The 40,592-nt window shown below is 69.4% G+C and carries 36 protein-coding genes (1 of these 36 only partly in view); 22 read left to right on the top strand and 14 right to left on the bottom strand.

The genetic code is table 11. From position 1 onward, the window contains the following. Positions 1-89 precede the first annotated feature (89 nt). Together ABZV40_RS29100 and ABZV40_RS29095 are read right to left on the bottom strand one after the other, a co-directional pair. Positions 90-1,907, bottom strand: a complete 1,818-nt coding sequence (locus ABZV40_RS29100; RefSeq protein ID WP_355448288.1) for a M1 family metallopeptidase — start codon at positions 1,905-1,907, stop codon at positions 90-92. A 176-nt stretch (positions 1,908-2,083) separates the two neighbouring features. Then, positions 2,084-2,479, bottom strand: coding sequence for a helix-turn-helix domain-containing protein (locus ABZV40_RS29095; protein ID WP_355448285.1), 396 nt, complete (start codon positions 2,477-2,479; stop codon positions 2,084-2,086). A 116-nt stretch (positions 2,480-2,595) separates the two neighbouring features. On the opposite strand from ABZV40_RS29095, the gene ABZV40_RS29090 reads away from it, so the two are divergent. The 3 genes from ABZV40_RS29090 to ABZV40_RS29080 all read left to right on the top strand — a co-directional run bounded on the left by ABZV40_RS29090 (position 2,596) and on the right by ABZV40_RS29080 (position 5,573). After that, positions 2,596-3,456 carry an SDR family oxidoreductase gene (locus ABZV40_RS29090; RefSeq protein WP_355448282.1) on the top strand — a complete coding sequence of 287 codons (861 nt, stop codon included), beginning with the start codon at positions 2,596-2,598 and terminating at the stop codon, positions 3,454-3,456. Positions 3,457-3,481: 25 nt separating this feature from the next. Further along, on the top strand, positions 3,482-3,910 hold the full coding sequence (locus tag ABZV40_RS29085; protein WP_355448279.1) for a DUF6069 family protein: 429 nt from the start codon (positions 3,482-3,484) through the stop codon (positions 3,908-3,910). A 169-nt stretch (positions 3,911-4,079) separates the two neighbouring features. Then, on the top strand, positions 4,080-5,573 hold the full coding sequence (locus ABZV40_RS29080; RefSeq protein WP_355448276.1) for a sialidase family protein: 1,494 nt from the start codon (positions 4,080-4,082) through the stop codon (positions 5,571-5,573). A gap of 26 nt (positions 5,574-5,599) precedes the next feature. On the opposite strand, the gene ABZV40_RS29075 is transcribed toward ABZV40_RS29080, so the two are convergent. The 5 genes from ABZV40_RS29075 to ABZV40_RS29055 form a co-directional block, all read right to left on the bottom strand. After that, positions 5,600-6,922: a HAMP domain-containing sensor histidine kinase gene (locus ABZV40_RS29075; protein WP_355448273.1), complete on the bottom strand. Its 1,323-nt coding sequence runs from the start codon at positions 6,920-6,922 to the stop codon at positions 5,600-5,602. Then, positions 6,919-7,677 carry a response regulator transcription factor gene (locus ABZV40_RS29070; protein WP_355448270.1) on the bottom strand — a complete coding sequence of 253 codons (759 nt, stop codon included), beginning with the start codon at positions 7,675-7,677 and terminating at the stop codon, positions 6,919-6,921. The genes ABZV40_RS29075 and ABZV40_RS29070 overlap by 4 nt, the downstream gene beginning before the upstream one ends. Beyond that, a complete protein-coding gene (locus ABZV40_RS29065; RefSeq protein ID WP_355448268.1) occupies positions 7,670-8,062 on the bottom strand; it encodes a hypothetical protein in 393 nt (130 codons plus the stop codon). Before ABZV40_RS29065 ends, ABZV40_RS29070 begins: the two co-directional genes overlap by 8 nt. 148 nt (positions 8,063-8,210) lie before the next feature. Next, positions 8,211-9,875 (bottom strand): FAD-binding dehydrogenase, encoded by a 1,665-nt coding sequence (locus ABZV40_RS29060; protein WP_355448265.1) that lies wholly within the window; start codon positions 9,873-9,875, stop codon positions 8,211-8,213. Further along, positions 9,872-10,525 (bottom strand): TetR/AcrR family transcriptional regulator, encoded by a 654-nt coding sequence (locus ABZV40_RS29055; protein WP_355448262.1) that lies wholly within the window; start codon positions 10,523-10,525, stop codon positions 9,872-9,874. The genes ABZV40_RS29060 and ABZV40_RS29055 overlap by 4 nt, the downstream gene beginning before the upstream one ends. A 101-nt stretch (positions 10,526-10,626) precedes the next feature. Between ABZV40_RS29055 and ABZV40_RS29050 the strand changes: the two genes are divergently transcribed. Together ABZV40_RS29050 and ABZV40_RS29045 are read left to right on the top strand one after the other, a co-directional pair. Then, positions 10,627-12,204: an NAD(P)/FAD-dependent oxidoreductase gene (locus ABZV40_RS29050; RefSeq protein WP_355448259.1), complete on the top strand. Its 1,578-nt coding sequence runs from the start codon at positions 10,627-10,629 to the stop codon at positions 12,202-12,204. After that, entirely contained in the window at positions 12,201-13,580 is a 1,380-nt protein-coding gene (locus ABZV40_RS29045) for an MFS transporter (RefSeq protein ID WP_355448256.1), read from the top strand. Before ABZV40_RS29050 ends, ABZV40_RS29045 begins: the two co-directional genes overlap by 4 nt. On the opposite strand, the gene ABZV40_RS29040 is transcribed toward ABZV40_RS29045, so the two are convergent. The 3 genes from ABZV40_RS29040 to ABZV40_RS29030 form a co-directional block, all read right to left on the bottom strand. Further along, the gene (locus ABZV40_RS29040; RefSeq protein WP_355448253.1) at positions 13,547-14,041 is read right to left on the bottom strand and encodes a hypothetical protein; all 495 of its coding nucleotides are present in this window, start codon (positions 14,039-14,041) and stop codon (positions 13,547-13,549) included. The two genes, ABZV40_RS29045 and ABZV40_RS29040, sit on opposite strands and share 34 nt — an antisense overlap. A gap of 25 nt (positions 14,042-14,066) precedes the next feature. Beyond that, positions 14,067-15,284 (bottom strand): hypothetical protein, encoded by a 1,218-nt coding sequence (locus tag ABZV40_RS29035; RefSeq protein ID WP_355448250.1) that lies wholly within the window; start codon positions 15,282-15,284, stop codon positions 14,067-14,069. Positions 15,285-15,362: 78 nt separating this feature from the next. Beyond that, positions 15,363-15,491 carry a hypothetical protein gene (locus ABZV40_RS29030; protein ID WP_355448247.1) on the bottom strand — a complete coding sequence of 43 codons (129 nt, stop codon included), beginning with the start codon at positions 15,489-15,491 and terminating at the stop codon, positions 15,363-15,365. Between the two features lie 362 nt (positions 15,492-15,853). Between ABZV40_RS29030 and ABZV40_RS29025 the strand changes: the two genes are divergently transcribed. From ABZV40_RS29025 to ABZV40_RS28985, 9 genes are all read left to right on the top strand, one after another. Beyond that, entirely contained in the window at positions 15,854-16,003 is a 150-nt protein-coding gene (locus ABZV40_RS29025; protein ID WP_355448244.1) for an RICIN domain-containing protein, read from the top strand. Positions 16,004-16,032: 29 nt separating this feature from the next. Continuing rightward, positions 16,033-16,983, top strand: coding sequence for an arabinan endo-1,5-alpha-L-arabinosidase (locus tag ABZV40_RS29020; protein ID WP_355448297.1), 951 nt, complete (start codon positions 16,033-16,035; stop codon positions 16,981-16,983). Between the two features lie 16 nt (positions 16,984-16,999). Beyond that, positions 17,000-18,481 carry a family 43 glycosylhydrolase gene (locus ABZV40_RS29015; RefSeq protein ID WP_355448241.1) on the top strand — a complete coding sequence of 494 codons (1,482 nt, stop codon included), beginning with the start codon at positions 17,000-17,002 and terminating at the stop codon, positions 18,479-18,481. A gap of 5 nt (positions 18,482-18,486) precedes the next feature. Continuing rightward, positions 18,487-19,896: an endo-1,4-beta-xylanase gene (locus tag ABZV40_RS29010; RefSeq protein WP_355448238.1), complete on the top strand. Its 1,410-nt coding sequence runs from the start codon at positions 18,487-18,489 to the stop codon at positions 19,894-19,896. Positions 19,897-20,066: 170 nt separating this feature from the next. Further along, on the top strand, positions 20,067-22,478 hold the full coding sequence (locus tag ABZV40_RS29005; RefSeq protein WP_355448235.1) for a glycoside hydrolase family 95 protein: 2,412 nt from the start codon (positions 20,067-20,069) through the stop codon (positions 22,476-22,478). 74 nt (positions 22,479-22,552) lie between these two features. Beyond that, on the top strand, positions 22,553-23,605 hold the full coding sequence (locus tag ABZV40_RS29000) for a LacI family DNA-binding transcriptional regulator (RefSeq protein ID WP_355448233.1): 1,053 nt from the start codon (positions 22,553-22,555) through the stop codon (positions 23,603-23,605). Positions 23,606-23,738: 133 nt separating this feature from the next. Then, the gene (locus tag ABZV40_RS28995) at positions 23,739-25,484 is read left to right on the top strand and encodes a cellulase family glycosylhydrolase (RefSeq protein WP_355448230.1); all 1,746 of its coding nucleotides are present in this window, start codon (positions 23,739-23,741) and stop codon (positions 25,482-25,484) included. A gap of 107 nt (positions 25,485-25,591) precedes the next feature. After that, positions 25,592-27,646, top strand: coding sequence for an RICIN domain-containing protein (locus ABZV40_RS28990; RefSeq protein ID WP_355448227.1), 2,055 nt, complete (start codon positions 25,592-25,594; stop codon positions 27,644-27,646). Between the two features lie 3 nt (positions 27,647-27,649). After that, positions 27,650-30,913, top strand: coding sequence for a family 78 glycoside hydrolase catalytic domain (locus tag ABZV40_RS28985; RefSeq protein WP_355448224.1), 3,264 nt, complete (start codon positions 27,650-27,652; stop codon positions 30,911-30,913). A 32-nt stretch (positions 30,914-30,945) separates the two neighbouring features. On the opposite strand, the gene ABZV40_RS28980 is transcribed toward ABZV40_RS28985, so the two are convergent. After that, positions 30,946-31,797: a helix-turn-helix transcriptional regulator gene (locus tag ABZV40_RS28980; protein WP_355448221.1), complete on the bottom strand. Its 852-nt coding sequence runs from the start codon at positions 31,795-31,797 to the stop codon at positions 30,946-30,948. 281 nt (positions 31,798-32,078) lie between these two features. Between ABZV40_RS28980 and ABZV40_RS28975 the strand changes: the two genes are divergently transcribed. From ABZV40_RS28975 to ABZV40_RS28965, 3 genes are all read left to right on the top strand, one after another. Further along, entirely contained in the window at positions 32,079-32,249 is a 171-nt protein-coding gene (locus tag ABZV40_RS28975) for a hypothetical protein (protein WP_355448218.1), read from the top strand. Positions 32,250-32,663: 414 nt separating this feature from the next. Further along, positions 32,664-33,524, top strand: coding sequence for a helix-turn-helix transcriptional regulator (locus tag ABZV40_RS28970; RefSeq protein WP_355448215.1), 861 nt, complete (start codon positions 32,664-32,666; stop codon positions 33,522-33,524). A 39-nt stretch (positions 33,525-33,563) separates the two neighbouring features. Beyond that, complete coding sequence (locus ABZV40_RS28965) at positions 33,564-33,767, top strand: DUF397 domain-containing protein (RefSeq protein ID WP_355448212.1); 204 nt, start codon at positions 33,564-33,566, stop codon at positions 33,765-33,767. Here the strand turns inward: ABZV40_RS28965 and ABZV40_RS28960 are convergent, their stop codons facing one another. Both ABZV40_RS28960 and ABZV40_RS28955 read right to left on the bottom strand, forming a co-directional pair. Then, a complete protein-coding gene (locus tag ABZV40_RS28960) occupies positions 33,768-34,259 on the bottom strand; it encodes an NUDIX domain-containing protein (protein WP_355448209.1) in 492 nt (163 codons plus the stop codon). A 310-nt stretch (positions 34,260-34,569) separates the two neighbouring features. After that, the gene (locus ABZV40_RS28955) at positions 34,570-35,355 is read right to left on the bottom strand and encodes a helix-turn-helix domain-containing protein (RefSeq protein ID WP_355448206.1); all 786 of its coding nucleotides are present in this window, start codon (positions 35,353-35,355) and stop codon (positions 34,570-34,572) included. Positions 35,356-35,421: 66 nt separating this feature from the next. Between ABZV40_RS28955 and ABZV40_RS28950 the strand changes: the two genes are divergently transcribed. Continuing rightward, the gene (locus ABZV40_RS28950; protein ID WP_355448203.1) at positions 35,422-36,228 is read left to right on the top strand and encodes an SDR family oxidoreductase; all 807 of its coding nucleotides are present in this window, start codon (positions 35,422-35,424) and stop codon (positions 36,226-36,228) included. Positions 36,229-36,295: 67 nt separating this feature from the next. Further along, the gene (locus ABZV40_RS28945; protein ID WP_355448201.1) at positions 36,296-37,816 is read left to right on the top strand and encodes a right-handed parallel beta-helix repeat-containing protein; all 1,521 of its coding nucleotides are present in this window, start codon (positions 36,296-36,298) and stop codon (positions 37,814-37,816) included. Positions 37,817-37,943: 127 nt separating this feature from the next. Here the strand turns inward: ABZV40_RS28945 and ABZV40_RS28940 are convergent, their stop codons facing one another. Further along, positions 37,944-38,339, bottom strand: coding sequence for a DUF5313 family protein (locus ABZV40_RS28940; protein ID WP_355448198.1), 396 nt, complete (start codon positions 38,337-38,339; stop codon positions 37,944-37,946). Positions 38,340-38,445: 106 nt separating this feature from the next. On the opposite strand from ABZV40_RS28940, the gene ABZV40_RS28935 reads away from it, so the two are divergent. From ABZV40_RS28935 to ABZV40_RS28925, 3 genes are all read left to right on the top strand, one after another. Next, on the top strand, positions 38,446-38,796 hold the full coding sequence (locus tag ABZV40_RS28935) for a metalloregulator ArsR/SmtB family transcription factor (RefSeq protein WP_355448195.1): 351 nt from the start codon (positions 38,446-38,448) through the stop codon (positions 38,794-38,796). Positions 38,797-38,881: 85 nt separating this feature from the next. Continuing rightward, positions 38,882-39,367, top strand: a complete 486-nt coding sequence (gene nuoB, locus ABZV40_RS28930; RefSeq protein WP_355448192.1) for an NADH-quinone oxidoreductase subunit NuoB — start codon at positions 38,882-38,884, stop codon at positions 39,365-39,367. Next, on the top strand, positions 39,364-40,592 hold the 5' portion of the coding sequence (locus ABZV40_RS28925) for a proton-conducting transporter membrane subunit (protein ID WP_355448189.1). 766 nt of this gene lie beyond the right edge of the window; only the first 1,229 of its 1,995 coding nucleotides appear in the window; the start codon lies at positions 39,364-39,366; its stop codon lies off the right edge, out of view. Before nuoB ends, ABZV40_RS28925 begins: the two co-directional genes overlap by 4 nt.

Here is a 40,592-nt window from a genome sequence, read left to right as displayed (position 1 = left end):
GGCGTCTTTCACGCCGCCCTTCATCCACGTAACGGCCCGGTCCCAGAACGGGCCGGCCTCCCCGGGCGGACCGGGGAGGCCGCTACCGATCAGCCCTCGACGCGGTGCGACGCCCAGAACGACGTCAGGTCCGTCGAGCCGGCCGCGGCCTGTGCCGCGGCCTTGAAGTCGGCCGTCGTCGACACGCCGTACCAGTGCGACTGGGCGTACGACTTCAGCAGGTTCGCCATCGCCGTGTCACCGATCAGCCGCCGCAGGTCGTGCAGCGTGCACTTGCCGTAGTTGTAGACGACGGTGGAGTAGCGCGAGGAGTGCGCGTCCCAGTACGCCATCGAGTTGCTCAGCTTCTCCGCGCTCGACTGCCACGTGATGCCGCAGCCGCTGCCGGTCACGCCCCGGTAGAGGTCCGTGGCGTAGTCGGTGAAGCTCTCGTCGAGCCACGGCGAGTTGTACTCGTCGTTGCCGACGATCCCGTAGAACCACTGGTGCGCCAGCTCGTGCGGCAGCGCCACGTTCGACACCAGGTCGAGCACGAAACCGGGGTACTCCATGCCGCCGAACCAGAAGTTGTTGTCCAGCACGACGTCCATCTCCTGGTACGGGTAGTCGCCGAACCTGCCGGAGTGGACGTCGAGCGCGTCCTTCGCCAGCGTCAGCATCGAGCTCGCGCTGCTGCTGGAGATCCCGCTCGTGCCGTACACGTTGACCTTGAAGCCCTTGGCCGACGTGCCGGAGATCTTCGAGAACGGGCCCGCCGCCCACGCGAACTCGCGGACGTTGGCCGCCGTGGCGTGCGTGACGGTGTTGCTGCCGCTGACCGTCTCGGTCGACGTGCCGGTGGCGGGCGTGAGCAACGACGTCGGGTGCGTCAGGGTGACGTCGAAGTCGCTGATCACCGCGTAGAACGACTCGCCGTTGTTGGTGTACGGGTCGAGGTGCCAGCCGGCCCCGTCGCGGACCGCGAGCACCGGCAGCGCGTTGCCGATCATGTTGTACGCGCCGTCGTGGCCGAACCGGTCGGCGCCGCTCGGGACGACGATGCCCAGGTCGAACCCGACGGTCGCGGACTGCCCCTGGGCCAGCGGCGCCGGCAGGGTGATCTTGAGCGCGGTGCAGTTCACGCTCAGCGCCGACGGCGTGCCGCCGCTGACGTTGGTGACCGTGATCGGCGTCGCCGGGCAGCTGCCGTGGGCGTTGTCCCACAGCCGCAGGTACACCTCGGGCAGCGCGGTCGGCGCGCCGTTGGTGAAGGTGACCGACTCGTGGCCGGTCCACGTGTCACCGGCGGCGTTGGACGTGAGGTTGACCGCGTACTTGGGACTGGTCGGCGTCCGCGTGCCGTCCGCCGGCGGCTGCGGGGTGTCCGACGTGGTGAGCGCGACGTCGTCGAGCAGGAAGTTGGTCACCAGGCTGGAGTCCTCGGTGCCGGTCACCTTCAGCGTCACCGTCTGCCCGAGGAACGCGGACACGTCGACGCTCTTCTGGACGTAGCCGGTGTTCTTGTCCAAATTGGAGTAACTGGCGACGGTCGTCGAACCGACCTGGACCGTCAGCTTGTCGTACTGGGTGCTGCTGGTCGTCTCCTTGGTGTCGATGTGCAGCCAGTAGGTCAACGTCGCCGAGGCGCAGCCGACCGGCAGGGTGACCGACTGCGACAGGGTGTCCGTGTGGGTGGTGCCGTCACCGCCGAGCCACGCGACGGTGCCGCCACCGTGCGCGGGTTCGGCGGTCGTCCCGGCGGAGATGACGCCGGCCGTCTGGGTCCACGGCGTCGTCCCGTTCTCGAAGCCGCCGTTGCCGACCACCTGGTCCCCGCACGCGGCGGCGAACGCCGGCGTGGCAGGGGTGGTGAGGCCGAACAGGGCGGTGACGAGCGCGAGCGCGGCAGGGAGCGCTCTTCTGGTCATCGGAGATGTCCTTTCTGCAGGGGCAGGCACAGGGTCATCCGATGGCAGGGTGTCGAGCAAGGTTCGGCTGTTCACTGGGAACGAAGAAGACCGTTTTATCCTCTGGTGTCCCGCAGATGTCGCATTTGCCCGTCTGGCGGGACGAGATTAGTCCTTTGTGGACGATGCTTCGCGCGTCACCTGGTCGCGTCGTAGCGCTCCCGCGCCGCCATGACCTCCGGCATCTGCGCCTCGACGTCCTGGATGAGGCCGATCAGCAGCTCGGCGGTGTGCCTGCCGCGGTCGGTCAGGCTGTACTCCACCTTGGGCGGGATCGTCGCCTGCGCCTCGCGGTGGACGAACCCGTCCCGCTCCAGCGCCTGCAGGGTCTGCGCGAGCATCTTCTCGCTCACCCCGTCGACCCGGCGGCGCAACTGGTTGAACCGGAACGTGCCCTCGTGCAGGGCGACCATCGCCAGCGTGCCCCACTTGCCGGTCAGGTGCTCCAGCGTCGAACGCGACGGGCAGCGCTGTGCGAACACGTCGAACAGGAACTGGTCCTGCTCGTCTGCGGACGTCGTCACATCGCTCACACCTCCCATACTACCCAATACGCCGCACGGTCCAAGAGATCGTACTCACTGAGGGGTTGCACTTTCGAAAAGTTTGTACAAACCTGGAGGGAGTACAGACGCGAAGGAGAACCCCGATGATCGTCGTCACCGGTGCCACCGGACACCTCGGCCGCCTGGTCGTGGAAGCACTCGCCCAGAAGGTCCCCGCGGGCGAGATCGTGGCCGCCGTCCGGAACCCGGAGAAGGCCGCCGACCTGGCCGCGCTCGGTGTGCAGGTGCGCGTCGCGGACTACGAGCAGCCGTCGACGCTGACCGAGGCGTTCGCGGGCGCGGACAAGGTGCTGCTGGTCTCCAGCAGCGAGGTCGGCCGCCGCGTCGCCCAGCACACCGCGGCCGTGGAGGCCGCCAAGGCCGCCGGCGTGACCCACCTCGTCTACACCAGCATCCTGGGCGCCGACACCGCCACCATCAGCCTGGCCCCTGAGCACAAGGCCACCGAGGAGGTCATCCGGGAGTCGGGCCTGACCTTCACCTTCCTGCGCAACAGCTGGTACACCGAGAACTACGAGCAGGCCGTCGCCCAGGCGCCGGCGACCGGCACCGTCCTCGGCAGCGCGGGCGAGGGCAAGCTCGGTGGCGTGCCGCGCGCCGACTACGCCGACGCCGCGGTCGCGGTGCTCACCGGCACCGGCCACGAGGACAAGGTCTACGAGCTCGCCGCCGACGAGGCCTGGAGCTACGCCGACCTCGCCGCGTCCGTCGCCCGGATCTCCGGCAAGCCGGTCTCCTACCAGGACGTCCCCGCGGAGCAGCACCGGAGCATCCTGGTGGGCGCGGGACTGCCCGAGTTCGTCGCGGACATGCTCGTGGACGCCGACCGCGCGATCGCCGACGGCGAGCTGGCCTCCGGCAGCGGTGACCTGCGCGCGCTGCTCGGCCGCCCCACCACCGGCCTGGACGACGCGGTCACCGCGCTGCTCAAGAACCTCGGCTGATCCCGCCGCACCTGAGGAGGCAGTCGTGGAAACGAGCAAGACCAAGGTGGTCCTCGGCGTGCTGGCCACGATCGTGCTGGCGTCCGCCGCCAACACCGTCGTCGCCCTCGTCGCCAGGGCGCTGGGAGCGGACGCCGCGGTGATCCAGGGCCTCACGCCCCAGGCCTACGTGTTCCTCACGGTGGTCGGTGTGGTCGTGGCCGCCGGGGCGTGGGCGGTGATCCGCCGCAAGGCCGCCAGGCCGAACGCCCTGCTGCGCAAGCTGGTGCCTGCCGTGGTCGCCGTGTCGCTGGTGCCCGACGTGCTGCTGTTCGGCATCCCCGGCGCGAGCCCGATCGGCGTCGTCGCCCTCATGCTGATGCACGTGGTCGTGGCCGCGATCGCGGTGCCGGTCTTCCGCACCGTGCTGCCACTGCCGGCGGACAGCCCGCAGGCTGATCCCGCCCGCGCCTGATCGTCGAACCGGACGGGCGCCATCGGAGCTTCGGCCCCGATGGCGCCCGTCGCGGTTGACAGCTCCCGCGGCGCATCATCAGGCCGTCCGCCCCGCCGCACGCGCAACGATGAGGACTCCGGTGGCGATTCATCCATGAGGGGGAAAGCGGACATCCGGAGGTACCCCCATGCATGCGACCAGAAGGCTCACCGCGGCTGCGGCGGTCGTCCCCCTGGTTCTCCTGAGCGCCACCGGCCCGGCGTCTGCGGCTCCCTTCGCCGCAGGCCCCGATGTGCTGGTCAGCGGCCCGTCGACGCTGACGGGCTGTCCGTTCGGCGCGTCGGCCGACTTCGCCGCCGCCTACGACAACACCGAGGTCGAACCGCAGGTCGCGGTCAACCCGGTCAACCCGGCCGAGATGATCGGGGCCTCCCAGCAGGACCGCTGGCCGGACGGCGGTGCGCGCGGCCTGTCCTCGTGGATCACGCACAACGGTGGCGCGTCGTGGAGCAAGCTGCCGGACGTGCCGTGGAGCGCCTGCCAGGGCGGCCCGGCCCGGTTCGGCCGCGTCACCGATCCGTGGGTGAGCTACGACAAGGCGGGCAACGCCTACTTCATCGGCCAGCCGATCGACTCGGCCGAGCTCGGCCTGTCCGCGGTCGCGGTGACGAGCCTCGACCGGGCCACCGGCACCTGGCGGCCGCCGCGGATCATCCAGGAGGACAACGGCGACCGGGGCGTCTTCAACGACAAGGTCTCCGTCACCGGTGACCCGACCCGTCCCGGCTACGCCTACGCGACGTGGATCCGCGGGTCTTACCCCAACGACGGGCGGCAGCACCCGATCGCGGACCTGCACTCGTTCGCCTACCGCGGCAAGCCGATGTTCTCGCGCACGACCGACGCCGGGCTGACGTGGTCCACCCCGGTGCCGATGCGCGACTCGAACTCCTACTTCCAGGGCAACCAGATCGCCGTCGGCCCGGACGGCACGCTCTACAACGTCGCCGCCAACCTGTACACCGGCGCGGGCAACAACGACAACGGCGTCTACATGGGAGTCATGACCTCTCGCGACGCCGGGCTGCACTGGTCGGCCCCGGTGCAGATCGCGCCGATCCGGTTCGCCCAGCTGTTCGTGCCCGACGACAACTTCCCGATCCGCGCCGAGGACTACCTGCCCGACATCGCGGTCGACATGACCAGCGGCGCGGTCTACGTCGTCTGGTCCGACGGTCTCGGCACCGCCCTGAACAAGGTGGTTCTGGCGAAGTCCACCGACGGTGGCCGGCACTGGAGCGGGCCTGCCGTCGTCTCCACCGGTGGACCGGGCGTGCAGTCGTACAACCACGCGATCGACGTGTCGGACACGGGCATGGTCACGCTGACCTACTGGGACGACCGCGGCAACGTCGTCGGTGACGGTGTCGCCACCACCGACATCTGGGTCCGCCACTCCCACACCGGCACCCAGACGTGGGAGCCCGAACAACACCTGCACGGACCGTTCGACCTCTACACCGCACCGATCTCCTACTTCGCGCCGGGAGATCCGCGAGGCCTGTTCCTCGGGGACTACATGGGACTGGAAACGATCTCAGGCAACAACACCGTGGCGTTCTTCACCTCGACGGTCGCCGGTGGAGCCGATGTCCACGCTGTGCGGTTGAACCACGGGTGACAACGGGGCTCGCCTGAGCCGGACGATCACGTCGAGACCTCCGCCGGTGCGTCCAGGAAGGTGAGGTCTCCGCCGCTGCCGCGGATGAGCTGGGCGACGATGGCCAGGCCGAGGCCGGTGCCGTCGCCGGTGGTGTCGCCGCGCCAGAACCGTTGGCAGGCCTGAGCTTTCTGCTCAGGCGTCATGCCGGGGCCCTGGTCGATGACGTGGAGTTCGACGTCGTGGCCGGGCACGGTGGCGAGGGTGATGGTGCTGTGCGGTGGTGCGACGCGCAGGGCGCTGGCGAGCAGGTTGTCGATGACCTGCTCGACCGCCTCCGGCAGGGCTGACGCCGGACCGGCCGCGGTGCCGCGGACGGCGATCGTGACGTCGTTCTCGGCGGCGAACGCGGCCCAGGTCTCCGCTCGTTCGGCGACCACGGCGTCGATGTCGACCGGCTGCGCCCTGGTCGCGCTGTTCTCCAGGCGCGCCAGGGCGAGCAGGCCGTGGACCAGGCGGTCGAGCCGGTCGATCTCGGCGAGGGTGTCGTCGAGATCGGTGTGAGCGCCGGGATCCAGCCGGGGTTCGAGGTTCTCCAGCCGCAGCCGCAGCGCGGTCAGCGGCGTCTTGAGCTGGTGGGAGGCCTCCGCGGCGAAGGAGTGCTGGGCCTGCAGCAGATGTTGCAGGCGGGTCGCGGTGGCGGTGAACGCGGCGGCGACGCGGCGCAGCTCCGGCGGGCCCGCGTGGAGGTCGGGCGGGTCGGACAGCACGCCGCCGGCGAACGAGGCGGTGGCGTGTTCGAGGGTGCGCAGCGGCCGGGTGATCCAGCGGGAGATCGCGAAGCCGACGACCGCGGCGATCGCGAGCACACCGAGGCCGGCCAGGGCGAGGATCACCCACATCTGCCGGACCTGCGCCGCGACACCGGCGGTGGACGCGGTCACCCGGACCGCACCGCGCACGAGCGTCCCGGACGAGGCGGGTCTGGTGACGGTGAGGACGTCGCCGGGACGGGTGCTCACCGTGGGCCGGTTGCGCAGCGCGTCGGCGATGTCGGGGGAGCCGGAGAGATCTGCTTTGCGCGGCACCGCGGTGCGGGAGTCGATGAGCAGCGTGCCGGTGCGGTCGACCACGGTGACGCGGGTGTCGGTGCGGGTCGCGTAGTCGCTGACGAGCTCGGGCAACGCCGTGGTGTCGCCCTGCTCGATCTCCTCCTCGGCCAGTTCGGTGACCATCACGGCGTCGCGTTCGACGGCCTGGGCGAAACGGGCCGTCTCGACGCGGCCGTAGATCACGCCGAACGGGATCTCCAGGCCGAGCAGCACCAGCAGCGTGATGCCCAGGAAGCTCAGCAGCAGGCGCCTGGTCATGCCGATTCGGCCGCGGGGCCGGGAACGGTGAGCCGGAACCCGACGCCGCGCAGCGTCTCGATCCAGGCCGGGTCGCCGAGCTTGCGGCGCACGGCCGCGACGTGCACGTCCAGGGTCTTCGTCGGGCCGAAGAAGTGCGGGTCCCAGACGGTGTCGAGGATCTGCTGCCGCGAGCACACCGCGCCGGGGTCGTCGGCGAGCAGGGCGAGCAGGTCGAACTGCTTGGGCGCCAGCTCGACCGGTTCGCCGTGCAGGTGGACCTGGCGGGTGCGCCGGTCGATGACGAGCGGCCCGAGCCGTTGCGCGGTGTCCGGCGTCGTGACGAGCTGCGTTGCCGGGACGGCCCTGCGGGTCACGGCGCGGATGCGGGCGACCAGCTCCCGCAGGCTGAACGGCTTGGCGAGGTAGTCGTCGGCGCCGAGCTCCAGGCCGACGACGCGGTCGGCCTCCTCGCCGCGCGCGGTGATCATGATGATCGGCACGTCGGAGCTCGCGCGCAGGTGCCGGCACAGGTCGATGCCGTCGACGTCGGGCAGACCGAGGTCGAGCAGGACCATGTCCACCGGTGCGGCGGCCAGCGCCGCCGCACCGGTGGACACCCGGTCGACGTCGAACCCGTAGCGCCGCAACCCTTCCGCGAGGGGCAGCGCGATCCGGTCGTCGTCCTCGATGATCAGGATGCGCATGGTGTCGGTGCCTCCGTCAGCTACTACGGCCGACGACACCACCGCGTTCACCGCGCCCGGCTCAGCCACCGTTGCCATCGCCCTGGCCGGCCTTGCCCTGGTCCTCGTTCTTGGTGCCGGTGACCTGGTAGGACTTGTCGAGGTACACCTCGACGCTCTGGCCGCTCGCCTGCTTGATCTCCACCGCGTACATGCCGGGCTTCTCGGCGTCGTGCTCGGACTTGGTGACCGTGCCGGGGTACTTCGCCAGCGCCGCCTGCTCGGCCTTCTGCTTCACGTCGCCGGTGAGCGGCTCCTCTTTCTTCTTCTTGTGGCCGTGCGCCGGCTTCTTCGTGGCGGCCGCCTGCTGGTTGGCCGCGGGCGTGCTCGACGTCTGCGCGTTGCCGCTGCCGCACGCCGTGAGACCCACCGCCAGCAAGGCGGCAGCAGCGAGCAACCGGAACTTGACCTGCATGGGACCTACCTCCGCAACGCCGGGAAACTGACACCCGAAACGCTAGGAGCGGCAAGGGAAAGCGACGGCCAAGCGACGGCCGTCTCCAGGCCAATTCTCGGCCGTGCTCAGAACCCGATCACGCGCCGGCAACAGGCCGCCCGCGACCTCACGCGAGGCTCCTGGCGAGGGCACGGCCCGCGGCCCGGCCGGAGAAGATGCAACCGCCCAGGAACGTGCCCTCCAGCGCGTTGTAGCCGTGCACACCACCGCCACCGAAGCCGGCGACCTCGCCCGCGGCGTACAGGCCGGGGAACGGCGTGCCGTCCGCGCGCACCGCCTGCGAGTCGAGGTTGGTCTGGATGCCGCCCAGCGTCTTGCGCGTGAGGACGTTGAGCCGCACGGCGATCAGCGGACCGTGCTCGGGGTCGAGGAGCCGGTGCGGCTTCGCGGTGCGCACCAGCCGGTCGCCCCAGCTGCGGCGGGCGTTGGCGATGGCCATGAGCTGGGCGTCCTTGGAGAACCCGTTGGTGACCTCACGATCGCGGGCGACGATCTGACGTTCGATCAGCGCGGCGTCGAGCTGCGGGCCGCGGGCGATCTTGTTCATGCCGGCGACCAGCTCGCCGACGGTGCGGGCGACGACGAAGTCGGCACCGTGGTTCTTGAACGCCTCGATCGGGGCGGGGGCGCCCTTGCCGCCGCGGCTGGCCAGCACCTGGCGGAGGTCCTTGCCGGTGAGGTCGGGGTTCTGCTCGGAACCGGACAGCACGAACTCGCGGTTGATGATCGTCTGGTTGAGGACGAACCACGAGTAGTCGTAGCCGGTCGAGAGAATGGCCTTCATCGAGGTGTTGGTGTCGAAGCCGGGGAAGTTCGGCGCGGGCAGGCGCTTGCCGGTGGCGTCGAACCACATCGACGACGGGCCGGGGATGATCCTGATCGCGTGGTCGGGCCAGATCGGGTTCCAGTTGTGCAGGCCCTCGGTGTAGTGCCACATGCGGTCGCGGTTGACCAGGTTGGCGCCCGCCTTCTCGCTGATCGCGAGCATCCGCCCGTCGACGTGCGCGGGCACCCCGGCGATCATCGTCTCCGGGCAGGGGCCGAGCCGGTCGACCGGCCAGTTGGCGCGGACCAGGTCGTGGTTGTGCCCGATCCCGCCCGAGGTCACGACGACCGCCTTGGCGCGCAGCTCGAAGCTGTCCACGACGACCCGTGACGACGCCTTGCCGCGGTCCAGGTCGGACGGTTCCAGCACGCTGCCCCGCACACCCACCGCGGCGCCGTTCTCGACGACGAGCTCGTCGACCTGGTGGCGGAACGCGAACCGCACCAGCCCGCGGCGTTCGGCGGCGAGCACCGGCTCGGCGAACACCCGCACCACCTCCGGGCCCGTGCCCCAGGTCAGGTGGAAGCGGGGCACCGAGTTGCCGTGGCCGTCCGCGAGGCCGCCGCCGCGCTCGGCCCAGCCGACCACCGGGGTGAACCGCAGCCCCAGGTCGTACAGGTACTGACGCTTCTCCGTGGCGGCGAACCGGACGTAGGCCTGCGCCCACTGCCGGGCCCAGTGGTCCTCGTCGTCGCGGTCGAACCCGGCCGAGCCCAGCCAGTCCTGCAACGCCAGCTCGTAGGAGTCCTTGATGCCGTTGCGCCGCTGTTCGGGGCTGTCGACGAGGAAGAGCCCGCCGAGGGACCAGAACGCCTGGCCGCCCAGGTTGGCGCGGTTCTCCTGGTCGACGACCAGCACGCGGCGGCCGGCCCTGGTGAGCTCGTAGGTGGCGACCAGGCCGGCGAGACCGGCTCCGACCACGATGACGTCTGCTTCGTCGCTCATGACTGCTGCCTGCTTTCGGTGCTGTAAGCGGTGACGACGTGGGTGAACAGGGTGGTTCGGCGGTGCTGGACGGCGGCGTTGCCCGGTTCGCTGAAGCACTGCAGCGCCGTGCCGTCGTGCACGGCGACCAGCGCCTGGCCGAGTGCGCCGGGATCCGGCACCGTGCGCCCGATCGCGGCCAGCGCTGTCAGCAGGAACGGCATCAGGGACGCCGAGATGGCCTGCTCGCGCTCGACGATCACCTGGCGCAGCTGCGGGTTGCGCAGCGCGTGGGCGGTGAACTCGGTGCTCACGCGGTACCAGTCCTCGTCCATCGGCACCGCCCGCAGCATGTGCGCGACGACGCCCTCGACGTCCTTGACCGCCGCCTGCTCGAAGGCTTCGAACGCCTCGCGCATGCGGGTGATCAGCTCGGTCGACCAGTGCTCCCAGACGGCGAGGAACAGCTCGTCCAGGGAGTCGAAGTTCGAGTAGAACGCCCCGCGCGTGTACCCGGCTCGCGCACACACCTGGTCGACGGTGGTGCGGCCGAAACCTTCCTCGGCGAACACCACGAGCGCCGCCTGCAGCAGCCGCTGCCGCGTTTCCGCCCGGCGTTTGGTCACCCGCCGTGCTCCGGGTTCCGCTCCCGCGTTCGTCCTGTCCGCCACGATCCACCTCCTGTTCGATACACAACTGTATCAGATACGTTCGTGTATCGAACAGTGGCCGAAATGATCCGGTATGTCTGGATTTGAGTAGACTTGATCATGTGTGGGACATCGTGGTGGTCGGGGCCGGCTTCGCCGGACTGCACGTGCTGGACCAGTTGCGGCGGCGAGGTTTCTCCTGCCACGCGTACGAGTCGGCCGCGGGCGTCGGCGGAACGTGGTACTGGAACAGGTATCCGGGCGCGCGGTGTGACGTGGAAAGCCTGGACTACTCCTACCTGCACGACCGGGAGCTGTACGAGTCCTGGCAGTGGTCCGAGCGGTTCGCGGGACAACCGGAGATCCTGCGCTACGCCGAGCACTTCGCCGACCGGCGGGGGCTGTGGCCGCACATCACGTTCGGCACGACCATCACCGGGGCGGTGTTCGAGGACGGCGGCTGGTCGCTGACCGCGGACACCGGTGAGCGGGTGCGGGCGCGGTTCGTCGTGACGGCGGTGGGGTGCATGTCCGCGGTGCACACCCCGTCCATCCCGGGGCTGGACTCCTTCGGCGGCACGGTGTTGCGCACCGCGCGGTGGCCGGTGGAGCCGGTGGACCTGTCCGGGCGGCGGATCGGGGTGATCGGCACCGGCTCGTCGGGGATCCAGGTGGTGCCGGAGCTGGCGAAGGTGGCCTCGGAGCTGGTGGTTTTCCAGCGCACGGCCAACTTCAGCGTGCCCGCGCGCAACCGGGCGCTGACGCGGGCGGAGCGGGATGGGGCGGTCGCCGGGTACGAGCGGAAGCTGCTGGAGGCGCGGACGACGCGGTTCGGGCACCCGGTGACCGGGACCGGCCGGGCCGCGCTGGAGACCGACCCGCGGGAGCGGGTGGCCGAGCTGGATCGGGCGTGGGCGCGCGGCGGCACGCACATCGTGGCGGCGTTCACCGACACGGGGCGAGACCTGGCGGCGAATGCCGTGCTGGCGGAGTACTTCCGGGACCGGGTGCGTGCGGTGGTGCGGGATTCGCAGGTCGCACGGGCGTTGGCGCCGTCGGGGTATCCGATCGGCACGAAGCGGTTGTGCGTGGACGACGGCTACTACGAGACGTTCAACCTGCCGCACGTGCGGTTGGTGGATCTGCGCGAGGAGCCGATCGAGTCGGTGACGGCGAAGGGGGTCCGGACGGCGCGGGGTGAGCACGTCCTGGACGTGCTGGTGCTGGCGACGGGGTTCGACGCCTTCACGGGTGCGCTGACGCGGATGGGCCTGCGGGGGCGTGACGGGCGGTCGCTGGCCGATGTCTGGCGGGACGGGCCGCGCAGCTATCTCGGACTCGCGGTCGCGGGGTTCCCGAACCTGTTCACGATCACGGGTCCGGGCAGCACGACGGTGCTGTCCAACGTGCTGCGGGCGATCGAGCACCACGTGGAGTGGGTGTGCGACCTGCTGACGGAGGCGCGGGAGCGGGGCGTCGCCGAGATCGAGGCGCTGGAACCCGCGCAGGACGAGTGGGTGGCGCGGGTGGCGGAGCTGGCGGGCCGGACGTTGTACCCGCAGACCGATTCCTATTACGTGGGCGCGAATGTCGACGGGAAGGCGCGGGTGTTCGCGCCGTTCGCCGGTGGGCTGGACGCGTACCGGGCCATCTGCGACGGTGTCGCGGCGGAGGGGTACCGGGGGTTCAGGCTCGCATGACCACCGAGCTGGGGCGGGCGGGGCTGGCGGCGGTGCTGCTGGCCGCGTTGCTGCCGATGGCGGATGCCTTCATCGTCAACGTCGCGCTGCCGACGATCGCGGGTGACCTGCGGGCGTCCGGAGCGGAGCTGGAACTAGTGGTGGCCGGGTACGGGCTCGCGTTCACCGTGTTCCTGGTGCTGGGTGGCCGCCTGGGTGACGCCTGCGGCCGGCGGCGGGTGCTCGTGGCGGGGCTGGCGGGGTTCACGGCCGCGTCGTTGTGGTGCGCGGTGGCGGACTCGGGCACATCGCTGGTGGCGGCGCGGGTGGTGCAGGGCGCGGCGGCCGCGTTGATCCCACCGCAGGTGCTGGGGACCATCCAGGCGGCGGTCGCGCCGCAGCGGCGGCCGCGGGCGATGAGCCTGTACGCGGCGGTGGCCGGGTTCGCGGCGATCCTCGGGCTGGTGGCGGGCGGGGTGCTGGTGACCGCGGATCTGTGGGGGACGTCGTGGCGGCTGGTGTTCCTGGTGAACCTGCCACTCGGGGTCCTCGCGGTGGTGCTGACACTGCTGGTGGTGCCGGAGACGCGGTCGTCGCGGCCGATGGGGATCGACGTGCGCGGGACCGGGTTGCTGGCGCTGGTGATCGTGTTGCTGCTGGTGGGCCTGAACCGGGGGCCGGTGCTGGGATGGCCGTGGTGGACGGTCGGGGTGCTGGTGCTCGTTCCGTTCGCGGCGCTGGCTTTGTGGCGTGCGGAGGTGCGTCTGGTGGCGCGGGAGCGGGTGCCGTTGCTGCCGCCGTCGGTGCTGACGACGCCGGAGGTGCGCCGGGGACTGCTGGTGGTGGCGCCTTTCTTGGCCGCGTGGGCGGGATATCTGTTCGCGTTGCCGTTGACGGTGCAGAACGGGTTCGGGCTGGACCCGGCGGCGGCCGGGCTGGCGGTGGTGCCGATGTCGGCGGCGTTCCTGGCCGGGTCGTTCGCGGTGCCGCGGTTGCGGGAGAAGCGCGGTGACGGCGTGCTGGTCGTCGGGGCGCTGACGCAGGCGGCGGGGGTGGCGTGGTTGCTGGGGGTGCTGGTGCTCGGTGCCGCGGTGTGGTGGCTGCTGCCCGGCCTCGTGCTGATCGGGCTGGGACAGGCGCTGGTCGTGGGGTCGTCGCAGATTTCGGTGCTGTCCGCGGTGCCGGCGCAGTACGCGGGGGCCGGTGGAGGCGTGCTGGTGACGACGCAGCAGGGGGCGATGGCGGTCGGGGTGGCCGGGCTGGGGTCCGTCTACACAGGACTGACCGGGACCGGGCACGCCACCGCGTTCGCCGTGGTGCTGGCAGTGCAGCTGGTGGTGGCGATCGCGGTGGCGGCGGCCGGTCAGAGGGCGGCCATGTCCAGTTCGGCGATCTGAGCCAGGGACATGTCCAGCTGCTCGTGGAGGAACCGCGGCATCGTCCAGTGCGGGAGCGCGCCTGCGTCGAAGGGACCGAACGCGTCCTGGTAGAGAGGAATCCATTGCAGGGCTTCGGTGGCGGTGCGTTCGCGGGGTGCTTCCTCGGCGTAGTCGGTGTAGCTGATGCTGCGGTGCTCGATGAAGAACCCGCCGGGCAGGCGGGCGCAGAGTTCGCGGTACTCACGGGTTTGCAGGATCAGGTAGTGCCAGACCTCGTCGATCTCCTGTTCCACCGGCAGGAAGGTGCCGGCCAGGCGGTCCTGGTGGGCGGAGACGAGGTAGAGGTAGCGCAGGCATTCGAGGACCTGGCGTTCGACGAAGCCGGCCGGGTGGCCGGTCTTCGCGGTGAAGTGCTCGACCACCTCGGCGTGCAGGTCCTCGCCCAGCAGGGCGCGCAGGTCGGCGGGGGTCACGGGCACAGTGGCTCCTTGTCCGGCGTGGGGATCAGCGGGTGCGCGAGTCGGGGTGCAGCCAGGCGTACTTGCCGGACTTTCCGATCGGGATGTGCGTGCGGTGGACGGGATGCACGGTGAGTTCGAGGTGTTCGGCGAGAGCGGCGACGAGCGCGGTGGTGTCGGCCGGTTGCCGGTCGAACGTGGTGTACTCCAGTTCCGCAGTGGTGCCTTCGCCGACGCGCAGGCGGTAGAGGAACACCTCCGGTGCGGTCTCGCCGATCCAGCGGTCGAGGTCGCCGTGGCACAACAGCGTGGTGCCGACGCGGACGAGCTCCTTCTCGCGGCCGCAGAAGCGGACGACGCGGGCCGGGTCCGGGGTGCCGTCGGCGGTGCGGGCGAGGTCGCCGGACCGGTAGCGGATCAGCGGCATCCACTCGTTGCGGATGCTGGAGACGATCACGGCGTAGAGGGTGCTGCCGGGTTCGACGGGCAGCAGCTCGACGGCCATGCGCTCGAGGTACGGGTGATAGGTGCCGCCGCCGTCGCTGTAGTACAGGTAGCCGAGCTCGGTGCTGCCGAAGAGGTCGACGATCGGGCAGGCGAGGTGAGCGCGCAGGTAGCGGGCGACGTTGTCCGGTGTGTACTCGTAGGCGTGCACGACGCTGGCGGGCGCGGGCAGTTCGAGGCCGAACTCGCGGGCTTTGTCCAGCAGGTGCGCGAGGTGGTAGCTGGAGCAGTCGAGGTGGTAGCCGCCGCCGTCACGGACGTGCTCGATCTCGGCGAGCATCCGTTCGACGTCGGCACGGGTCCACAGTGCCGGGTCGAGGTGCTGGTTGACGTAGACGGTGCGGTCGTCGAGGCGCCGGTCGGCCAGCGGTGGACGGTCGAGCGGGGGTTCGCCGCGTTTTCTGGCGTTGACGCGGGCGACGTGTTCGGTGGCGAGCACGGTGGTCACGGACACGCGCGGGCACCCGGCGTCCCAGGTGTGCCGGATGGCGGGGTGCTCGGACCAGAGGCGGTAGTAGGACCTGAGCAGGAAGTAGGGCGGGCGGACCAGCTGCATGCGCGCGTGGTTGGTGCCGGTGGACAACACGAACTCGGCGGCGCCGGTGCCGAGGGCCTCGGCGAGGGCCGGGGTCATGAAGTTGTCCGGGAAGCCCCGGCTGATGGCGTCCTTCTCCAGGACGGGAAACGTGCCGGTGGCGAGGGATTCGCGGTAGATCGGGATGTCGCGGATGTGGTCGAGCATCTCGGCGGTCGGCTGCACGCGGGGTCCAATCGGCGTCGGGTGGCGGCGCCGGGTGGCAGGTGGAGCGACCACCTGCCACCCGGTGGGACAGGGCGGTCAGCCCGCCTTGGAGATGCAGCCTTCCTTGCGCGAGATGCAGCCTTCCTTGGCAGACGGCTGGGAGTTCGCCTCGACCCACTTGGCCCACACGTCGTCGCGGGCGATCTTCTCGGCCAGCTGCTGCATGTTGCTCCTCCGATCACTGGGGAAGGTTCCTGTCCGCGAAGCTATCACTCCGCGTCCGATATGTCCGTTATGCGGATATTTTTTGAGCAAAACGCGGAAGTTGCGATGGGGGTGTGGAACGGGGTTCGACGACGAGGTAGCGGTGTTCGACGACGCATTCGACGAAAACCGGCCCGCTCAAGATGGAAATTTCCTTGAATTGACTGCTCGTCGACGTCGAAATAGTCGATATGGCTTCCGAGCTGCGGTGAAGCAGGGTTTTTGCGTTGAGTAGGGCATTGCTTCCGCCTCCGATGTTCTTTAGCATTTCGGCTCGCCTGGACATCAGGCTCGGGCGTCGCGGTGGGATATCGGGAGAGTCAATGACGACATCAGGAATGTCTCGCCGCGGCTTCCGGCTGAGCCAGCGGGCGCTCAACGTCCCAGACGCCTCCACGGCGGACGGCACGGTGCTCGACCAGTGGGACTACCAGAACGCTCCTCAGGAGCAGTGGCAGCTCATCCCGTCCTGACCTGGAGATGGAGGAACCCCGTGGTCGCGTTGGGGAAGACCGCCCTGACCCTGCTGGCGGCGCTGATCGTCACCGTCGGCTCGGCATCGCCCGCGTCGGCCTATCCCGGGCCCGGCCGGGTGACGGGGGACGTCGGCGTGCACGATCCCAGCGCGGTCAGGCGCTCCGACGGGAGCTACCTGGTGGCGCACACCGGTGACAACATCGCGCTCAAGACCTCCGCCGACCGGATCGCGTTCCGCGACGCGGGTGCGGCGTTCCCCGGCGGTGCGCCGTGGACCACCGGCTACACCGGTGGCGGCCGCACGCTCTGGGCACCTGACCTGTCCTACCGCAACGGGCTGTACTGGATGTACTACTCGGCCTCCACGTTCGGGTCGAACAACTCGGCGATCTTCCTGGCCACCAGCCCCAGCGGCAACTCCGGCACCTGGACCCATCGCGGTCTGGTCGTCGAGTCCCGGACGTCGGACGACTTCAACGCGATCGACCCCGACCTGGTGGTGGACGACCAGGGCCGGTGGTGGCTGAGCTTCGGGTCGTTCTGGTCCGGCATCAAGATGGTCGCGCTCAACCCGTCGAACGGCCTGCGCTCCGACTCCGTGATCCGCTCGATCGCCGGCCGCAACGGCGGTCCGATCGAGGCGCCGAACATCGTCAAGCGCGGCTCCTACTACTACCTGTTCGTCTCGTTCGACTACTGCTGCCGCGGCGCGTCCAGCACGTACCGGGTGATGGCCGGCCGCTCGACCAGCGTCACCGGGCCGTACTTCGACCGCAACGGCACCCCCATGACCTCCGGTGGCGGTACGGAGATCCTGGCCAGTCACGACAACGTCCACGGCCCAGGACATCAGGACGTCCTCACCGACGTCGACGGCGATCTCCTCGTCTACCACTACTACGCCGACAACGGCGCACCGCTGCTGGGCATCAACCTGCTGGGCTACGACTCGGCCGGCTGGCCGTTCGTCTACTGAGGACATTTGTGAGGCGATGTTGAGATCAGCTGCCGGGCGTCGCCGTTGGCGCTCCACCGTCGTTCTGGTCACCACTGTCACGCTGCTGGGCGGGACCACGAGTGCTCTGCCGACGACCGCGTCCGCCGCGATCGTGGACACCAATGCGTCGTACGTGTTGGTCAACCGCAACAGCGGCAAGGCTTTGGACGTCTACGAGCTGGCCACCGCCGACGGGGCGCGGATCTCGCAGTACACCCGCAACGACGGCGCGTGGCAGCAGTGGCAGTTCGTCGACTCCGGCGGCGGCTACTACCGGCTGAAGTCCAGGCACAGCGGCAAGGTTCTCGACTTCCCGTCCACCGCGGACAGAGCCGGCCTGGTGCAGACGACCGACGCCAACCGTCCCAGCCAGCAGTTCCGGCCGGCGGACTCGCCGGAGGGTCAGGTCCGGCTGATCAACCGCGCGAGCGGCAAGGCCGTCGACGTGCTGAGCTTCTCCACCGCCGACGGTGCCGAGATCGTCCAGTGGCCCGACACCGGTGGCACGAACCAGCAGTGGCAGCTGGTGAAGCTCGGCGCCGCCCGCACGTTCACCAACCCGATCAAGCGCAGCGGCCCCGATCCGTGGCTGCAGTACTACAACGGCTACTACTACCTGGCCACCACGACGTGGAACTCCACGATCACCATGCGGCGGTCGCGGACGCTGGCCGGCCTGTCCACCGCGGCGGACACGACGGTGTTCTCCCTGTCGGGCCGCCCGAACGGCTGCTGCAACATGTGGGCGCCGGAGTTCCACCTGCTGAACGGCCGCTGGTACCTGTACTACGTGGCGGGCCAGGACGTGCCCGACTTCAACCCCACGCAGCGGTTGCACGTCCTGGAGAGCTCCGGCAGCGACCCGATGGGGCCGTACACGTTCAAGGCGGATCTGGGTGACACGTGGGAGATCGACCCGAGCATCCTGCGGCACGACGGAAAGCTCTACCTGCTGGGCAGCGCGATCGACGGCACCCAGAGCCTGACCATCACGCCGCTGGCCAACCCGTACACGATCGCCGGCCCCCGCCGCACGATCAGCCGGCCCACGCTGGCGTGGGAAACCCAGGGCGGGCAGGTCAACGAGGCCGCGGAACCGCTGTACCACAACGGCCGCACGATGATCGTCTACTCGGCCAGCGCGTGCTGGGGCCCCGACTACAAGCTGGGCCTGCTCACCCTGACCGGTACCGACCCGCTCAACAGCGCGCACTGGACCAAGTCGCCGAACCCGGTGTTCCAGCGCAACGACGGCAACGGCGTCTACGCGCCGGGCCACAACGGGTTCTTCAAGTCGCCCGACGGCACCGAGGACTGGATCGTCTACCACGCCAACGACTCGGCCTCCGGCGGCTGCGACATGAACCGCTCGACCCGTGCGCAGAAGTTCACGTGGAACTCCGACGGCTCGCCGAACTTCGGCACGCCGGTCCGGCTCGGTGCCACGCTCACCGCGCCCTCGGGCGAGACGGGCTGACAGAGATGAGGAACGAGTTGATCAGCATCCCACCACTGCGGCGACGCGTCAGGGCGGCGGCCCTGGCGACGGCGGCGCTGGCGACGGCCACCCTCGTGTCGTTCCCCGGACACGCCGCGGCGGCGAACACGCCCGGAGCGGCGGCAGCCCAGACCGGGCGGTACTTCGGGGCGGGCATCTCCGGTCATCTCGACGAGGCCGAGTACGTGAACACGTGGACCACGGAGTTCAACGGCGTCACGCCGGGCAACGAGATGAAGTGGGCCACGACCGAGCCCCAGCGCGGCCAGTTCAACTTCGGTCCCGCGGACCAGATCGTCAGCCGGGCCCAGGACAAGCGCATGACGATCCGCGGGCACACGCTGGTGTGGCACGCGCAGCTTCCCAGCTGGGTCAACGACCTCGACGCCACCAACCTGCGTTCGGCGATGCACAACCACATCAACCAGGTCGCGGGCCATTGGCGGGGGCAGCTCTACGCCTGGGACGTGGTCAACGAGGCGTTTCTGGGGGACGGCACCCGCAGGCAGTCGGCCTTTCAGCAGAAGCTCGGCGACGGCTACATCGAGGAAGCGTTCCGCGCCACTCGAGCGGCGGATCCGACCGCCAAGCTCTGCTACAACGACTTCAACACCGACGGCGTCAACACCAAGAGCACGGCGATCTACAACATGGTGCGGGACTTCCGCAGCCGTGGCGTGCCGATCGACTGCGTGGGCTTCCAGAGCCACCTCAGCTCGAACTCCTCGCTCAGCACTTACCAGGCGAACCTGCAACGGTTCGCCGACCTCGGCGTCGAGGTGCAGATCACCGAGCTCGACGTCGGCGGCAGCGGCTCGGCCCAGGCCGACGTGTACCGGAAGGTCACCCAGGCCTGCCTGGCCGTCTCACGCTGCACCGGCATCACCGTCTGGGGCATCACGGACAAGTACTCGTGGCGCCGCGAGGAGACACCGCTGCTGTTCGACAACAACTACGCCAAGAAACAGGCCTACTACGATGTGCTCTACGCGCTCAACAACCCACGCGGTCAGGTGCACGCGGTAGGGGCGGACAAGTGTCTGGACGTTCCGGACGCCTCGACCACGGCAGGCACCCAGCTGCAGATCTGGGCCTGCTCGACCGGCACCAACCAGCAGTGGACTCGCACGACCGAGGGCGAGCTCACCGTCTACACCGGTGACTTGCGACAGTGTCTCGACGCCTCGGGCGCCGGTACCGCCGACGGCACGGCGGTGATCATCTGGACCTGCCACGGCCGTGCCAGCCAGAAGTGGAACCTGAACGCCGACGGCACCATCACCGGCGCTCAGTCGGGGCTGTGCCTGAGCGTGAACGGCGCCGCGACCGCCAACGGCAGCCGTGTGGTCCTGTTGACCTGCAACGGTGGCGGACATCAGCAGTGGTCCTTCTGAGCAGTTGCGATGGAACGGGTCGATAGATCGGAGGTCAGATACTCGTATTCGAGGTATCCGTGCGGCTGTAGTGGGACTTTAGTTGGTCGGAGGACTATCGCTCGCCTATACATCGGATCTATCCTCGCCGAGGTTGCCTGCTCGTACCTCGCACCCAACGGAGGGTGTCCATGCGTGGACCACTGTCGAAATCAGCTCTCGCGGCCACGGCCGTCCTGGCGGCAGGTCTCGTTCTGTCGCCAGGGGTAGCTCCCGCCGCCGGTGCCCGGCAGGTTCCGGACGGCAACACGCTGTGGTACGACGAGCCCGCCACCGACTGGGAGAGCCGGGCACTGCCGATCGGCAACGGCGCGCTGGGTGCGATGGTGTTCGGCGGGGTGACCTCGGAGCAGCTGCAGTTCAACGAGAAGTCCCTGTGGACCGGCGGTCCCGGTGCGGCCGGTGGGTACAACTTCGGCAACTGGACCTCGCCGCGTCCCGGGGCGCTCGACGAGGTCGTGACGGCGATCAACCAGAACGGCCGGGCCGACCCGAAGTGGGTGGCGGGCAAGCTGGGCCAGCCGAAGACGAACTTCGGTGCCTACCAGACCTTCGGTGATCTCAGGCTGGACCTGGCGGGACAGTCCACTTCGCACTCCGGGTACCGGCGTGAGCTCAACATCGGCGACGCGACCGCCAGGGTCGGTTACACCAACGACGGGGTGACCTACGACCGCGAGTACTTCGTCAGCTATCCCGACCAGGTGATGGTCGGGCGCCTCGGTGCCGACCAGCCGGGCAAGGTGTCGTTCACCCTGCGCTACACCTCGCCGCGCAGCGACTTCACCGCCACGGCCTCCGGTGGCCGGTTGACGATCAGGGGCAAGCTCGCCAACAACGGCATGGTGTTCGAGGCGCAGATCCAGGTGCTCGCCGACGGCGGCACGGTGAGCAGCAGCGGTTCGGCGGTGACCGTGTCCGGCGCGAACAGCGCGACGTTCGTACTGGGCGCCGGCACCGACTACGCGGACACCTACCCGAACTACCGCGGCGCGGACCCGGGCAGCCGGGTGAAGTCCACTGTGGACGCCGCGGCGGCGAAGTCCTTCGCCGCCCTGCGGGCCGCGCACGTGGCCGACCACAGGGCGTTGTTCGACCGGGTGAAGCTCGACATCGGCCAGACCGTGCCGAACAAGCCCACCGACGATCTGCGTGCCGCCTACACGGGCGGCTCCTCGGCCGACGACAGGGCGCTGGAGGCGTTGTACTACCAGTACGGCCGGTACCTGCTGATCGCCTCGTCGCGCAGCGGGTCGCTGCCCGCCAACCTGCAGGGCGTGTGGAACAACTCCACGTCGCCGCCGTGGAGCGCGGACTACCACACCAACATCAACATCCAGATGAACTACTGGCTCGCGGGGCAGGCCAACCTGGCCGAGACGGCGGAGCCGTTCGTCCGGTTCGTCGAGGCGCTCAAGGCGCCCGGTCAGGTCACCGCGAACACCATCTTCGGCACCGGCGGCTGGCTGGTGAACAACGAGACCAACCCGTTCGGCTTCACCGGAGTGCACGACTGGGCGACCGCGTTCTGGTTCCCGGAAGCCAATGGCTGGCTGGCCTCCCAGGTCTACGACCTCGCCACGTTCAGCAAGGACCCGGCGCTGCTGAACCGCGCCTACGCCCTGCTCAAGGGTGCCAGCGAGTTCTGGCTCGCGAACCTGCGAACCGACCCGCGCGACGGCAAGCTCGTCGCGACCCCGAGCTACTCGCCGGAACACGGCCCCTTCACCGCCGGTGACTCGATGGCCCAGCAGATCGTCTGGGGCCTGTTCACCGACACCGTCGCCGCCTCCACCGCACTCGGGGCCGACCCGGCGTTCCGCGCCCAGGTGCAGGACAAGCTGAACGCGATGGATCCCGGCCTGCGGATCGGCAGCGGCGGGAAGCTGCAGGAGTGGAAGAGCGACGCGATCACCGGCGAGCCGCAGCACCGGCACGTGTCCCACCTCTACGCGCTGCACCCCGGCCACCAGATCGCGGCCGGCACGGCGTTCGGCGACGCGGCCAAGGCGACGCTGATCGACCGCGGCGACGGCGGCACCGGCTGGAGCAAGGCGTGGAAGATCAACTTCTGGGCGCGCCTGCTCGACGGCGACCACGCCCACAAGATGGTCGCCGAGCAGCTCAAGGGCTCCACGCTCGCCAACCTCTTCGACACCCACCCGCCGTTCCAGATCGACGGCAACTTCGGTGCCACCGCCGGAATCACGGAAATGCTGCTGCAGAGCCAGAACGGCGTCGTCCACGTCCTGCCGGCCAAGCCGGGCGCCTGGCCCGCCGGCTCGGTGACCGGCCTGAAGGCACGGGGCAACGTGACGGTGGACGTGTCGTGGACGTCGACCGACGGAGTCGACTTCACGCTCAAGCCGGCCGGCTCCGGCAACCTCACCGTGCGCAACGGGGTGTTCGCCGGCCGGTACACGCTGACCGACACCACGACCGGCGAGCCCGTCGGCGGCACGGTCACCGGTGACCGGATGACGTTCGCCGCCACCGCGGGACACGCCTACCGCGTCGTCGGCGAGTTCCAGGTCCTCGGGTGAGGACTTTGACGCCTTGGTCGCCGTGGATCACCATGTCGGGGTGACTCCGTGACCGAGCCGAGGAGTGCGACCCGATGGCGCGCAGGCCCACGGTGTACGACGTCGCCGAGAGGGCCGGGGTGTCCATCGCGACCGTGTCGTTCGCCTTCGCCCAGCCGGAACGGGTGCGCAAGAAGACGCGCGACACCGTGCTGGCCGCCGCTGCCGCCCTGGGCTACGTGCCGAACGTGAGCGCTCGCGGGCTGGCGAAGGGGCGCACCGGCGCCATCGGGCTCTACTCGTTGAGCTACCTGCTGGACAGCGACGACGGAGACCCCGCCGACGAACTGCGGGCGCAGGCGACCGGTGACGCCGGCCTGTTCCCGCTGTACGCCGATCTGGTCCAGCGGGGTGTGGAGCTCGAATGCCGCCGCAGGGGACTGGCGCTGATGCTGGGATCGGGCACCGGGCCGCCCGCCGTGGTCGACGTCGCCGGACGGGTCGACGGCCTGATCACGTTCGCGGGCGCCGCGCCCGCCGAGGCCCTGGCCCGCATCGCGCGCCGGATTCCGGTGGTCGAGCTCGGTGGTGAGACGACGGCGGCCGGCACGCGGACGGTCCTGGTCGAAAACCGGTCGGGCATGCGCCGGCTGGTCGAACACCTGCTGCGCGAGCACGGACACCGGCGTTTTTCCTACATCGGCGAGGAAAGCGTGACGGCGGAGTTCTCGGAACGCTTCGGCGGCTACGCCGAAGCCCTCACCGCCGCGGGGCTCGCGGTGCACCCGTCGCTGCCGAGCAAGCCGGCCCGGGAGGAGACCACCCGTGCCGCGCTGGCGCCCGTTCTGGCGGGTGGACGCCTGCCCGACGTCTTCGTGTGCGCCACCGACCAGGAAGCACTGGTGGTGCTGGACGTGCTGCGCGAGGCCGGCATCGACGTGCCAGGACAGGTGGCGGTCACCGGTTTCGACGGCATCGTCGCCACGCGCCTGTCATCGCCTCCGTTGACCACCGTCCAGCAACCGATGGAGGCCGTCGGCCGCACGGCGGTACGGCTCCTTCTCGAGACGGAAACGGGAGAGGCGCAGGTGCCTTTGCCGACCGAACCCGTCATTCGAGCCAGTTGCGGCTGCCTTTTCTCGAAATGACCTTGTCGAATGTTCGTCGATCGGACGTCCCAGTCTTGACCGCCGAAATCTAAGCGCTTAGATTCCGGGCACGTCGTCTCGCCTTTCCGCCGGTGCCGAGGCGTCGGGAATCCTCCTGCGGACAGGACTGGTGATGATCCCGAGCAGAACCGGCGTGGTCGAACCGGCGAATTCAACTGATTACCGCAGCCCGCGCAGAACAGGGCACCGGCTCCGGGCGACCGCCTGTGCTCTGGTGGCGCTGCTGGTGACCGGGATGCTCACGGTGGGCGGTGCCCAGGCGGGCCCGGACGACGCGATGAGGACCGTCGCCGCGATGCAGCCGGGCTGGAACCTGGGCAACACGATGGACGCCATCCCCGACGAGACGTCGTGGGGCAACCCGCGCACCACGCAGGCCCTGCTGCACCACGTGCGTTCCCAGGGCTACAAGAGCATCCGCATCCCGGTGACGTGGAGCAACCACCACGGTGCCGCGCCGGGTTACACCATCGACGCGGCCTGGCTGGCGCGGGTCCGCGAGATCGTCGACTGGTCCCTGGCCGAGGGTCTCTACGTGATGATCAACCTGCACCACGACTCGTGGCAGTGGATCAACACGTATCCGAGTGATCGCGCGGCCGTGATGGCCAGGTACACCGCGCTGTGGTCGCAGATCGCCACGACGTTCCGCGACCACTCCCCGAAGCTCGTGTTCGAGAGCATCAACGAACCGCAGTTCGCCGGCACCTCCGGCACCGACGAGGACGCCAGGGCGCTGCACGAGCTGAACGCGGAGTTCCACCGGATCGTCCGCGGGTCCGGTGGCCGCAACGCCACCCGCCTGCTGGTGCTGCCCACCGTGAACACCGCCGCCGACCAGCCCCGGCTGGACGCGTTCCTGGCGAGCTACGACCAGTTGCACGACCCCAACATCGCCGCGACGGTGCACTTCTACGGCTTCTGGCCGTTCAGCGTGAACATCGCCGGCTTCACCCGCTACAACGCGGATGTGGAGCAGGACCTCGTCGGCACCTTCGACCGCGTGTACAACACGTTCGTGTCCCGGGGCATCCCGGTGATCATCGGCGAATGGGCGCTGCTCAGCTACGACCACACCCGGCCGGGCGTGATCGAACGCGGCGAGTTCCTCAAGTTCGTGGAAGCGGTCGGCTACCACGCCCGCATCCGCAGGCTCACCACGATGCTCTGGGACGCGGGCCAGTTCCTGAACCGCACCGAACTGCGCTGGCGCGACCAGGGCGTGCACGACCTGATCAGGGCGAGCTGGGCGACGCGGTCCGGCACGGCCTCGTCCGACCAGGTCTACCTGCGCCGCAGCGGCACGATCACCGCGCAGGCGCTGACGCTCAACCTGAACGGCACGTCGTTCCGGGGACTGCGGCAGGGTGACATCAACCTCGTCAACGGCACCGACTACACCATGTCCGGCACCACCCTGACGCTCACCGCCGCCGCACTCACCCGGCTCGCCGGCAACCGCGCCTACGGCGTCAACGCCACCATCGAGGCCCGCTTCTCCCAAGGCGTGCCCTGGCAGATCGGCATCATCAGCTACGACCCGCCCACGCAGGCCGCCGCCACCGGCACGACCACGTCGTTCACGATCCCCACCCAGTTCCACGGCGACCAGCTCGCGACGATGGAAGCGAAGTACGCCGACGGCCGCCCCGCGGGACCGGCGAACTGGACCACGTTCAAGGAGTTCTGGCAGAACTTCCAGCCCGACTACGCCGCGGGCGGGATGATCCTCAAGCCGGAGTTCTTCGCCGAGGTCGCCGACGGCCGGGTGACCCTGACGTTCCACTTCTGGAGCGGAACGCAGATCACCTACTACCTCACCAAGTCCGGCACCTCGGTGACCGGCAGCACCGGTTGACGGCTGCACCGTTCATTTCGATTTTCCGAACAACGGCAAAACCAGGAAGTCGCTCGTTCAGGCCTGTTTTCAGTGAGCCGCGCATTCTCCGGGAAAGGACCGCGGACATGCACTCCTCCAATCGGCGACGGCCGGCAGCGCGCCGGGCACTGACCGTCCTGTCCGTGCTCGGCGCGGTCGTGCTCGGCCTGCCGGCGACGGGCTCCGCCGCGGTGCCGCCGGCACAGGTCATCCCGGTGGCACCGTCCGACTCGGCCGCCACGATCATCGACAACGCCACGAACGTCGTGCCCACCCCTCGGCAGCTGGCCTACCAGCGGCTGGAGCGGATGGCGTTCCTCCACTTCGGCGTGAACACCTTCACCGGCAGGGAGTGGGGGACCGGCACCGAGGACCCGAACGTCTTCACACCCCAGGGCCTGAACACCGACCAGTGGGCCGCCTCGCTCAAGGACGCGGGGTTCAAGGGCGGCATCCTCACCGCCAAGCACCACGACGGTTTCCTGCTGTTCCCCTCGAAGTACTCGGCCTTCGGCGTCACCTCCGACCGCGCGTGGCAGAACGGCCAGGGCGACGTGGTGAAGAACTTCACCGACTCCATGCACAAGTACGGGCTGAAGGTGGGCATCTACGTCTCGCCGGCCGACCTGCACGAGAACCAGCCCGGCGGGCGGTTCGCCAACGGCAGCGCGCAGAAGCAGGTGACCATCCCCGGTGATCCCTCAGAGGTCGTCAACGGGATCTCGTTCCGCTTCAACTCCGACGACTACAACACCTACTTCGAGAACACGCTCTACGAGCTGATGTCCAGGTACGGCTCGGTCGACGAGGTGTGGTGGGACATGGCGAACCCCACCGGCCGCCCCCAGCCCTACAACTTCCTCGACTGGATCAAGATCGTTCGCGCGCTCCAGCCCAACGCGGTGATGCTGAACGACGGTGGGCCGGACGTCCGCTGGATCGGCAACGAGGACGGCTACGCCCGGCAGTCCGAGACGTCGGTCGTGCCCTACGTCGGCAACGCCGCGATCGCCGCGGACAACATCGTGAACCCGCCCGGCGGGAACGGCGCTCCCGACCTCGGCAGCGACGCCCTGCTGTCCCGGCGCAAGGCGGACGGCACCAGCGCCTGGAACTATCTCAAGTGGACACCCGGCGAGTGCAACGGAACGCTTTCCGCGCGCCACAACTGGTTCTGGCAGCCCAACGAGGTGTGGCGTTCGGTGCCGGAGCTCGAGGAGATGTACTACGGCTCGGTCGGCCGCAACTGCAACTCCCTGCTGAACGTCGGCCCGAACCGGCAGGGCGTGCTCGACCAGTCCGCGATCACGGTGCTCAACCAGTTCAACGCGAGGCTCACCGGGACGTTCGGCACCAACCTCGCCGCCGGTGCGACCGCGGCCAACGACAGCGGGACGGGCAACCTCGCCGGCCGCACCCCGAACCTGGCGCTGGACGGCGACCTGGACAGCTCCTGGCAGCCGTCCGCCTCGACCGGCGGACTGGTGTTCACCCTGCCCTCGGCGCGCACCTTCGACGTCCTGTCCGTCCAGGAGGACCTGAACCTCGGCCAGCGCGTCCAGTCGTACGCGGTGGACGCCTGGAACGGCAGCTCCTGGAACCAGATCGCGAGTGACACCACGATCGGCCAGAAGAAGCTGGTCCGACTGTCCGCTCCGGTCACCACGAGCCAGGTGAGGCTGCGCATCACCGGATCGAGGTCCAACCCGGCCATCGCCGAGTTCGGCCTGTTCCTGCGGCCCGGCGGTGGCGGCGGGACCGGGACGATCACCTCCGTCTCCGCGAACAAGTGCGTCGAGGTCAGCGGCGCGAGCACGGCGAACGGCGCAGCGATCCAGCTGTGGGACTGCAACGGCGGCAGCAACCAGAGCTGGAGCCGCACGACGAACAAGCAGCTGGTGGTGTACGGCAACAAGTGCCTGGACGCCTATGGCGAAGGAACCACTGCCGGTACCGCAGTCGTGACGTGGGACTGCCACGGCCGTACGAACCAGCAGTGGAACGTGAACTCCGACGGCACCATCACCGGCGTCCAGTCCGGGCTGTGCCTGGACGCTTACGGCGCGGGCACCGCGAACGGCACGAAGATCGTGCTGTGGACCTGCAACGGTGGCACGAACCAGAAGTGGCAGGTTCGCTGAACGATGGCCAACCGTCCTTTGCCGCGTGTTCTCGTCGCGCTGGCGTGCCTCGCCCTGTTCACGGCAGCCGCGCCCCCGAGCCTCGCGGGACCGCGGCCGACGGTCGAAGGGCTCACCACGAACGGCAGGGCGAACCCGCTCGGCCTCCCCGGTGCCGCCCTGGCGTTCGGCTGGAAGTCCGTGTCCTCGCGCAGAGCGATGACGCAGACCGCTTATGAGGTGCAGGTCGGGTCCTCACCCGGAGCGTCGGACGTGTGGCGCACCGGAAAGGTCAAGTCACCGCAGCAGGTCGACATCGCCTACGGAGGACCGGCCCTGGTCTCCGCGACGCGGTACCACTGGCGCGTGCGGATCTGGGACGACAAGGGTGTTCCCAGCGCCTGGAGCCTGCCGGCGTGGTTCGAGACGGGTCTGCTCACCCCGGCCGACTGGGGGCCGGCGGCCTGGATCGGCAAGCCCGCGCCGGCCTACGAGCAGTGGACCGACTACACCGCCACGGTGAAGTTCCGGCTGAACAACGAGGCGTTCGGCACGTTCCTGCGCGCGAAGGACGCCGACAACGCGTACATGTGGCAGCTCAACGTCGGCACGTCCACCGACTCGGTGCCGATGCTGCGACCGCACCGGCGCCTCAACGGCGGCTACGCGTTGCTCGCCGAGGTCGACCTGCGGCCGTTCGGGTTCACCCGTGCCGGACTGCTTTCCGGCGACCACGCGGTCGCCTACACCGTCCAGGGCGAGACCATCCGGACCGTGCTGGACGGCATCACGGTCGACACGCGCACCGTCTCGGACTTCTCCGTCGGGCGGCCGGGCCTGCGCACCTGGGAGAAGGAGTCGGTGACGGTCACGTCGTTCACCGCGACCAGGCCCGACGGCACCGTGCTGGCTGCTCCCGAGCTCGCCGTGCCCAACCCCTTCAGCGGCGGCAGCATCGAGAACCACGAGCTGACCGTCACCGGGACCACCGACGCGTTGCTGCTTGGCGACTCCTACGAGCCGTTGCTGCGCACGTCGTTCCGCACCTTGCAAGGGAAGAAGGTGGCGCAGGCGAGGATCTACGCCTCGGCGCACGGCGTGTACGAGCTCACCCTCAACGGCCGCAAGGTCGGCGACCAGTTCCTCGCACCGGGCTACACCGAGTACACCAAGCGCATCCAGTCGCAGACCTACGACGTGACCGGCCTCGTCCGCGCCGGCGGGAACGGTCTCGGTGCCGCGCTGGGCGACGGCTGGTGGGCGGGCAAGGTCGGCCTGGCGGGCAAGGGCCAGTACGGCACCGACCTGTCCCTGGTCGCGCGGTTGAAGATCACCTACACCGACGGCACCGCGCAGTGGGTCGACACGACGCCGGACTGGCGGTGGCAGCGGGGACCGTTCGCCGCGACCGACAACCAGATCGGCGAGACCTACGACGCCCGGTTCGCGCGGCAGGGCTGGACCGATGCCGGGTTCGACGACTCGTCGTGGCAACCGGTCGTCGTCCGCCCGTCCGACACCGCGAAGCTGACGCCGCAACCGGACGAGCCGGTGCGCGAGACGCAGGTGCTGGACGCGGTCGCGGTCAGCAAGCCCCGCCCCGGCGTCACGATCTACGACCTCGGCCAGAACATGGTCGGCGTCGCACGGGTGAAGATCGCCGGAAAGGCGGGCGAGACCGCCAGGATCCGGCACGCCGAGGTGCTCAACCGCGACGGGACGATGTACGTGGAGAACCTCCGTGCCGCCACGGCGACCGACTACTACCGGTTCGCGGCCGACGGCACGGTGAGCTACCAGCCGACGTTCACCCAGCACGGCTTCCGGTACGTCGAGATCACCGGTCTGAGCACCCCGCCGGCCGCGGCGGACGTGAAGGGCGTCGTCTGGGGCTCGGACCTGAAGCGCACCGGCACGCTGCGCACCTCGCACGACCTGCTGAACCAGCTGCACAGCAACGTCACCTGGGGCGCGCGCGGCAACTTCCTCTCGATCCCCACCGACACCCCGGCGCGCGACGAGCGGCTGGGCTGGACGGGCGACATCAGCATCTTCGCGCCGACCGCCACTTATCTCAGCGACATGCGGGCGTTCCTGGGCAAGTGGATGACCGACGTGCGCGACGAGCAGAAGGGCAGCGGCTCCATCCCGGCGGTCGTGCCGTCCACCAACGGCGCGTTCGACGAGAGCGGGGTCGGCTGGGAAGACGCGATCATCACTGTCCCGCACGCCCTGTGGCACGCCTACGGGGACACCCAGGTGGTGCGGGACAACTACGAGGCGATGAGCCGCTTCTTCGCCTACGCCAGGGCGAGCGCCGGACCGGACAACCTGGAGACCGGGCGGCTGACGTTCTTCACCGGCGACTGGCTGAACCTCGACGACCCGTCGAACCAGGGCGTCCTCGGCACCGCCATCTGGGCCCAGGACGTGCGGATGATGGCCGACATGGCCAAGGCGATCGGCCGTGACACCGAAGCCACCGAGTACGCCCGGCTGTACGAGGACGTGCGCACGGCGTTCACCAACGCCTACGTGGCGGCGGACGGGACGGTGCTGGGCAACTCGCAGACCGGCTACGCCCTCGCACTCGGCCTGGAGCTCATCACCGACCAGGCGCTGAAGGCCAAGGCGGGCACGAAGTACGTGGCCAAGCTCGCGGAGAGCGACAACCACCTCCGGACCGGTTTCATCGGTACTCCGTGGCTGCTCGTGGCGTTGTCCAACATCGGCCGTGACGACCTCGCCTACGCTCTCTTGTCCAAAGAGGATTACCCGTCGTGGGGTTACGAGATCCGCAAGGGCGCCACGACCGTGTGGGAGCGCTGGAACTCGATCCAGCCCGACGGCTCGTTCGGCCCGGTGGACATGAACTCCTTCAACCACTACGCCTACGGCGCGGTCGCCGACTGGATGCACCAGCACATCGCCGGCCTCCGGATCAAGGAGGCCGGGTACCGGCGCAGTGTGGTCGAACCGCACATCGGCGGCGGTCTCACCCATGCCGAAGGTGCCATCGACACCGTGTACGGCAGGCTGGCGAACTCGTGGTCGTCGCAGGGGGACAAGCTCACGATGACCGTCACCGTGCCGGCCAACACCACCGCGGAGATCGTGATCCCGTCAGCTGATGCCGGTTCGGTGAGGGAGTCCGGCAAGCCGCTCCACAAGGCACCCGGTGTCCTCGGTGTCACTCAGGATCCGAGCAGGAAAGCGACTGTGGTGACGGTCGGGTCCGGGCGGTACAGCTTCACCGCGTCAAGGCCGACCACGTCGAGTGGTCGTTGAGCCGGTGCGTGGGCCTTCGCACATCCATCGACCTATCGCGGTGGGAAAGGGTCGTCCGGATCCTTCTGTTCCGCCTCTTCGGCTTCGTCGACCTCCTGAAGGCGCACGCACCGTCGAGCGATCAGATTCATCGACTCTTCTTCGGTCAAGCTGACCTCGCCGAGCGCTCGGACGACTGCCTCGTAACCTTCGACTTGATCCTTCTGCTCGACGAACAGGCTGGAGTTCTCGTTCTCGATCCACACCAGCGGCTTGAGGTTCGCGAACGTCAGCTGCGTGAACGGTCCGCCCATCCCCGCATGCGCGCGGGTACTCGTGGGCAGGATCCGAATCTTGATCTTCCTCCGGTTGGCCATGCGCAGGAGGTGCTGGAACTGGCCAACGTGGTCGTCGAGTTCGCCGACCTGAAGATCGAGCGCGAGGTCGTGGATGAAGAACGTGCAGTCGGGACCGTTGCGAAGCAGCGCCTGCATCTCGCACAGTGCGAGCAACCGCTCCTCGATCTCGTCTTCGGGCACGGTGGCGGACGCGAGCAGCATTGCGCGCATGTAGGCAGCTGTCCGCAGAGGCGTCGGTATCGCGTGCGTGTGCCAGCTGACCACCGTCTTGGCCATCGCGAGGTGGGTCAGGGCGGTGCGGGGTCGCGCGGGTGCGCACCTGCCGTGCGGCTGCCACCAGCCCTCCAGGTGTCTGGCGGGATAGAGCGCGAGCAGATGATCACGCTCGGCGGGTGGAAGCCGGCAAAGGCCCAGCAGCACCGCGACCTCGAGCCTGCTGACCCCTCCCTTGCCGTTCACCATGTCCGAGACCTTGGCCTCCTGCCAGCCCAGCACGCCGGCGATCTCTCGCGCGGTCAGCGAGGTTTGCGCGATGGCTGCTCGCACGCCGTCGCCGAATTCGCGACCACGTGCAGTGGAGTACCTCTTTGGCATGGCGGAGTTCCTTGTTCGGGTGTGAGGCGCTGTGGAGGAGGCGTTGGTATTCAGTCCGTTGTGGACTCGCGCAACCTGTGGCGCCGTGGACTCCAGCACGTCCGGTCCCGCGTGGTCGCCGTCGCGGCACCGACGGCGAGGTGAACCTTGATCAGCATCCGGCAGGGCGCCGGCAGTCTGCGCCAGAACGGCCCGCTGCGGCACTTTCGGCAGCAGCCGTTCTCGTCAGGCACGTGCTCGTCAACGAGTGCGTGGAACGCGGCCACCAACCCCGGAACCTCCTGCCGCATGACCGAAAGTGCAGACTTCGCATCGCCTTCGGCCGCGACTCGGGACACGAGCTCAAGGTGATCATCGAGGCGTTGACGCAGCTCGGCGAACAAGACCAGATTGCCCATCGCTGATCCCTTCCAACTCGCGCGGCCGTGAGTCGTCGAAGCCGGGCTTGACCGAAGAAGCAGCGCCACGGCCGGGTACGGCGTCGACCGTGCCGTGGCGCGCTCATTCGCCGGGGTCGGATAGCGGCAACGCCGTACGGCCGGAGAGCGGGCGCCAGCAACGACACGCCCGACTCCTGGCTCGCCGCCCTGCCGGCGAACGCTCTCGGAGGGTGCGATCGGGGAACCGAAGCCACGCTGTGTATCGATATTGGAGATCACCTCGCAACCCTCCCTCGCACAAGCCCAGATCTCTGGCTGGTGGGACGAGCTTACAGTCCAATATTGGAGTCCGATAATGCCCCATTCTGATGAATGTGACCCTGCTACTGTCCGTAGCAGCGCACCTCGGGTGCGGTTTCTTCTTCAGGAGGTGCGTGCATGGCGTCCGTCGAGATGCCGGCCTTCATCCACAACATCCAGTGCGGCCGACTGCTCGAAGCGCTGCGCGGCGAACGCACTCAGCGCGATGTGGCAGGCGAGTGCGGATGGAGCCAGCCGACCCAAGTCGAGCTGGAACGAGGCCAGAAGCTCTTCACGGTCGAGATCCTGGAGAAGCTCAAGGCGGCGCTCGGCGGGGATGCTGAGACGTGGACACAGATCACCCGGCATGCCGAGCTCGGGTCGGTTGCAGTGCCGAAGAGCGACCTTCGCTGGAAGTTCAAATCGGAGCCGATGCGCAAGCTGGTCGACATGGAGCGCACGGCCACGGTGATTCGCTGCAAGGCAAGCATGCTTCTGCCCGGCATGCTCCAGACCGTCGAGTTGATGCGTTACCTCATGGAGGCGGCTGGGGTCGCTGCCGAGGAGATCGATCGGCTCGTCGATCTCCGCGTTCGACGGCAGGAGGCGCTCCTGGACCCGGAGCACCGGTTCGAGTTCATCATCGACCAGGCCGCGGTTGCGCGAGTGAGCCTCATCTCGGACACCACGGGCATCTGGGCGGGCCAGCTCAGGCGATTGGCCGAGGTCACGAACCTTCCCAACGTGCACATCAAATGGCTGCCGTTCAGCCATGGTTTCTATCCGGGCCAGGAGACCGACTACCACCTCGCCACATATGAGGCTGACCCTGCGCTACACCTCGTCTACGTTGAGCGTTACGACGAGCAGGCGGTCCTGCACGAGCCGAAGATCGTCAAGCGGTACCTGGAGCTGTGGAGGGCGCAGGAGAAGGTCGCGCTTGAGTCGGATCAAGCGGCGAACTTCCTCACGTTCGTGGGTGGACCGTGGCCGTCGTGACGTTTTGTGACAGCAGCGGTGGAAGGACCGGCTTACGAGATGAACGAGCCATCAGCAACTCCCGATATCGGGTTCACGTCCTGGTTCAAGTCTTCCTACAGCCAGCCGAGCGAGAGTGCCTGCGTCGAGATCAGGTTCGGGACTGATCAGGTCGGCGTTCGCGACTCCAAGGCACCCGACGAAGGCCGCCTGGCTTTCTGCGGGGGCGCGTGGTCCCAGTTCACGGCCTGGGTGAGCGAGTAGTCAGTCCGACAGGCTGAGTGGCGCGGTGCTCAGGGTTCCTGCCAGGAGTTCCTCGACCAATTCGGGGAGCCTGGCAGGAAGGAGCTTGGCGGTGGTCTGGTGCAGCTCAGCGGCCGACCACCAGCGCCGTTCGATCAGTCCGGCCTTCTCGTTCTCGGTGGGCTTGAGCGCGACCGTGGGAGCGGTGTCCGTGATGCGACCGAGGAAGACGTGGTCGACGCGGTGGTGGTCGCGGCCCTTGTAGTGGAAGCGCGACTCTCGGATCCACAGCTTGCGTCCCAGTGAGGGAAGGACGAGTCCGGTCTCCTCGGCCACTTCGCGACGCGCGGCATCAGCCGGATCCTCGTCCTCGTCCAAGCCGCCGCCGGGCAACTCCCACCAATCGTGACTGCGGTCGTGCGGATCGCAGGCGTGGATGAGCAACACGCGGTCGTTGGCGTCGAGCAGCAGCACCCGAGCGCCGATGCGCGGGGTGGTGACGGTGGTGGACATCCGGCGGGCGTTCCTCGCGGTCGGCTGATCGGGTGGCAGTCGGCGCGGGGGTGCGGAGTTCAGAACAGAGTCGGCTCCGGCTCGTTGTGCGCGTTGACCGCCGTGGCGGGGATCAGACGTTAGCAGCGTTCCGTTTGAGGTCAGCTCAAACCGAACGGCGAGTCCCGAGTGATCGGTCAGCCGCGATCCGTCTGCCGCCATTTCTCTGGTCTCGTGGACGTACTGACCGTCCGCGTTCGTGGTCTCGGCAACCGTGTCGTGCGCAACGGCGTTCATCGATCACGCTACGTCCGGTTCGGACAGTCGAGGGCTACAGCAGCCTTGCCAGGGCGTCGGCCGAGGAACTGCCGGGCTCGGCCTGGTAGACGATGATCACGTGGTCCTCGGCTCCGCCGATGGTGAGGGTCTGGCGGCGCAGGGTGAGCAGGCCCGCGTCGGGGTGGTCGAACCGCTTGGTCTCGTCGCGGGACGGGCGTACGTCGTGCCGGTCCCACAACGAGCGGAACTCGTCGTGCGACCGCAGTTCGGCCACCAGTGCGGCCGTCCGCGGGTCGCGTGGGTCGGCCGTCGCGCGCAGGGCCGCGACCGTCTGCGCGGCGATGTCGGACCAGTCCGGGAACAACGTGCGGGCGGCTGGGTCGAGGAAGACGTCGCGGACCAGGTTGCGGCCGGGGTGGTACAGCGGGGCGAGCACCATGGCCGCCTTGTTGGCCATCCGCACGTCGAACCAGCGGTCGCGGACGTACGCCGGAGTGCTGCCCCACGAGTCGAGCAGGTGCTGCACCTCGGCGCGGGCCTCGCCGGGCTCGGGCGGTTCGGACGGCGGGGCCGCGAGGGCGCGCAGGTGGGCGGCGGCGTCGGGGTCGAGGCGCAGCGCCGTCGCCAGCGCGTCCACGACCTGGGGGGACGGGTTGCGGTCGACGCCTTGTTCCAGCCTGGTCAGGTACTGGACGGAGACGCCGGCCAGGTGCGCGAGCTCGTCGCGCCGCAGTCCGGGCACCCGGCGCCGGCCGTAGGTGGCCAGCCCCACCTCATCCGGCCGCACGCGGGCCCGGCGTGCCTGGAGGAACGCTCCGAGAACGTTGTCGCGTGTCATCGACTGCCGAGGGTATCCCCGCGGGGGTGCTGGTTGCCGGTTCGCCGTGGCGGCACGGTGGAGGCCATGAAGACATGGTTCATCACCGGGACGTCCCGGGGCTTCGGACGCACGTGGGCGGCGGCGGCACTCGAGCGCGGTGACCGGGTCGCCGCGACGGCGCGCCAGGTCGAGGCGCTCGGCGACCTGGCCGGGACCTACGGCGACCGCCTCCTGCCGATCGCGCTCGACGTGACCGACCGCGCTCAGGTCTTCGCCGCGGTCGACCGTGCCGCGAAAACCTTCGGTGGCCTGGACGTGGTCGTCAACAACGCCGGTTACGGCCTGTTCGGCATGATCGAGGAGACGACCGAGGAGCAGGCCAGGGCCCAGATCGAGACCAACCTGTTCGGCCCGCTGTGGGTGACCCAGGCCGCCTTGCCGATCATGCGGGCGCAGGGCGGCGGGCACCTCGTCCAGGTTTCCAGCATCGGCGGCATCGCCGCCTTCCCGTCCCTGGGCCTTTACAACGCCTCCAAGTGGGGCCTCGAGGGGATGAGCGAGGCGCTGGTCCAGGAGGTCGGTCCGCTCGGTGTCAAGGTGACGATCGTCGAGCCGGGGCCGTACGGCACCGATTGGTCCGGGGCGTCGGCGGTGCACACCGACCCGATCGCGGCCTACGAGCCGATCCGGCAGGCCCGCCGGTCCGGCGCCGCCGCCCGTACACCGCGTGACCCGGCCGTCACCGCTGACGTGCTGCTCAGGCTGGTCGACCTGCCGGAACCGCCGCTGCGGTTGTTCCTCGGCAGCTACCCGTACCCGGTCGCCGAGAAGGTCTACGAGCAGCGGCTCGACACGTGGCGGCAATGGCGGGAGCTGGCCGAGACCGCGTGACCCGGCGAGACGGCCGGGCACCGAGGACTGTCGACGGACTGTCGACGGCTCCTGCGACGGTGGCCGCATGAAGCGGAGCAAACGACGGATGTTGCTGGTGACCGCGGCGATCGCCACGTTGTCGCTCGGGACCGGGGTCGCCGTCCAGGCGGCCGGATCCAGGGCAGGGTCGGGGCCAGGCGGGTGTTTCGACCCCGCGGCCTTCGGTGCCGTGCCGGACGACGGCGCGGACGACCGGGTTCCCGTCCAGGCCGCCATCGACGCGGCGAGCGCCGCGGGCGGTGGCACGGTGTGCCTGGGCACCGGGCGCTGGCGGGTGACCCGCGCGCCGGTGGGGTCCTACAACCGGGCGGCGGCGCTGTCCACGCACGGAGCGCGCGTGACGTTCAGCGGCAGCGGTCCGGGCACCGTGCTCGAACTCGTGGGAGACCAGCAGGCGGGGGCGGTTTCGGTGATCTCGATCGATCCCGGGGCGAGCGACGTCACCGTGGAGCGGCTCAAGATCGACACCTCGGCGACGACCAACACCGACGAGCAGACCCACGCGATCGCGATCGGCTCCGGCGTGTGCACGACGGCGAACGGGACCTGCTCGATGCCGGTCACGGACGTCACGGTGCGCGACGTCGTCTTCGCCCATCCGCCGGCAACCGGCGGCGCGCGCAAGGGCGACTGCATCCGGGTGCTGGGCAACACGCCGGCCACGCCGGTCAAGCGCGTGACCATCACGGGCGCGTCGTTCGTCAACTGCGCGCGCTCGGGAATCGGCGTGCAGCGCAACGTGTTCTCGCTGGCGGTGCTGGGCAACCACTTCGGCGAGCTGATCGGCGACACCGCGTTCGACGGCGACGCCACCGGAGGCGACTGGGACGACGGCCTGCGGCTGGAGGGCAACTCGTTCGCCGATTCGACCGTGACCTCCAGCGTCGCGCTGTCGACCTACCGGCACGCCACGATCACCGGGAACACCTTCAGCGGCAAGGGACTCGCCCTCTACCGGACCGAGGACGTCGTCGTCACCGGCAACACGTTCGACGTGACGGCGGGGACCGGAGGCGGGGTCGTCGACTCGCAGAACGTCGCCACCCGCGACAAGATCACCGGCAACATCATCCGGCGGCACGGCGTGCCCGGTCCCGGTGTTCGAATCGTTCCGCACAGCGGCGGGATTCCCGCCCAGGTGACGGTGAGCGGCAACACGATCGTCGCGGACGGCAACGCGGACGCGATCTACGGCGACTCGGTGCACGAGATCGCCGTTCGCGACAACGACATCACGTTCACCGAAGCCGCCCCCGACGGTTCCGGGATCGCGCTGCAGGGCATCACCGGGCCGATCGAGAGCGCGATGATCACGGGCAACACGGTGACCGGCCCCGGCCCCTACTTCGCGGCCGTCCGGCTCGACTCGCGGCCGGAGCCGTTCCGCGGCGTCACGGTCGCCCTCAACTCGTCGAGCGGCGCCACCCGTTCGCTGCAGTGCTCACAACGGGCGGCGGGCGGCTTCCCGCCGTCGATCGTCTCGACCGGCAACCGCTGGAACGTCGCGCCGACCTGTCCGGTCGCCACGCTCGGGTCAGGTCAATGACAAGACGGTGCTGAACGGGCGGGCTTGCTCGATGAAGGGCTCCTTCATCCACGCCAGGTGGAGCAAGGAGCCCTTCATCCACCGTCACGGCCGCGTTTTTCCCGACGCGCCGTCGAGGAGCGGCTGGTCAGGGGCTGCTGCGGTAGAGCTGCTCGTAGGCCGCCCTGGCACGGGCGTCCGCCTCGGCGTGCTTGGCGCGGCGCGTCTGTGCGCCGAGTCCTCTCTCGAAGCCCTGTTTCACGAGGCGTTGCTCGGTGGTGTGCCACATGTACGTCATTGAGTAGAAGTAGCCGACGAACATGCCGAGCAGGATCGACAGGATCCGGATGTAGAGCGGTCCGGGCAGCAGGAGCAGCAGCAGGATCGGCGACATCTGGAAGAAGGCGCGGACGAAGTGCCGCACCGCCCAGGTGCGGCAGGTGACGTCGTGCAGGACCCACGGGTTGCACCGCTGGGGGAGTCGGCCGCCGACCGCGTACCACAGCCATTGGAACGGGTTGGGTCTGGTTCCGCGCAAGGTCACGGTTGAGGTCCTGTCGGGCTGCACTGTTTCGGACTTGCTAAGATTAGCAAGTGCTGAAGCCTGCGACCATCCGCCGGGCTGCGCGTGAGAGGGAAGAGGTGCGCCGATGAGCAAGCCGCTGTACCAGCTCAAGGCGGAGTTCTTCAAAACGCTCGGGCACCCGGTTCGGATCCGGGTGCTGGAGCTGTTGAGCCTGCGTGAGCACGCGGTCGCGGAGCTGGTGCCGCAGGTGGGGGTCGAACCCGCGAACCTGTCCGGGCAGCTCGCGTTGCTGCGCCGGGCCGGCCTGGTCACCACCCGCAAGGAAGGCGCGGCGGTCCACTACTCGCTGACCAGCCCGCACGTGGCCGAGTTGCTGGTCGCGGCGCGCCGGATCCTGTCGGGTGTGCTGGCCGGGCAGGCCGAGCTGCTCGAGGACCTCCGCGCGACCAGTCCACCGGTGCCGCGCACCGGTTGAGCCGCGGTCACCCCGCAAACCCCCGACGGCGGGGTGACCGCTCCTGCTTCTCCGACCTGACCGACTCCACCGCGGGAGCGAGAGCGTGCTGAGTTTGTGGCGCAAGATCCGCCGGACCGGACGAGTGGCCGAGCCGGCACCGCCGCCGCCGGACGGCGTGCGGCCGGAACAGGCGGCGGTGCTGGGTGGCTCGGTGCAGCTCCGGCACGTCGACGCCGGGTCGTGCAACGGGTGCGAGGTCGAGATCGGGTCGGCGTTCGGGCCGGTCCACGACGGTGAGCGGTACGGCGCGCGGTTGGTGGCCTCGCCGCGGCACGCCGACGCGTTGCTGGTGACCGGGGTCGTGACGCGGAACATGGCCGAGCCGTTGCGGCGGACGTTCGACTCCGTCCCGGCGCCGAAGCTGGTCGTGGCGGTCGGGGACTGTGCGCGCAACTGCGGCGTCTTCGCGGGTGCCTACGGGGTGGCCGGTGCGGTGCGCGACGTGGTGCCGGTCGACGTGGAGATCCCGGGCTGTCCGCCGCGGCCGGAGGCGATCGTCGAGGGACTGCGGAAGCTGACCGGCCGATGAACCTCGCTGCGACGGGGATGGCCGCGGCGGTGGCCATCGGACTGATGACGGCCTTGCTGGCGGTGGTTCGCGCGCGGCCGGCGGTGGTCGGTGCGGGAACGGCGCTGACGGGTGCGGCGGCGATGACCGCGGGTGCCGCGGCGCTGTCCGGCGGCTCGTTCTCCCTTGTGCTGCCCGGAGTGCTGCCGCTGTCGGGGGTCGTGCTGGCGCTGGATCCGCTGGGCGGGCTGTTCGTGGCCGTGACCGGCGGTGTGGCCGTGGCGGCGGGGATCTACGCGATGTCCTATGTGGACACCGAGGACCTGCGGGCACGTGGCGTGCAGGTGGCGTTACCCGTGTTCGTGGTGGCGATGGTGCTGGTGCCGGCCGCGGCGAACGTGGGCACGTTGCTGGTGTGCTGGGAGCTGATGGCGCTGACGTCACTGGTGCTGGTGGTCGCCGAGCACCGGCGCGGCCCGCAGGTGGCCTCGGCGGGCCGGTGGTACGCGGTGATGACCCATGCGGGTTTCGTGTCCGTCCTGATCGGACTGATGGTGTTCGTCGCACACGCACGGGACGACTCGTTCGCCGCGTTACGCGAGGCGGGACGCCAGCTGTCGCCGGTCATCGCGGGTGTGGTGTTCGTGATGACGCTGGCGGGTTTCGCGTCCAAGGCGGGCATCGTGCCGTTGCACGCATGGCTGCCGCGGGCGCATCCGGAGGCACCCAGCCACGTGTCGGCGTTGATGTCGGCGGCGATGGTGAACCTCGGCGTGTACGGGCTGGTGCGGGTCGGGGCCGACCTGCTCGGCGGCGGTGCGGCGTGGTGGTGGCTGCTGGTGCTCGGGCTGGGCGCGGTGTCGGCGGTGTACGGGATCCTGCAGGCCGCGCTGAGCTCGGACCTGAAGCGGCTGCTGGGACAGTCGACGACGGAGAACATGGGGCTGGTGCTCGTCGGCGTCGGCGCGGCCGGGTTGTTCGCGTCCTCCGGCGACCACGCCCTGGCCGCACTGGCGCTGACCGCGGCGCTGCTGCACGTGGTCGGGCACGCGGCGTTCAAGACGCTGCTGTTCCTCGCGGCGGGCTCGGTGCTGCACGCGACCGGCAGCCGTGATCTCGACGTGCTGGGCGGGCTGCGGCCCGTGATGCCGGTGACCACGGCGGCGTTCGGGCTGGGGGCGCTGGCGGCCTCGGCACTGCCGCCGGGAACGGCGTTCGTGTCGGAGTGGTTGTTGCTGCAGGCGTT

This window comes from Lentzea sp. NPDC004782 (assembly GCF_040609115.1).
Lineage (GTDB): Bacteria > Actinomycetota > Actinomycetes > Mycobacteriales > Pseudonocardiaceae > Lentzea.
This window is presented reverse-complemented; position numbering and strand designations above follow the sequence as displayed.

Excerpts from the sequence above, each read along its gene's own strand:
- ABZV40_RS29100 (WP_355448288.1), bottom strand. The coding sequence starts at position 1,907 with ATGACCAGAAGAGCGCTCCCTGCCGCGCTCGCGCTCGTCACCGCCCTG.
- ABZV40_RS28985 (WP_355448224.1), top strand. The coding sequence starts at position 27,650 with ATGGCCAACCGTCCTTTGCCGCGTGTTCTCGTCGCGCTGGCGTGCCTC.
- ABZV40_RS29045 (WP_355448256.1), top strand. The coding sequence starts at position 12,201 with ATGACCACCGAGCTGGGGCGGGCGGGGCTGGCGGCGGTGCTGCTGGCC.
- ABZV40_RS29010 (WP_355448238.1), top strand. The coding sequence starts at position 18,487 with ATGAGGAACGAGTTGATCAGCATCCCACCACTGCGGCGACGCGTCAGG.
- ABZV40_RS29090 (WP_355448282.1), top strand. The coding sequence starts at position 2,596 with ATGATCGTCGTCACCGGTGCCACCGGACACCTCGGCCGCCTGGTCGTG.
- ABZV40_RS28970 (WP_355448215.1), top strand. The coding sequence starts at position 32,664 with ATGGCGTCCGTCGAGATGCCGGCCTTCATCCACAACATCCAGTGCGGC.
- ABZV40_RS29060 (WP_355448265.1), bottom strand. The coding sequence starts at position 9,875 with ATGAGCGACGAAGCAGACGTCATCGTGGTCGGAGCCGGTCTCGCCGGC.
- ABZV40_RS28950 (WP_355448203.1), top strand. The coding sequence starts at position 35,422 with ATGAAGACATGGTTCATCACCGGGACGTCCCGGGGCTTCGGACGCACG.
- ABZV40_RS29025 (WP_355448244.1), top strand. The coding sequence starts at position 15,854 with ATGACGACATCAGGAATGTCTCGCCGCGGCTTCCGGCTGAGCCAGCGG.
- ABZV40_RS28955 (WP_355448206.1), bottom strand. The coding sequence starts at position 35,355 with ATGACACGCGACAACGTTCTCGGAGCGTTCCTCCAGGCACGCCGGGCC.
- ABZV40_RS29080 (WP_355448276.1), top strand. The coding sequence starts at position 4,080 with ATGCATGCGACCAGAAGGCTCACCGCGGCTGCGGCGGTCGTCCCCCTG.
- ABZV40_RS29030 (WP_355448247.1), bottom strand. The coding sequence starts at position 15,491 with ATGCAGCAGCTGGCCGAGAAGATCGCCCGCGACGACGTGTGGGCCAAG.
- ABZV40_RS29015 (WP_355448241.1), top strand. The coding sequence starts at position 17,000 with ATGTTGAGATCAGCTGCCGGGCGTCGCCGTTGGCGCTCCACCGTCGTT.
- ABZV40_RS28935 (WP_355448195.1), top strand. The coding sequence starts at position 38,446 with ATGAGCAAGCCGCTGTACCAGCTCAAGGCGGAGTTCTTCAAAACGCTC.
- ABZV40_RS28965 (WP_355448212.1), top strand. The coding sequence starts at position 33,564 with ATGAACGAGCCATCAGCAACTCCCGATATCGGGTTCACGTCCTGGTTC.
- ABZV40_RS29065 (WP_355448268.1), bottom strand. The coding sequence starts at position 8,062 with ATGCAGGTCAAGTTCCGGTTGCTCGCTGCTGCCGCCTTGCTGGCGGTG.
- ABZV40_RS28995 (WP_355448230.1), top strand. The coding sequence starts at position 23,739 with ATGATCCCGAGCAGAACCGGCGTGGTCGAACCGGCGAATTCAACTGAT.
- ABZV40_RS28945 (WP_355448201.1), top strand. The coding sequence starts at position 36,296 with ATGAAGCGGAGCAAACGACGGATGTTGCTGGTGACCGCGGCGATCGCC.
- ABZV40_RS28990 (WP_355448227.1), top strand. The coding sequence starts at position 25,592 with ATGCACTCCTCCAATCGGCGACGGCCGGCAGCGCGCCGGGCACTGACC.
- ABZV40_RS29000 (WP_355448233.1), top strand. The coding sequence starts at position 22,553 with ATGGCGCGCAGGCCCACGGTGTACGACGTCGCCGAGAGGGCCGGGGTG.
- ABZV40_RS29005 (WP_355448235.1), top strand. The coding sequence starts at position 20,067 with ATGCGTGGACCACTGTCGAAATCAGCTCTCGCGGCCACGGCCGTCCTG.
- ABZV40_RS29075 (WP_355448273.1), bottom strand. The coding sequence starts at position 6,922 with ATGACCAGGCGCCTGCTGCTGAGCTTCCTGGGCATCACGCTGCTGGTG.
- ABZV40_RS28960 (WP_355448209.1), bottom strand. The coding sequence starts at position 34,259 with ATGTCCACCACCGTCACCACCCCGCGCATCGGCGCTCGGGTGCTGCTG.